At 67.1% G+C, this 57671-nt stretch carries 48 protein-coding genes (1 of these 48 running past the window's edge); 32 read left to right on the top strand and 16 right to left on the bottom strand.

What is annotated here, in order from left to right:
• A protein-coding gene (gene fusA, locus AB4Z48_RS00240; RefSeq protein WP_441611811.1) for an elongation factor G crosses the window boundary here: on the bottom strand, window positions 1-1064 show its 5' portion. Its footprint begins 970 nt before the window's first position; the window shows 1064 of its 2034 coding nt (coding positions 1-1064); it begins with the start codon at window positions 1062-1064; its stop codon lies off the left edge, out of view.
• Window positions 1065-1725: 661 nt separating this feature from the next.
• Between fusA and edd the strand changes: the two genes are divergently transcribed.
• Window positions 1726-3552, top strand: a complete 1827-nt coding sequence (gene edd, locus AB4Z48_RS00235; protein WP_441611810.1) for a phosphogluconate dehydratase — start codon at window positions 1726-1728, stop codon at window positions 3550-3552.
• A gap of 35 nt (window positions 3553-3587) precedes the next feature.
• On the opposite strand, the gene AB4Z48_RS00230 is transcribed toward edd, so the two are convergent.
• From AB4Z48_RS00230 to AB4Z48_RS00220, 3 genes are all read right to left on the bottom strand, one after another.
• Window positions 3588-4472 carry a mechanosensitive ion channel family protein gene (locus AB4Z48_RS00230; protein WP_441611809.1) on the bottom strand — a complete coding sequence of 295 codons (885 nt, stop codon included), beginning with the start codon at window positions 4470-4472 and terminating at the stop codon, window positions 3588-3590.
• 72 nt (window positions 4473-4544) lie between these two features.
• Window positions 4545-5039 (bottom strand): asparagine synthase-related protein, encoded by a 495-nt coding sequence (locus AB4Z48_RS00225; protein ID WP_441611808.1) that lies wholly within the window; start codon window positions 5037-5039, stop codon window positions 4545-4547.
• Between the two features lie 268 nt (window positions 5040-5307).
• On the bottom strand, window positions 5308-6561 hold the full coding sequence (locus AB4Z48_RS00220) for an MFS transporter (RefSeq protein WP_441611807.1): 1254 nt from the start codon (window positions 6559-6561) through the stop codon (window positions 5308-5310).
• Between the two features lie 326 nt (window positions 6562-6887).
• Here AB4Z48_RS00220 and AB4Z48_RS00215 point away from each other — a divergent pair, with 326 nt between their 5' ends.
• Complete coding sequence (locus AB4Z48_RS00215) at window positions 6888-9080, top strand: TonB-dependent receptor family protein (RefSeq protein ID WP_441611806.1); 2193 nt, start codon at window positions 6888-6890, stop codon at window positions 9078-9080.
• A 180-nt stretch (window positions 9081-9260) separates the two neighbouring features.
• Here AB4Z48_RS00215 and AB4Z48_RS00210 read toward each other — a convergent pair whose 3' ends face one another.
• The 3 genes from AB4Z48_RS00210 to AB4Z48_RS00200 form a co-directional block, all read right to left on the bottom strand.
• Window positions 9261-10835, bottom strand: coding sequence for a peptide chain release factor 3 (locus tag AB4Z48_RS00210; RefSeq protein ID WP_441611805.1), 1575 nt, complete (start codon window positions 10833-10835; stop codon window positions 9261-9263).
• A 134-nt stretch (window positions 10836-10969) separates the two neighbouring features.
• The gene (locus tag AB4Z48_RS00205; RefSeq protein ID WP_441611804.1) at window positions 10970-11956 is read right to left on the bottom strand and encodes a YihY/virulence factor BrkB family protein; all 987 of its coding nucleotides are present in this window, start codon (window positions 11954-11956) and stop codon (window positions 10970-10972) included.
• Between the two features lie 43 nt (window positions 11957-11999).
• Window positions 12000-12164 (bottom strand): DUF1328 domain-containing protein, encoded by a 165-nt coding sequence (locus tag AB4Z48_RS00200; RefSeq protein WP_441611803.1) that lies wholly within the window; start codon window positions 12162-12164, stop codon window positions 12000-12002.
• A 198-nt stretch (window positions 12165-12362) separates the two neighbouring features.
• Here AB4Z48_RS00200 and AB4Z48_RS00195 point away from each other — a divergent pair, with 198 nt between their 5' ends.
• The 7 genes from AB4Z48_RS00195 to AB4Z48_RS00165 all read left to right on the top strand — a co-directional run bounded on the left by AB4Z48_RS00195 (window position 12363) and on the right by AB4Z48_RS00165 (window position 17904).
• Window positions 12363-12512: a hypothetical protein gene (locus AB4Z48_RS00195; RefSeq protein WP_441611802.1), complete on the top strand. Its 150-nt coding sequence runs from the start codon at window positions 12363-12365 to the stop codon at window positions 12510-12512.
• A gap of 682 nt (window positions 12513-13194) precedes the next feature.
• Window positions 13195-13515, top strand: a complete 321-nt coding sequence (locus AB4Z48_RS00190) for a hypothetical protein (RefSeq protein ID WP_441611801.1) — start codon at window positions 13195-13197, stop codon at window positions 13513-13515.
• On the top strand, window positions 13512-14099 hold the full coding sequence (locus AB4Z48_RS00185; protein WP_441611800.1) for a hypothetical protein: 588 nt from the start codon (window positions 13512-13514) through the stop codon (window positions 14097-14099). Before AB4Z48_RS00190 ends, AB4Z48_RS00185 begins: the two co-directional genes overlap by 4 nt.
• Before the next feature lie 18 nt (window positions 14100-14117).
• Window positions 14118-14921, top strand: a complete 804-nt coding sequence (locus tag AB4Z48_RS00180; protein ID WP_441611799.1) for a hypothetical protein — start codon at window positions 14118-14120, stop codon at window positions 14919-14921.
• 104 nt (window positions 14922-15025) lie between these two features.
• Window positions 15026-15718: a C39 family peptidase gene (locus AB4Z48_RS00175; protein ID WP_441611798.1), complete on the top strand. Its 693-nt coding sequence runs from the start codon at window positions 15026-15028 to the stop codon at window positions 15716-15718.
• Window position 15719: 1 nt separating this feature from the next.
• Window positions 15720-16502 carry a hypothetical protein gene (locus AB4Z48_RS00170; protein WP_441611797.1) on the top strand — a complete coding sequence of 261 codons (783 nt, stop codon included), beginning with the start codon at window positions 15720-15722 and terminating at the stop codon, window positions 16500-16502.
• A gap of 61 nt (window positions 16503-16563) precedes the next feature.
• Window positions 16564-17904, top strand: a complete 1341-nt coding sequence (locus AB4Z48_RS00165) for a transporter (protein ID WP_441611796.1) — start codon at window positions 16564-16566, stop codon at window positions 17902-17904.
• A 67-nt stretch (window positions 17905-17971) separates the two neighbouring features.
• On the opposite strand, the gene AB4Z48_RS00160 is transcribed toward AB4Z48_RS00165, so the two are convergent.
• The 3 genes from AB4Z48_RS00160 to AB4Z48_RS00150 all read right to left on the bottom strand — a co-directional run bounded on the left by AB4Z48_RS00160 (window position 17972) and on the right by AB4Z48_RS00150 (window position 21896).
• A complete protein-coding gene (locus AB4Z48_RS00160) occupies window positions 17972-19342 on the bottom strand; it encodes a sigma 54-interacting transcriptional regulator (protein ID WP_441611795.1) in 1371 nt (456 codons plus the stop codon).
• Between the two features lie 125 nt (window positions 19343-19467).
• A complete protein-coding gene (locus tag AB4Z48_RS00155; RefSeq protein WP_441611794.1) occupies window positions 19468-19908 on the bottom strand; it encodes a hypothetical protein in 441 nt (146 codons plus the stop codon).
• A 638-nt stretch (window positions 19909-20546) separates the two neighbouring features.
• Window positions 20547-21896, bottom strand: a complete 1350-nt coding sequence (locus AB4Z48_RS00150) for an NCS2 family permease (protein ID WP_441611793.1) — start codon at window positions 21894-21896, stop codon at window positions 20547-20549.
• Between the two features lie 379 nt (window positions 21897-22275).
• On the opposite strand from AB4Z48_RS00150, the gene AB4Z48_RS00145 reads away from it, so the two are divergent.
• Window positions 22276-22479: a cold-shock protein gene (locus AB4Z48_RS00145; RefSeq protein ID WP_017228340.1), complete on the top strand. Its 204-nt coding sequence runs from the start codon at window positions 22276-22278 to the stop codon at window positions 22477-22479.
• A gap of 1826 nt (window positions 22480-24305) precedes the next feature.
• Window positions 24306-25349: a replication protein RepA gene (locus AB4Z48_RS00140; RefSeq protein ID WP_441612255.1), complete on the top strand. Its 1044-nt coding sequence runs from the start codon at window positions 24306-24308 to the stop codon at window positions 25347-25349.
• Between the two features lie 241 nt (window positions 25350-25590).
• On the opposite strand, the gene AB4Z48_RS00135 is transcribed toward AB4Z48_RS00140, so the two are convergent.
• A complete protein-coding gene (locus tag AB4Z48_RS00135; RefSeq protein WP_006159056.1) occupies window positions 25591-25794 on the bottom strand; it encodes a cold-shock protein in 204 nt (67 codons plus the stop codon).
• 368 nt (window positions 25795-26162) lie between these two features.
• Between AB4Z48_RS00135 and AB4Z48_RS00130 the strand changes: the two genes are divergently transcribed.
• Together AB4Z48_RS00130 and AB4Z48_RS00125 are read left to right on the top strand one after the other, a co-directional pair.
• Window positions 26163-26822 (top strand): AAA family ATPase, encoded by a 660-nt coding sequence (locus tag AB4Z48_RS00130; protein ID WP_441612254.1) that lies wholly within the window; start codon window positions 26163-26165, stop codon window positions 26820-26822.
• A 2-nt stretch (window positions 26823-26824) separates the two neighbouring features.
• Window positions 26825-27838 carry a ParB/RepB/Spo0J family partition protein gene (locus tag AB4Z48_RS00125; protein ID WP_441611792.1) on the top strand — a complete coding sequence of 338 codons (1014 nt, stop codon included), beginning with the start codon at window positions 26825-26827 and terminating at the stop codon, window positions 27836-27838.
• Window positions 27839-27937: 99 nt separating this feature from the next.
• Here AB4Z48_RS00125 and AB4Z48_RS00120 read toward each other — a convergent pair whose 3' ends face one another.
• Entirely contained in the window at window positions 27938-29542 is a 1605-nt protein-coding gene (locus AB4Z48_RS00120; RefSeq protein WP_441611791.1) for a phage integrase family protein, read from the bottom strand.
• A gap of 499 nt (window positions 29543-30041) precedes the next feature.
• Between AB4Z48_RS00120 and AB4Z48_RS00115 the strand changes: the two genes are divergently transcribed.
• The 15 genes from AB4Z48_RS00115 (at window position 30042) to AB4Z48_RS00045 (ending at window position 47087) form a co-directional block, all read left to right on the top strand.
• Complete coding sequence (locus AB4Z48_RS00115; protein ID WP_441611790.1) at window positions 30042-30899, top strand: response regulator transcription factor; 858 nt, start codon at window positions 30042-30044, stop codon at window positions 30897-30899.
• A gap of 209 nt (window positions 30900-31108) precedes the next feature.
• The gene (locus tag AB4Z48_RS00110) at window positions 31109-31561 is read left to right on the top strand and encodes a DNA-binding response regulator (RefSeq protein WP_441611789.1); all 453 of its coding nucleotides are present in this window, start codon (window positions 31109-31111) and stop codon (window positions 31559-31561) included.
• A gap of 99 nt (window positions 31562-31660) precedes the next feature.
• The gene (locus AB4Z48_RS00105) at window positions 31661-31972 is read left to right on the top strand and encodes a hypothetical protein (protein WP_441611788.1); all 312 of its coding nucleotides are present in this window, start codon (window positions 31661-31663) and stop codon (window positions 31970-31972) included.
• 685 nt (window positions 31973-32657) lie between these two features.
• Window positions 32658-33326, top strand: coding sequence for a phosphatase PAP2 family protein (locus AB4Z48_RS00100; RefSeq protein ID WP_441611787.1), 669 nt, complete (start codon window positions 32658-32660; stop codon window positions 33324-33326).
• A 104-nt stretch (window positions 33327-33430) separates the two neighbouring features.
• Window positions 33431-34834 (top strand): undecaprenyl-phosphate glucose phosphotransferase, encoded by a 1404-nt coding sequence (locus AB4Z48_RS00095; protein WP_441611786.1) that lies wholly within the window; start codon window positions 33431-33433, stop codon window positions 34832-34834.
• Between the two features lie 126 nt (window positions 34835-34960).
• Complete coding sequence (locus AB4Z48_RS00090; protein ID WP_420997529.1) at window positions 34961-35212, top strand: acyl carrier protein; 252 nt, start codon at window positions 34961-34963, stop codon at window positions 35210-35212.
• On the top strand, window positions 35209-36408 hold the full coding sequence (locus AB4Z48_RS00085; RefSeq protein ID WP_441611785.1) for an acyl-CoA dehydrogenase family protein: 1200 nt from the start codon (window positions 35209-35211) through the stop codon (window positions 36406-36408). Before AB4Z48_RS00090 ends, AB4Z48_RS00085 begins: the two co-directional genes overlap by 4 nt.
• A 10-nt stretch (window positions 36409-36418) precedes the next feature.
• A complete protein-coding gene (locus AB4Z48_RS00080) occupies window positions 36419-37414 on the top strand; it encodes an amino acid--[acyl-carrier-protein] ligase (RefSeq protein ID WP_441611784.1) in 996 nt (331 codons plus the stop codon).
• Window positions 37414-38406, top strand: coding sequence for a DUF1839 family protein (locus AB4Z48_RS00075; protein ID WP_441611783.1), 993 nt, complete (start codon window positions 37414-37416; stop codon window positions 38404-38406). Before AB4Z48_RS00080 ends, AB4Z48_RS00075 begins: the two co-directional genes overlap by 1 nt.
• A 25-nt stretch (window positions 38407-38431) precedes the next feature.
• Window positions 38432-41011, top strand: coding sequence for a glycosyl hydrolase 2 galactose-binding domain-containing protein (locus tag AB4Z48_RS00070; protein WP_441611782.1), 2580 nt, complete (start codon window positions 38432-38434; stop codon window positions 41009-41011).
• A gap of 278 nt (window positions 41012-41289) precedes the next feature.
• Complete coding sequence (locus AB4Z48_RS00065) at window positions 41290-42012, top strand: Crp/Fnr family transcriptional regulator (RefSeq protein ID WP_441611781.1); 723 nt, start codon at window positions 41290-41292, stop codon at window positions 42010-42012.
• Window positions 42013-42054: 42 nt separating this feature from the next.
• Window positions 42055-44448: a polysaccharide biosynthesis tyrosine autokinase gene (locus AB4Z48_RS00060; RefSeq protein WP_441611780.1), complete on the top strand. Its 2394-nt coding sequence runs from the start codon at window positions 42055-42057 to the stop codon at window positions 44446-44448.
• Window positions 44449-44655: 207 nt separating this feature from the next.
• Window positions 44656-46503 carry an alpha/beta fold hydrolase gene (locus tag AB4Z48_RS00055; protein WP_441611779.1) on the top strand — a complete coding sequence of 616 codons (1848 nt, stop codon included), beginning with the start codon at window positions 44656-44658 and terminating at the stop codon, window positions 46501-46503.
• Between the two features lie 57 nt (window positions 46504-46560).
• Window positions 46561-46752: a DUF2141 domain-containing protein gene (locus AB4Z48_RS00050; protein WP_441611778.1), complete on the top strand. Its 192-nt coding sequence runs from the start codon at window positions 46561-46563 to the stop codon at window positions 46750-46752.
• Window positions 46753-46778: 26 nt separating this feature from the next.
• On the top strand, window positions 46779-47087 hold the full coding sequence (locus tag AB4Z48_RS00045; protein ID WP_441611777.1) for a hypothetical protein: 309 nt from the start codon (window positions 46779-46781) through the stop codon (window positions 47085-47087).
• A 112-nt stretch (window positions 47088-47199) separates the two neighbouring features.
• On the opposite strand, the gene AB4Z48_RS00040 is transcribed toward AB4Z48_RS00045, so the two are convergent.
• The 4 genes from AB4Z48_RS00040 to AB4Z48_RS00025 all read right to left on the bottom strand — a co-directional run bounded on the left by AB4Z48_RS00040 (window position 47200) and on the right by AB4Z48_RS00025 (window position 52378).
• A complete protein-coding gene (locus tag AB4Z48_RS00040) occupies window positions 47200-49449 on the bottom strand; it encodes a polysaccharide biosynthesis tyrosine autokinase (RefSeq protein ID WP_441611776.1) in 2250 nt (749 codons plus the stop codon).
• Window positions 49446-49910, bottom strand: a complete 465-nt coding sequence (locus AB4Z48_RS00035; protein ID WP_441611775.1) for an arsenate reductase/protein-tyrosine-phosphatase family protein — start codon at window positions 49908-49910, stop codon at window positions 49446-49448. Before AB4Z48_RS00035 ends, AB4Z48_RS00040 begins: the two co-directional genes overlap by 4 nt.
• An 11-nt stretch (window positions 49911-49921) precedes the next feature.
• On the bottom strand, window positions 49922-51016 hold the full coding sequence (locus AB4Z48_RS00030; RefSeq protein WP_441612253.1) for a polysaccharide biosynthesis/export family protein: 1095 nt from the start codon (window positions 51014-51016) through the stop codon (window positions 49922-49924).
• Between the two features lie 465 nt (window positions 51017-51481).
• Window positions 51482-52378 carry a response regulator transcription factor gene (locus AB4Z48_RS00025; RefSeq protein ID WP_441611774.1) on the bottom strand — a complete coding sequence of 299 codons (897 nt, stop codon included), beginning with the start codon at window positions 52376-52378 and terminating at the stop codon, window positions 51482-51484.
• An 886-nt stretch (window positions 52379-53264) separates the two neighbouring features.
• On the opposite strand from AB4Z48_RS00025, the gene AB4Z48_RS00020 reads away from it, so the two are divergent.
• The 4 genes from AB4Z48_RS00020 to AB4Z48_RS00005 all read left to right on the top strand — a co-directional run.
• Window positions 53265-54113, top strand: coding sequence for a class I SAM-dependent methyltransferase (locus AB4Z48_RS00020; RefSeq protein ID WP_441611773.1), 849 nt, complete (start codon window positions 53265-53267; stop codon window positions 54111-54113).
• Window positions 54114-54152: 39 nt separating this feature from the next.
• Entirely contained in the window at window positions 54153-55367 is a 1215-nt protein-coding gene (locus AB4Z48_RS00015) for a glycosyltransferase (RefSeq protein WP_441611772.1), read from the top strand.
• 11 nt (window positions 55368-55378) lie between these two features.
• A complete protein-coding gene (locus AB4Z48_RS00010; protein ID WP_441611771.1) occupies window positions 55379-56689 on the top strand; it encodes a hypothetical protein in 1311 nt (436 codons plus the stop codon).
• Window positions 56686-57671: glycosyltransferase family 2 protein (locus tag AB4Z48_RS00005; protein WP_441611770.1), on the top strand; the 986-nt coding region annotated here is incomplete at its 3' end. The genes AB4Z48_RS00010 and AB4Z48_RS00005, both read left to right, overlap by 4 nt.

The following is a 57671-nucleotide window of genomic DNA, read 5'->3' as shown; positions in this document are numbered from 1 at the left end:
CGCTCCTGCTTGCAGCCGGCATGCATCTCGTACAAGCGCGCCACGCGCTCGTGCTTGCCACTGCGGGCATTGAGCACGGTGTCGCCGGCGGCAAGCCGCCCGCGGTAGATGCGCGCGAACGTGAGCGTGCCGTGCGCGTCGTGCACCACCTTGAAGGCGAGCGCCACCAGCGGCCCGGCGGGGTCCGCGCAGAGATCGGGGCGTGCCACGTCCTGCGGCGCGGGCAGGTAGCCGGTCACGGCATCGAGCAGCGGTTCCACGCCTTTGTTCTTGAAGGCGGAACCAGCCAGCACCGGCACGCCGGCGCCGGCCACGGTGACGCGGCGGATGGCCGCGCGCAGCGCCACCTCGTCCGGCTCGCGGCCGGCGAGATAGTCTTCCAGCATGGCCTCGTCGTGCTCGGCCAGCGTCTCCAGCAAGCGCTGGCGCCAGGCCGTGGCCTGCTGCGCGATTCCGGCCGGCACGGGCTGCGTGGCGTACACCTGCGTGCCGTTGCCGTCGGGCCAGAGCAGCGCCTGCATGGCGACGAGATCGACCACGCCCGCGAACGCGGCTTCGCTGCCGATGGGCAATTGCAGCACCAGCGGCACCGCGCCCAGGCGCGCCTCGATCATGCCCACCACGCGCAGGAAGTCCGCGCCGGTGCGGTCGAGCTTGTTGACGAAGGCGAGGCGCGGCACGCGGTAGCGGTCGGCCAGGCGCCAGTTGGTCTCGGTCTGCGGCTCCACGCCGGCCACGCCGTCGAACACCACCACGGCGCCGTCGAGCACGCGCAGCGAACGGTTCACCTCGATACTGAAATCGATGTGGCCGGGCGTATCGATCAGGTTGATGCGGTGGCCGCGCCAGGCCACCGAAGTGGCGGCGCTGTTGATGGTGATGCCGCGCGCCTGCTCCTGCGGGTCGAAGTCCATGGCGGCGGCGCCGTCGTGCACTTCGCCGAGCCGGTGGCTGGCGCCGGTGTAGAACAGGATGCGTTCGGAGGTGGTGGTCTTGCCCGCGTCCACGTGGGCGATGATGCCGATGTTCCTGACGTTGTCGTTCCTGGGTTCCTTGCGTTCCATGATGGGCTGCCTGTGCAAAAACACCCTGGCGGGTGCGTGCCTGCCAGGGTGCTTCTGGTGTCCCCGGGCAGGCGGTCCGTGCGATGCCCCGGGACTGCGCATGGCAGCCAGGGGGCTATGGAATCGCTTGCGGAACGGCGCCGGCATGCCGCATGCGGCACGCAATGACATCGACGGCTGCGACAACCGGCGCCGCTACCAAGCCAAGGGACGAGCGCAAGCTCCCGTTCCCTTGGCCGGAGTGAATCGTGGCGATCAGCTTGTCGTAGGTACGCATGGCGCATCAGATGGTGGTGAACTGCAAAAACAAAACCCCGGAAGACCTGCGGGGCCGTCCGGGGTTGGCGATGTTCTTGCTTCGTCGTTTCCCGGAATGGCTTCTGTGCCTTCCGGGCGCGACGCTCGGAAGACTAGACGTGAAAGGCCAGCAGCACGCGATCACCGTAAGGTGCCACGGCAAACGCTGCAAACGCTGCGAATGCGGCATATGCGGCGGTGCGTCGGGCTGCTTGCTTCATGTCGTCTGAACTCCGGAGAATGGAGCGCAGTCTAGCACTTGTCGGCGCCACGTGCAGGACGCGATGCATGCGTGCATCCCCCGACAAAGTGCACTACGCTGAAAAACGCAGGCTGACAACGATACCCCACGCAGGAGATCCCCATGCCAAGCCATCCAGTCCTGGAACGGGTCACCGCCCGCATCGTCGAGCGCAGCGCCGGCACCCGGCAAGCCTACCTGGCGCGCACGCACGCCATGGCGGGACAGAAAGTGGAACGCGCGAACCTGTCCTGTACCAACCTGGCGCACGGCATGGCTGCCATGCCGGAGCAGGCCAAGATCCGCCTGAAGGCGCAGGAGCGGCCGAATCTCGCCATCGTCTCGTCCTACAACGACATGCTGTCCGCGCACCAGCCACTGGCGGAATATCCGCAGTGGCTCAAGGAAGCCGCGCTGGAGGCGGGCGGCACCGCGCAGTTCGCCGGCGGGACGCCTGCCATGTGCGATGGCGTGACGCAGGGCCAGGACGGCATGGACCTGTCGCTGTTCTCGCGCGACGTGATCGCGATGTCCACGGCGGTGGCGCTGTCGCACCAGATGTTCGACGGCGCGCTGTACCTGGGCGTGTGCGACAAGATCGTGCCGGGACTGGTGATGGGTGCGCTGTCCTTCGGTCACCTGCCTGCCATCTTCGTGCCGGGCGGGCCCATGACCACCGGCATCGGCAACGAGGAAAAGGCGCGCATCCGCCAGCAGTACGCCGAGGGCAAGATCGGCCGCGCGGAACTGCTCGAAGCGGAGAGCAAGTCTTACCACGGCCCCGGCACCTGCACCTTCTACGGCACCGCCAACTCCAACCAGATGCTGATGGAGATGATGGGCCTGCATCTGCCCGGCACCGCCTTCGTCAATCCCAACACGCCGCTGCGCGAAGCGCTCACGCGCGAATCCGCGCGCCAGGCCCTGCGCCTGGTGCATGGTGGCGAACGCTATACGCCGGTGGCGGACGTGCTCGACGAGCACGCCTTCGTCAACGGCATCGTGGGGCTGCTGGCCACCGGCGGCTCCACCAACCACACGCTGCACCTCATCGCGATGGCACGTATCGCGGGCATCGTGCTGGGCTGGGACGATTTCGCCGAACTGTCGGAAGTGGTGCCGCTGCTGGCGCGCGTGTATCCGAACGGCAGCGCGGACGTGAACCAGTTCCAGGCGGCGGGCGGCCTGCCCGTGGTGATCCGCGGCCTGCTGGAACTCGGCCTGCTGCATGACGACGTGACCACCGTGGTGGGCAAGGGCCTGGCCGACTACACGCGCGAACCGGTATTGCGCGACGGCAAACTGACGTGGATCGACGGGCCGGCCGCACCGCTGGACGACGCCATCGTGCGTCCCGCCGCGCAGCCCTTCGCGCCGGAGGGCGGCATCAAGCTGCTCGACGGCAATATCGGCCGCGCCGTGCTCAAGATCTCCGCCGTCAAGCCCGAGCACCATGTCGTGCTGGCGCCGGCGCTGGTCTTTCACACGCAGGATGCACTGATCGCGGCGTTCAAGCGCGGCGAGCTGGAGCGCGACTTCGTCGCGGTGCTGCCATGGCAGGGGCCGGCCGCCTGCGGCATGCCCGAGCTGCACAAGCTCACACCCACGCTGACCGTGCTGCAGGATCGCGGCTTTCACGTGGCGCTGGTGACGGACGGGCGCATGTCGGGCGCATCGGGCAAGGTGCCGGCCGCCATCCATGTCTGCCCCGAGGCGCTGAACGGCGGCGGCATCGCGCGCGTGCGCGACGGCGACCCGATGCGCGTGGACGCGCATGCCGGCGTGCTGACGGTGATGGTGCCGCAGGCGCAATGGGACGCGCGCGACATCACGCCGCCGGATCTCTCCGCCAACCGGCACGGTGTGGGCCGCGACCTGTTCAGCGGCTTCCGCAGGCACGTGAGCACGGCCGAGGAAGGCGCTTGCTCTTTGCTGGCCGACGAGGGCTGAGTGCTGCGGCGCTGCGGGTCGCGTGAAGATGCGCGTCAGCTCAGGCGCTGCGCAGCGCCGGGGGCGACAGGCCCGGAGCGTTGCGCATCGTCGGGCACGCGCACTTCCTGCACCGGCACGGCGATCGGGCAGCCGGCGGCTTCGAGCACCGGCTTGATGCGCTGGTAGAAACCGAAGCGCACGCTCCAGTAGTTGTCGGCGCGGGTCCAGCAGCGCACGTTGAGCGTGACGCCCTGCGCGGCGTAGTTGACCACCATGACTTCGGCGGCAGGATCGGGCAGCAGGCGCTTTTCCGTGGCAAGCATGGCGCGCAGCGCGTCGAGCGCGGCCTGGATGTCGGCGCCGAAGGTGACGGTGACTTCGATATCCAGCCGGCGCGTGGGGTTCTCGCTGTAGTTGGTGATGGCGCTGCCCCAGATCTTGCCGTTGGGCACGCGCAGGCAAACCCCGTCGGACGTGGTCAGCTCGGTCATGAACAAGCCGGTCTCGCGCACCGTGCCGGCCACGCCCTGCGCGTCGATGTACTGGCCCACGCGGAACGGCCGCAGCAACACCAGCATGATGCCGGCCGCGATGTTCTGCAGCGTGCCCTGCAGCGCCAGGCCGATGGCCAGGCCGGCCGCGCCGAGCATGGCGATGATGCTGGCGGTCTGCACGCCGAATTGCGACAGCACCAGCACCACGGTGATCACGCGCACGACCCATTGCGTGACGCTGGCCAGCATGGGACGCAGCGTGGCGTCCACGCGCGGCCGGTCGAATGCGCGCAGCACGGCAGAACGGGCGCGCCCGGAAAACCACCAGCCCAGCACCAGGATCAGCACGGCGGCAATGCAGTTCAGGCCCTGCTGCACGATCAGCTGCGCAAGGTAGGCCCAGGCCGCTTCCAGCTTGTGGGGCTCGATGAAGTTGAGGTTCATGGCAATCGGCTCCGGAGAGTAAACGTAAACGCGGGAATGACTGAAAAAAAGGAAAGAACTGAGCGCGACGGCTCAGGACGAGCGATCTTCGCGATGGCGATGCATCCGTTCGCCCGCATCGGGCAGCGGCGCTGCGCGCGGACTGGCCCGGATCGGGCTGGTGCGAGAAGCCGGCCGCCGAGCCTGTGTGGCGCTGGCGGTCTTCCGGCAAGGTGGGGCCGCTCTGAATATAGACGGTGGGCAGCTCCGCGAGAGGCACGGGCACGGGCAGACGGGTGCGCTCGTCGCCATGCGATGCACCTGCGCCGAAGCAAAGCAGCGCGGTACGCACATCGTGCCCGGCGCGGGGATCGGCATCTTCTCGCGGTGGGTGCCGAAATGACTGGCCACGAGGTCCGGGTATTGGGACGCGTCACCGGCTTCGCCGCCCACCGATTCGAAGCCGATTGCATGGGTGCGCAGGCCGGGCGTACCCGTTTCTGCGTGCAGGCCGGTGATCCGGCTCGAGTCCACGCCGCCCGAAGGCAGCATGCCCACCGGCACATCGGCCACGGTGCGGCGGCGCACGGCTGCGCATGGCAGCGCGCAGCCAGCAGCGCCGCCAGCGTGGCGGCAAAGCGCAGGCGCCGAAGCGGCACCAGCCCTTGCGTGGCAAGGCCTGGCGGCGAATCGAAGAAATTTGCCGATGTGCCGATCGGGGTGTTTTGGCTTCGGCGTTGCGGCCGCGGGGCGCGGCGCGCAGGGCACGCAGAAACGGGTACGCTTTCGCGCTTTGGCGTCCGCAAGGGAATGCCGGCAGGGCAGGAGCGCCGTGCCGGGACAACCATGGCGGCGCTCAGGCCGTGACGGGATGATCGTGCAGGCGGTCGCGTTCGGCCAGCGACGGGAACAGGCGCATCCACACCGCCACCACCACCAGCGTGCCGATGCCGCCCAGCAGCACCGCGCCCACCGGCCCCAGCAATGCCGCAGTAACGCCGGACTCGAATTCCCCGAGCTGGTTTGACGCGCCGATGAAGACCGAGTTGACCGCGCCCACGCGCCCTCGCATGTCGTCGGGCGTGTCGAGCTGGACCAGGGTGGAGCGCACCACCACGCTGATCATGTCGGAGGCGCCGAGCATGACCAGCGCCGCCATCGACAGCGGCAGCCAGCGCGAGATGCCGAACACCATGGTGGCCACGCCGAACACGGCCACCGCGCCGAACATGATGCGGCCCACGCGGCGGTTCATCGGGTGGTGCGCCAGCCACAGCGCCGTGGCCAGCGCGCCGATGGCGGGCGACGAACGCAGCAGGCCGAGGCCCCACGGGCCGGTGTGCAGTATGTCGCGCGCGTAGATGGGCAGCAGCGCGGTGGCGCCGCCCAGCAGCACGGCGAACAGGTCCAGCGAGATCGCCCCCAGCAGTACCGGCCGGCCACGGATATAGGCGATGCCCGCGAACAGCGTGGAAAGGCTGACCGGCGTGGTGACGCGCTGCGCGATCTGGCGCAGCTTGATCGCGCTTACCAGGCAGGCCGCCACCGCGAACAGCGTGGCGCTGATGGCATAGACCACGCCGGGGCCGGCCACGTAGGCGAATCCGCCCAGCGCCGGGCCAATGATGATGGCGGTCTGCACCGCCGAACTGGACATCGCCACCGCGCGCGGCAGCAGGCGCGGCGTGACCACGCTGGGCAGCAGCGCCTGCAGCGTGGGGGTCTCGAAGGCGCGCGTGGCGCCTATCAGGGCGACGAACACGAAGATATGCTCGCGCGCGATCCAGCCCTTGAGGCTGGCCAGCGCCATCGAGGCGGCGATCAGCGCTTCGAGCGTCTGGCAGGTGCGCACGATCAGGCGCCGGTCGAAGCGGTCCGCCACGTGGCCGGACATCAGCAGCAGGATCACCGAGGGCAGGAACTGCACCAGGCCCACCATGCCGAGCATGAAGGGATCCCGCGTGAGGTCGTAGATCTGCCAGCCCACCGCCACCGTGAAGATCTGGTAGCCGATGGTGGTGCACAGGCGGGCAAACCAGAACAGCCGGAACGAAGGATCGCGGAAGACGGAGTCCGGCTCGGCGGCCGGAACGGAGGCAGGGGTCGACATGGATGGCGGCAAGGACGGGACAGTTGGCGCGGCACATGGCGCGCCGCACTCGGCGAAACACAAGAAAAGCGCCTTACGCTGCCCTTTTGCTCACATCGGGACTTCCGATCGGGGCTAATGCTTGATTCCACAAGTATCGGATTCTATCCGAGCGAGGGCGCGCCCGCCGACGCTGGCGGCAACTTCCATGTATCAACTTTGATGCAATGTCACCACAGAGCCGAAAAATGAAGTGATTCCGATAATGATTCGTATTTATAATTCGAGCCCTCGATACGGTACGGGCAAACCCTAGTTCCCGCCCGCGCATTCCAGGAAGTCCACCCTTGCAGCCCACCATCCGACTCACGGGTGCCGCCCTTGGCGCCGCCCTGCTTTGCCTCTCTTTGTCCACACGCGCAGCCGACGCCACACCTGCGCAGGCCGCCGCCGCACCGGCGGCAGACGCGGCCGGCGCACCCGCCTCCCAGGGCGAGAAAACGCTCGGCGCCGTCACCGTGGTGGGCAACTGGCTGGAAAATCCCAGCGAGACCAAGGTGCTGGAGCACCCCGGCGCCCGCACCATCGTCGAGCGCGAGACCTTCGCCCAAAGCGGCGCCAGCAATGTGCGCGACGTGCTGCGCCAGATCCCGGGCGTGCAGGTGCAGGAGAGCAACGGCACCGGCGGCAGCGATATATCGCTGAACGTGGGCGTGCGCGGCCTGGCCTCGCGCCTGTCGCCGCGCTCGACCATCCTGATGGACGGCATCCCGCTGGCGGTGGCGCCCTACGGCCAGCCGCAGCTGTCGATGGCGCCGGTGGCGCTGGGCAACCTGGACGCGGTCGACGTGGTGCGCGGCGCAGGCTCCGTGCGCTATGGCCCGCAGAACGTGGGCGGCATCATCAACTTCGTGACGCGCGCGATCCCGAAGACGTTCGCCGCGGATGCCTCGGTCGAAACCGACATCTACTCCCATGGCGGCAGCGTCAAGACCACCCCGAGCGCATTCATCGGCGGCACCGCTGAAAACGGCCTGGGCGGCGCGCTGCTGTACTCCGGCGTGCATGGCAACGGCTTCCGCGAGAGCAACGACCACGTCAGCATCGACGACCTGATCCTCAAGGGTTCCTACCGCATCACGCCGGCCGACGAGCTGAGCGCCGCCTTCTACTACTACGAGGGCAACGCCGGCATGCCCGGCGGCCTGACGTCGGCGCAGTACGCGGCCAACCCGTTCCAGTCGGTGCGCCCCTTCGACAACTTCAGCGGCCGCCGCAACGATTTCTCGTTCAAGTACGCGCACAACGACAAGGACCGCAAGTTCGAAGTGCTGACGTACTACACGGACAGCTTCCGCGGCAGCAACATCGAGCAACAGGGCACGGGCGCCCAGGCCAGCCAGCGCCGCCTGACCGCCGCGCCGCGCAACTACCACACGTTCGCGATCGAGCCGCGCTACTCGCAGCTGTTCCGCACCGGCGACGTCAGCAACGAAGTCAGCGTGGGCTACCGCTACCTGCGCGAGGCCAGCGACGAACAGGCAAGCCGCACGAGCTTCTACACGCCGGGCTCGGTGAACGCGCCGGACCTGGCCTCGCCGGTCTACCAGTGGCGCACCGGCGGCACCACCGCCAATGCGGTCTACATCGACGACACCATCAACATCGGCAACTGGACCATCACGCCGGGCCTGCGCTACGAGTTCATTCGCTCGAACCTGACCGACCGCTTCACCAACGTGCGCACCGATGTCTCGTCCAACGAGCCGCTGCCCTCGCTGGCCGTGATGTACCACGTGAGCGACAACTGGACGCTGTTCGCCAACGCGGGCGTGTCGTTCGGCCCGCTGCAGTACTTCCAGATCGCCTCGACCACCAACGGCCTGACGCCGGAGAAGGCCAAGACCTATGAGGTCGGCACGCACTTCAACGCCAACGGCTGGGGCGGCGAGCTGACGCTGTTCAACATCGACTTCGACGACGAACTGCAGCTGCGCGGCGGCACCGGCGGCGCGCCGGACGCGTGGACCAACCTCGGCGCGACCACGCACCGCGGCGTCGAATCGTCACTGCGCTACGACTTCGGCACGCTGTCGAAGACCCTGATCGGCCTGTCGGCGTACGCCACCTACACGTTCACCGACGCGACCTACAACCAGGGCAATTTCGCCGGCCGCGACCTGCCGTTCTACTCGCGCCACGTGGCGACGCTGGGCATGCGATACCTGCGCAACCGCTGGATGCTCAACGTGGACACCTTCGCGCAGTCCAAGCAGCGTTCGCCGGGCGACCCGAGCACGTCGGCCACTTACCAGACCGCCGAGAGCGCCAATGGCGCGCTGGGCGATATCCCGGGCTACGCGCTGGTGAACATGCGCCTGGGCTATGACTTCGGCAAGGCGGCGCAGAACCTGAAGATCGCCGTGGGCGTGAAGAACCTGTTCGACCGCCGCTACTTCACCCGCTCGACCGACAACAACGCGGGCAAGTACGTGGGCATGCCGCGCACGTTCTACATCCAGGCTTCGCTGGCTTACTAAGCCGGCATCCCGCAGCAAGAAAACGGCGCCCCGGGGCGCCGTTTTCGCTTCCAGTCCCGCGCGCAGGCACCGATCGGCGTCAGCACGCTCACGCGGCTGGTGCCGTTCGCGCTGGCGGGCGTGTATGCGGATGCAGGCCTGGCGGCGGGGCGCAGCGTGACGCTGCGAAGCCCGCGGGGCTCAGACGATCTCGCGCGTTTCCTTGAACTCGACCTTGGGAAAGCGCTCCTGCGTCAGGCGCAGGTTCACCATGCTCGGCGCGAGATAGACGTGATCGCCGGCGCCATCCAGCGCGACGTTGTGGCCGGCCTTCTCGATCAGCTTCTCGATCTCGGCCGGATCGCCCTTGAGCCAGCGCGCCGTGGCGCATTCATGCGATTCGAAGATCGCGTCCACGCCGTATTCGTGCTCCAGGCGGTGCGCCACCACGTCGAACTGCAGAATACCCACGGCACCCAGCACCAGGTCGTTGGAAGCAATGGGACGGAACATCTGCGTGGCGCCTTCCTCGGCCAGCTGCTGCAGGCCCTTCTGCAGCTGCTTGACCTTGAGCGGGTTGTTCAGGCGCGCGCGGCGGAAGAATTCCGGTGCAAACGACGGGATGCCCGTGAACTTGAGCGCCTCGCCTTCGGTGAACACGTCACCCAGGCGGATGGTGCCGTGGTTGGGCACGCCGATGATGTCGCCGGAGTAGGCTTCCTCGGTGGTGTTGCGGTCCTGCGCCATGAAGGTGATGGCGTTGTTGATGGCCACGGTCTTGCCGGTGGACACGTGCAGCAGTTTCATGCCGCGCTCGAAGCGTCCCGAGCACACGCGCACGAAGGCGATGCGGTCGCGGTGGCGCGGGTCCATATTGGCCTGGATCTTGAACACGAAGCCGGTGAACTTGGTTTCGTCCGGCTCCACCACGCGCGTCTCGGTGTTGCGCGCCTGCGGCGGCGGCGCGAGTTCGCACAGCGCGTCGAGCAGGGACTGCACGCCGAAATTATTGATGGCCGAGCCGAAGTAGACCGGGGTCTGCTTGCCGCAGAGGAAGGCGTCCTTGTCGAAGGCGTGCGAAGCACCGCGCACGAGTTCGATCTCGATGCGCAGCTCTTCCGCCTGGCTGCCCAGCACGCGGTCCAGCTCGGGGTTGTCCAGCCCGTCGACCATGGCGGAGGTACCCTTCTCGCCGTGCGGGTCGAACAGCTGCACGCGGTCATCGATCAGGTGGTACACGCCGCGGAAGGACTTGCCCATGCCGATCGGCCATGTCATCGGCGCGCACTGCATCTTCAGCACGTCCTCGATCTCGTCGAGCAACTCGATGGGCGAGCGGCCTTCGCGGTCGAGCTTGTTGATGAAGGTGATGATCGGCGTGTCGCGCAGGCGGCAGACGTTGAGCAGCTTGATGGTCTGCGCTTCCACGCCGTTGACGGAATCGATCACCATCACCGCGGAGTCCACCGCGGTCAGCGTGCGGTAGGTGTCTTCGGAGAAGTCTTCGTGGCCCGGGGTGTCGAGCAGGTTGACGATGTTCTCGCGGTACGGGAACTGCATCACCGAGGAGGTCACCGAGATGCCGCGCTGCTTTTCCAGCTCCATCCAGTCGGAAGTGGCGTGGCGATCCGCCTTGCGCGCGCGCACTTCGCCGGCGACCTGGATGGCGCCGCCGAACCACAGCAGTTTTTCGGTCAGGGTCGTCTTACCCGCGTCAGGGTGCGAAATGATGGCAAAGGTGCGACGACGCGCAATTTCGGATACGAGCGAGCTCACGGCAGTGGATTCGGCAAACAGAAGATGGAAGGGGCCCGGGGCGCAGCGGACCGGCGCCAGGGGCCGGCGGGACCATCAGCTTGCGGTCGGGCGCCGGGCACTGCGGGCATGCACGAAGGGAATCGGGCGGTATTTTACCGGTTCGCGGGGCCAGCGGCGTGCTGATCGGGTGGCGAGGCGGCGTTTTGCCCCCGCAAGCTGCCGAACTGCAGGGCGTACTGGCGCGTAAGCTCGGCCCCGAAGAAGAAAATTTGCGCCGAGTAGTACACCCATAACATCAGCGCCACCACCGAACCGGCAGCACCGTAGGAGGTCGCCACCGCGCTGTTGCCGAGATAGAGGCCGATCAGCCGCTTTCCCATCGAGAACAGCAGCGCAGTGATGATCGCGCCCATGATCACGTCGCGCCAGGCGATGCGCGCATTGGGCAGCATCTTGAAGATGACCGCGAACAGCAGGGTGACCACGGCGAAGGAAAACGCGGTGGAGAGCACGTCGGCCACCGGCGCGAACCACGACTGTGTCCACATCTGCCCCCAGAAGCGTTCCACCACGGCCAGCGCGGCGTTGACGATCAGCGATACCAGCAGCATGAAGGCAAGCACCAGCACCAGGCTGAACGACAACAGCCGCGCGCGCAGCAATTGCTGCCAGCCCGCGCCTTGCGGCACCGGCGCGGCCCAGATCTCGTCCAGGCTGCCCTTGAGCTCGGCGAAGGCGCTGGTGGCGCCGACGAACAGGATGCCGGTGGCGATGGCAGTGGCCAGGCCGCTGCCACCGGCCCGGTGCGTGGCCGCCAGGATCTGCTGGATGGCGGCCGCGCCCTGCGCGCCGACGAGGTCGTCGATCTGGGCGAAGATCTCGCCACGCGCGGCTTCCGCGCCAAAGAAGATGCCGGCGATGGAAATCACCAGCACCAGGATCGGTGCCATCGAGAACAGCATATAGAACGAGAGCGCCGCGCCTTTGCTGGCGGCGCGATGGGCCAGCCACGAGCGGATCGCGGCCAGCACCACGCTGGCGGTACGCGCGGCGGTGTGGCGGTCCGGCAACCAGTGGCCCGGGCGGGGCCTGGGGGTCTTCGGGTCCAGGGGGCGGCGAGGGGTGTCGGCGGGATTCACGCTGGGGTCCGGAGGTTTGGCGGCGAAAGCTGCACGAGCACGGCTAGCGCTCCTTGCGCAGGCCCCAGATGAGCGAGACCATGAACAGCACGAGGAAGACGATGAACAAGAGCTTGGCGACCTGGGCCGCTCCGGCGGAGACGCCGCCAAAGCCGAACAGCGCGGCGACCACGGCGATCACGAAGAAGAGCGCGGCATAGCGCAACATGATGAGACTCCAGTGAGGCTCTCCCGTTCTTGTTATGCGTCCGAAAGTCCATGATACAGCCGCCTGCGCGCTTTGCCCAAGCCGCGGGCGGGCGGCCAGAGGCTAGACTGGAAGGCGGGCGGCTCGCCGTCGCGCAGGCCGCCGTCCGCCCAGTCTTCCTCCAGCACCGAGGCTGTTTCCCTGTCACAAGGAGGCACCATGAACCGGATCACCACGCGCTGGCTTGGCATCGCTGTCCTGCTGGCGTTCGGCCTGCTCGCCGCCACGGGCTGCGAGCGCAGCCAGCCAGGCCCGAAGCCGATCTCCAGCGAAGCGGCCGCCCAGGCCGGCACCTTGCCGGCACGCTAGGCGGGCCGCACGGCCCGCGCTCCGGCGCATTGCGCGGCGCCTTGATACACCAGCGATTGCGCCCGCCTTCGTGCGTCCGCGCCACGTCCTGCGCCACTTCCTGCGCCCCACTGCAAGCGCGCGGCGTACCCGTTTCTGCGTGAACGTTGCGGCCGCGGTCAGACCAGTTGGCCATGGAATGGCCTGTTACAACGCTGCAACCAAAGCCGGGCGGCCTTCCGGGCCACGCCATGGCAGGCCCGGCGCCTGATGCAGCAAAGCCGTGCAGCCGCTGGCGGGCAGCGCCCGCCAGCCACGGCCGCAAACGCGCGTTTCAGCGCTGCAACCAAAATGTTCCCGCCTCCGCGGGGAACTTCCGCGCGTGGCCGTATACCACCCGAGAGCCGGCGCCAGTGCTGGTTTTGCGGGGATTGGCACGCTTGTCGCTCTCTCACCGGCAGGGAGACATAAAAAAATGACGCGACGAGTCCTACAACGCGGGAGTGAGTTCTGCCATGCGTCAGCCGCCTGCACGAATGACGGCACGAAGGCGCTCTTATCGGCTGGCGCGACCTGCGCCATCGGTCTTGCAGCTTTTGTCGCCGCCTTTGCTCCCATCTGCGCGCTTGCAGAACCAGGCGATATCGTCGTACTGCGCAGCGTCGAGCCGCGCATTGCCTATCGCGGCATACCGTCGGGGGACATGCCGATAGCTGCCGCTGTCGAGCCGTTTCCGTCCAAACGCTTCGAACAATCCGCCGCCGCCGTGGTGAGCGACCTGACCGACAGCGATCTCGCTGCCGCGGTGGGTCGCAGCACCGCCGGCCGCGCCGTGCCTGGCGCCGGCCAGGCCGTGGCCGGCCTGCTCGCCGGCCAGCCAGGCCAGTTGCAGGGCCTGGCCACGGGCAGCGGCACGGCAGGCGCCACGGGCGGTATCGCGGGACAAGTGGCGCAGGCTACCGGAAACATGAGCGGCGCCTTGTTGCGCGGACTGGCGCCGCTTGCTGCAGGAGCCCATCCATGACACGGGCTCCGGTCATCGTCTGCGCCGCGCTGGCGCTGGGTTGCGCGCAGGGCCATGCGCAGGTCCCGGGCGTGGACAGCGCCGGCATCGATCCGGGCGCGCTTGCCGGTGCGAGCGGGCGCGCCGCCGTCAACGTGGCCGCCGGCATCGGCAATGCGCAGACCAACCAGGCCGCGATCGGCACCGGTGCCGCGGAAGTGCTGTCGGTGCAGCGCGCCGCCGCGGTTGCACCCGCGGCCGGTGCCGTCAGCCGCATCGGCAACGGCGCCTTCGCCAGCGGCAGCGGGCTGCTCTCGGCAAACGTGGCCAGCGGCAACGGCAATCTGCAGGGCAATGCGGCGGTACTGGCACCGTCCGCCGCGGTAAGGATCGAGGCCATCTCGGACGGCTTGCTGGCCGCCGAATCGGCCGGAGGGAGTCGCCCGGGTTCAGCGGGCCACGCCTCAGGACCCCGCGAGGCAGTCATCCAGCCGGATGCCTACCGCAACGCGACGGGCCTGGTGCAGCTGAACCAGACGGCCGGATCGGGGAATGTCTCATCCAACGTATTTGTGCTCCGTCCCCCGGCGGGCACTTTTTTCTAAAAAGGGAAGGAGAAAATCATGAAAACGAAAATCCTCGCCATCGCAGCGATGATGGCGCTGTCTACCAGCGCATTTGCAGGTGGATTCAGCTATTTCGATCGCCCCGACGACGCCGACATCTTCAACCAGACTGCCATCAGCAACGACATCTATGTGCGCGGCTTCGGCTTTGCCTGGGGGGATATCAAGTTCAAGTCCGAGTCGGGCGCGGTGGTCAACAGCCAGCAAAGCGCCCGTGACAACAACGTGCGCATGGGCTCGTCCAGCAACACCGCGTTCGGCGGCGGCAACGCGCTCTTCAACGCGCAGGGCAATATCGGCGTGAACATTGCCGCCGGCGCGGGTAACGGCCAGTCCAACCAGGCTGCGCTGGCGAGCATCGATGCATCGGATGTGTTCGCCTCCGCGCAGGTGTTCTCCAGCCAGAAGACCGCCGGCAATGGCGTGCATATGGTCGGCGCGGCCAACAGCGCCACCATGGCGGACAATATGCTCGCCGGGGCCAAGGGCAATGTCGGCGTGAATATCGCTGCCGGCGCCGGCAACCTGCAGAGCAACGCGCTGGCGGCCTCGGTCAATACCGGCAGCGGCTACACCGGCCGGGGCGGGCAACCGGTCGGCGTGCTGGCCAAGGCGACCGCGTCGAACGACCAGGCCACCTACGGCAACGATCTGTCGATGTGCGGCTGCAAGCCGAACAATGCCGCCAACCTCGCCGGCGGCGCCCTGGCCAACGCAGTGGGCAATATCGGCGTCAATATCGCTGCCGGCGCGGGCAACGCGCAGAGCAACGGGCTCGCCATCTCCACGGCGACGCGCTGAGTGGAGCAGTACGCCGCAAGGCACCGCGGTACGCAGTAAAAAGCAGTGGAGGGAGAGCCGGGCACGGGGGGGACCGGCTCATCCAGCCCGAGGGAGGTAGCAAGATGCGCGCGTTATTTCGCGTGGCCGGGGCATGCCTGTTGCTGTCGGCGGCGTTCGGCGCCAGCGGGCAGAGCACGATGACCATCAACCTCGATGGCCAGCCGATGCTCAGGAAGCCGGTCAAGAGCATGCTGGAAATGCGCTATCAGAACATGATGCGCCAGCAGCTCGACTTCAGTTGCGGCGCGGCGGCGGTAGGCACGCTGTTGCGCTACGGTTACGGCCTCGACCTGGCCGAGCCGAAGATCGTGGAAGACATGCTGCGCATCTCGGATGCCGATACCGTCGTCAAAAACGGTTTCTCCATGCTCGACATGCGCAACTACGTGGAGACGCTGGGGCTGCGCGGACGGGGCTTCCGCGTGGACTACAGCGCGCTGCGGCAACTCAAGATCCCGGTCATCACCTTGCTCGACGTCAACGGCTACCTGCACTTCGTGGTGGTACGCAGGGCGATCGACGGACGCGTGTTCGTTGCCGATCCGGCGCTTGGCAACCGCATCATCAAGGAAGAAGATTTCGCGGCCAACTGGAACGGGCTGGTGTTCGCCATCGTCGGCCGGCCGTTCGATCCGAACTCGCCGCTGCTGGACTTCGCCGCGCCGGCCCTGCGCGACCGGACCAACGCCRCCCTGGCCGGGGGGATGGTGCCGGCGGCGCTGGATTTCGGCCTGATCCGGATGGATTACTTCTGACATGGACACCGCGCTGCGCCTCTTCTGCCTGACTTGCTCCGCCGGCATGGCGATGGCCGCGGCGCCGACGCGCGCGGCTTCGGCCGCCGACGACGTCGGCGACATCGTCGGCGCGCCGGTGATGGCCGAGCTGGTGTCCGACGAGGAACTGGCGGGCGTGCGCGGCAAATACCTCGGGGCCAGCCTGGTCAGCGGCTTCATGGTGGAGATGGTGTCGCGCTGGCAGAACGACAACGCGGTCGCCACGGCAACTGCGCGCGTGGCGGCGGCCAACCTGGCGGCGGGCGCGGCCGTGGCGCAGGCCAGCGCGAGCCTGTCGGCACGCGTGCAAAGCCTGGCGGGCGGCACGGTGCAAGGCAATGGCGGCGTGGCCAGCTCCGCGGTGCAGGCGGCGGGGGTCGGGCAGGTGACGCAGATCGCGGGCGATGGCAATTCGGTCAGCAACGTCAGCACCATCACCACGCAGACCACGCCCATCGTCGCGCAGTCGCCTGCGGCTGGCAACGGTACCCTGCCGCAGCAGGCGCAGGCCAACGGCATGACGGCCAGCGCCACGGTCAACCCTGGCGGCGGGATATCGGTGGCGATCCAGTCGGCGGCGGGGAGCGCCACCCAGAACGCGCAAAGCGGCAGCCTGATGCAGACCGCGCGCATCACGGGCGACGCGCAACAGGTGCTCAACCTCACCAATATCACGCTGCAGGTGCAGCAATTGACGATCCGGCAACTGACGCAATCCAGCATGCGCGACGCACTAGCGGCAATCGCATCGATGCGACGATAATCGCTGCATGCCTAGGGCTGGCGCACCCGCTTCACGCGCATTCAGATTTCCGGGGGGAAAGATGAAGACCGAATTCGCTGTGCTGGGTACCGTCGCGGGTACCCTGCTCTCCGCGGCTGCGTACGCGCAGGTTGGCGCCCGGCAGCCGAGCGCGGACGAGCGGATCGAACGACTGACAGAACTGGTCGAGAAACAGGAACAGACCATCAAGGCTCTCGAGCAGCGCCTGAACGACCTGGAAATGGTCGGGGCGCGCGGGCGAGGGGTAGCGGGGGGAACGGGGAGCAGTGCCGACGGGAACGCCAGCAGCGCCATGGCCGCTGCCGGTGTTCCCTCCTTGGCACAGGAGGCGACTCCATCCACGTCCGCGGGCGGCACCGCAATCGGCGCAAGCGGCACGAGCGCGCAGGTGGTGGGCTCCGATGCGCGCGAGACGCAGCAGCAGGCGCGCGTACAAAGCAAGGACCTGGTCTACCAGACCGAGCATGCGCCTTTGTTCGAGCGGCGCCTGACCATCGACAGYGGTTTCGTCTACAGCTATTACGACCGGCGAGCGCTGTCGCTGTCAGGCTTTCTCGCGCTCGATGCGATCTTCCTCGGCACCATCAACCTGAACCAGACCAAGTCGCACACGCTCACCTACGACACCATCGCGCGCTACGGCCTGACCGACCGCCTGTCGATGGATTTCGACGTGCCGGTGACCTACCGCAGTACCAACTTCATCTCGGGCGGCGCGGGGGGCTCGGCCTCGAGCCTGTCGGACGCCACGCTCAGCACCACCGCGCTGGCCGACGTCAGCATGGGCGTGTACTACCAGTTCCTGCGCGAGAGCGGCGCGGCGCCGGACGTGGTGGGCAGCGTGCGCGTGCGCGCGCCAACCGGGCGCACACCGTTCGGCATCAAGCTGGTGTCGGCCGACCGGAACAACAACAACCTCAATATCGCCGACCAGTTGCCCACGGGCAACGGCGTGTGGGCGGTCACCGCCGGCCTGTCGGTGCTCAAGACCTACGACCCGGTGGTGCTGTTCGCCAATGCGAGCTACACCTACAACATCAAGCGCTCGGTGAGCGATATCTCGTCGGTGCAGGGCCAGGTCACGCCGGCCGACGTGAAGCTGGGCGACACCATCGGCTTCGGCGGCGGCCTGGCGCTCGCGCTCAACGACCGCACGTCGATGTCGCTGGCGTTCAATGCGGCCTTCTCGGGCAGCACGCAGGTCACCACGTCGGGCGTGACGCAGACCGTGATCGGCAGCCGCGCCAATGTGGCGACGATGACGTTCGGCTTCAACCACGTCATCACCAAGGGCCTGTCGGTCAGCACCGCGTTCGGCATCGGCCTGACGCCGGACGCGCCGAACTACACGGTGTCGCTGCGCTTTCCCTATACGTTCTAGGGGGTGCCGGGGAGCGGATAAGAAAAGCGGGCCGCAGCCCGCTTTTTTCAATGCCGCCTGACGAGCGCTATTCGCCTGCTCCCGGGCGCGCCTCGATGCGGATATTGTGCTTGTGCATCAGCCGGTAGAGCGTGACCCGCGACACGTTGAGCTCGCGCGCGGCCGGTACCACGTGGAAGCCGTGACTGGCCATCACGGTGCGGATCGCCTCGCGCTCGGCTTCCTCGCGGATGGCATCCAGCGTCTTGCGCGGGGCATCCGTGCCGCCGTGCAGCTGCAGGTCTTCCGCGGTGATCTTGCGGTTGTCCGTCATCACGATGGCGCGTCGCACCCGGTTGATCAGCTCGCGCACATTGCCCGGCCATTCGTACTGCATCATCGCCTGCGTGGAACATGGCGAGAAGCCACGGATACGCCGGTGCGCCTCGTGTCCATGCTCGGCGAGCACGGCGTTGGCCAGCAGCAGGATGTCCTCGCCGCGCTCGCGCAGGGGCGGGATCGACAAGGTCAGCACGCATAGCCGGTGGAACAGGTCGGAACGGAAGCGTCCGTCCGACTGCGCGGCGACCAGGTCCACGTGCGTGGCCGAGATGATGCGCAGGTCCAACGGAATCGACTGGTGGCCCCCGAGCCGGGTGATGGTGCCTTGCTGAAGGAAGCGCAGCAGGGCAACCTGGCTTTCCAGCGGGAGGTCGCCGATCTCATCGAGAAACAGCGTGCCGCCCTGGGCCTGCTCGATCCAGCCGATCTTGCGCTGGTTGGCGCCAGTGAAGGCGCCTTTCTCGTAGCCGAACAGCTCGGATTGCACGAGGTGCGGCGGGATCGCGCCGCAGTTGATCGCCACGAACGGGCCCTTGCGCCGGCTCGACGCCTCGTGCACGGCTTGCGCGGCGAGCTCCTTGCCGGTGCCCGATTCGCCCGAGATAAAGACGGGCGCCTCGTTGTGCGCCACCTTGGCCAGCGAGCGGAACATGGCGCGCATGGCCGCGCACTCGCCGATCATCGGGCCGTGGCCGATCAGTTCGTGGCTGCGCGCGCCGTGCAGGCAGGCCATGCCGTGGGCGTGCTTGAGGGTGTAAAGCAGTTCGCTGAACGAGAACGGCGTGCGCACATAATCGACGCAGTAATCGCGGATCAGCCGGCGCACGCGCTCGTCTTCGAGCATGCGCGACGAGGTGATCGCCACCCACATCACGTGCAGGTACTGCAGGCTTTGCTCGAGCTGCGCCAGCTCGGCATCGCTGTACTCGTTCTCGAGGTCGAGCACGCCTGCCATCGGCGCGCTGCCTCGTACCACGCGGCTCAGGTCGCGGATCTGCTGGATATGGCGAATCTCCCAGCCAGACCCGAACTGGGCCGGATCGAATCCATAGGGTTCGTGGCGCGACACGACCAGCACCTGTGCGGTGCGTGTCGCCACCTTGCACAGTCGGTCCATAGCGTTCTCCCTGCCGTTGAGCATCTTGATGATTCCGGCTTGCACCGCGGCCTCGCTTCGATGCGGGCCATGGGTGCGGTCGAGCTGAGCCGGTTGGGGGGCTTCCCCCATGCGCAACGTCGGCATTACGGCTTGGACAGACTGCGGGACTGCTCACCGAGAATGGCGGCATGCTCGCCACCGGCCTGGAGCTGATCGCGGATGCGTCGGCGCACCAGGTCTTTCTCGCGCAGCAATTCGCTGCGGGGCGCGTCGGGAGACTGGCCGGAGTATCGGTAGTAGAGCGTCTTGTAGGTGAGCTGGCTGAGAATCCATTCCTGCAGCAGGCTGCGCTGGCGCGAAAGTTCACCTTCGAGCGAGCGCTGGCGTTGCAGCAGTTGTTCGATCGCTGCGCGAGCATGTGCCGGCAGCATGCGGTCCTGGCTCAGGAAGTCTTCGACGACGCTGGCGGCCGGATTGGCGTCTCCGGTGCTACGGTGTCGGCGTGGCGTCTCGGCTGCGGCTTCTCCCAAAGCCGTCCAGGCGCGATGAATGGAAAGGCTGGCGGACTCGCTGATGGTTCCCATGGCGGGTCGCCGGATTTCTCCTGCATTCATGATGTGATCCCCGTTGAACAACACCCCCGGCACTACACGTTCGCGATTACCACTTATCGTTGATGTTCTTATTTGCTTTCTTGTGGGGCGGGCGTGTATCCGCGCGCTCCCTTCCGTGGTGGCGAAGCCATCTGGACGATGGTCTGGTCGGTCAGTCCTTGGCCGTTCTGCGGGCGTGGGACTTTTGTTTCCGTCGTTATGTCTGGTGTTGCTTTGCGCCAGCCGGCGCAAACTCCGGAACGCCGGAGTCAAGAAGGGGCGCCCTCGAAGCGCCCCGCAATTTGCCACGCCTCTAGTTCAGTGCATTTAGGTCAGTTTGTCCAGCCCTCAGTATGGGGGCTCAACCCAATATCATCCTTTAGTATGAGCACCTTGCTACACACGACTTGGCATTGCAGGTAATTATCCACTTACATCGTACGCAGAAACGGGTACGCGCTTCCGTTTCCTGACGAACACGGGCGGGGTTGGCCAGGCCCGCAGAAACGGGTACGGTCGCCGCGCCCGGGGCCACGGCGGCACGCGCGCGAAGCGACGCAGAAACGGGTACGCACGGGCTCGTGCGCGGAGCGCCGTGCCCGCGGCTGGCGGGCACGGCAGCCACGGGATCAGTGGCCGGGAAGGTAGTAGAACTTGAAGACGAACACGGCCGCGATGATCCATACCATGACCGGAACGCGCCTGGCCTGGCCCGTCAGCAGCTTGAGCCCGGCATAGGTGATGAAGCCAAACGCCACGCCGTTGGCAACGGAGTAGGTAAAGGGCATGCCCAGCGCGGTCAGCACGGCCGGCACGACTTCGGTGGCGTCGGTCCAGTCGAGATCCACCAGCTCGCGCAGCATCAGGCAGGAGACATAAAGCAGCGCGGGCGCGGTCGCGTAGCCGGGCACGGTGCCGGCGAGCGGCGCGATGAACAGGCAGGCGAGGAACAGCACCGCCACGGTCACCGCCGTCAGTCCGGTGCGGCCGCCGGCCTGGACGCCCGAGGCGCTCTCGATATAGGCCGTGGTGGACGAGGTGCCCAGGAACGAGCCGGCCATGATGGCCGTGCTGTCGGCCATCAGCGCCTTGTTCAGACGGTCCATCTTGCCGGCCTTGAGCAGGCCGGCGCGATTGGCCACGCCCATCAGTGTCCCGGTGGCATCGAACAGCTCGACCAGGAAGAACACCAATACCACGTTGATGATGCCGATCGAGAGCGCGGCGGGAATATCCAGCTTGAGCAGGGTCGGGGCGATGGAAGGCGGCGCGGAAAATACGCCATGGAAGGTGTTGTCGCCCGCCACGAAGCTGAGGATGGTCGTCAGCAGGATACCGATCAGGATGGCGCCTTTGACCTTGAGGTGATCGAGCGCGACGATGGCGAAGAAGCCGACGATGGCCAGGATGGCGGGAGTCTGGTGAAGATCTCCGATGGTGACCAGGGTGGCGGGGCTGGCCGTGACGATGCCGGCGTTCTTCAGCGCCACGATGGCAAGGAAGAGCCCGATGCCCGCGGTAATGGCGATGCGGATCGAATGCGGGATGCCGTTGACGATCAGCTCGCGCACACGGAACAGGGTCACCAGCAGGAACAGACAGCCGGAGATGAATACCGCGCCAAGCGCGGCCTCCCACGGAAAACCCATGCCCTTGACCACGGTGTAGGCAAAGTAGGCATTCAGCCCCATCCCCGGCGCCATGGCGATCGGATAGTTGGCGTAGAAGCCCATGATCAGGGTGCCGATCGCCGCCGCCACGCAGGTGGCCACGAACACCGCGTCCTTCGGCATGCCGGCGTCACTGAGGATGCTCGGGTTGACGAAGATGATATAGGCCATCGTCAGGAAGGTCGTCAGGCCGGCAAGCAACTCGGTGCGCACGTCGGTCTGATGCTCGCTCAGCTTGAACACGCGCTCGACGAGCGAAGGGCCGGCAGACGCCGCCGGGGGATTGCGCAAGGGATCCTGCGTTGGCATGGAGGTTCCTCTTATTCTGTTGTGATGCGTATGTTTCAAAGGGGTTCGCGCCCCGGCGGGCCCAGCCCGGGCCGGGCGTAATGTCTTACAGATTCTCCCCTGCGGCAGAGCCGGTGGAGAATGTGTGGCATACGAAATATGTGATGATCCCGCGATGCTTGGCGGTGGATCCGGACAGACATCCAGAATCACCCTACCTTGACGCTGGCGCTAATCCACCGTATAAACCCCGCTAGATTCAAGCGACGAGGCAACAGCACATTCGTTAGCCACCGTCATGGTACTTCCGTTGTCCATGGTGTCCTTTCCTTGAGTTGCTTTGCTGGATATGCGTGAGCTATCCGTTTCTTTTTAAATTTTTGTCAGGAAAAGCAATACCATGCAAACCGGTATCGTTAAATGGTTCAACGACGCCAAGGGCTTCGGTTTCATCAAGCCGGACGCAGGCGGTGACGATCTCTTCGCGCACTTCTCTGAAATCCGCGCCGACGGTTTCAAGTCGCTGCAGGAAAACCAACGCGTGTCGTTCGAAGTCAAGAACGGCCCGAAGGGCCTGCAAGCTGCGAACATCACGCCGCTGTAAGCAGTAAGACTGGCACCCCTCCTGGGGTGCGCCCAGTCAAGAAAACCCCGCCTCTCGAGGCGGGGTTTTTTTTTCGTCCTGCCGGGGCCCGCAAGCGGACGGTGGCGACATGCCCGCGGCCTGCGCCCCGTCGACCCGCCTCGCTACGCCCGAAAGCAGCCGCACCGCTTGTCCAGCCACGCCTGAGCCCTTAGCCACCGGAAGACACGCCGGGCCCGCAGAAATGGGTACGCACAGGCCAGGCGAGCCATGTCTTCGGCGAGATGACAAGCGCGCAGAAACGGGTACGCTTTGGCCGCACCGGCCGGGCCACGCACGCCCGGGCTTCGGGCGCAGCGCCTTTTGAACGTCCGCAGAAACGGGTACGCTGAGCTTGAAATCGACACGCAGCCAGGGCCTGGACTGAGCCGTCCAGGCCCTGGTTCGCTCCACACCGCAGCCATATTGCAGCGCAGAAACGGGTACGCTTTGCTCTGCCTGGCGCGCACCGAATACGCCTGCGGCCTCCTGACCGCATCCAAGATCGCCCTGCTGATGTATTGGTGCAACGCAGAAACGGGTACGCCTCACGCAATTCCCCGCCAGCTGGGCGCCTGGCCCGTACGCAGAAACGGGTACGCTGCCGCCCGTTTTCGGGCGAATTTACCGCTCGCATCGACCCCGCGAGCCATCCTCAAGCCTGATGGCCGGCCGCACGGCTGGCCGGTTTCCTGTCGCGACAACGAATCCCCTGCTCCACGCAGAATCGGGTACGCCCCGCTAAGCGCGTAGTCCGGCGCCCGCCTCGCAGAAACGGGTACGCCACTCGCTTGTATATCCCTGATCGCTGACCACCCCTCATCACCAGCATCTCCAGCGTCCCGCAGAAACGGGTACGCCGACGTATACCCTTTGGCAGCCTGGATAATTCCGAGTGCAAGCGCTCGCTTTTACTGAGAACCTTGTGTATAATAGAGGTGAAATTTCCGGCTTGAATTTCAGGGCGTCAGATACACGCAGAAACGGGTACGCCCAGCGCCGAATGATCGCCTTGCGGTGACGCAGAAACGGGTACGCTTCGGAGTTCGGAGCGGCCCTGGTGGATGTTTCGCAGAATTGGGTACGCCGCAGAAACGGGTACGCTGGCACGACCGAAACCGGGCTTCGAAGTGCTCACGCAGAATTGGGTACGCATTTGGAACGCCGCCGCCCCGATTGACGCAGAATTGGGTACGGTGCGGGGTGAAAAGGGCAGTCGGGGAGTGGGATGCGTACCCGTTTCTGCGGGGATAACTCCGGTACGACCCCTTGTTTACCTCGGCACGGAGCGTATACCGCACTTGACCCGCAGAAACGGGTACGCTTTGGCGCGGTCCGGCTGTGGAAAAGCCTGTGAGAACAGGGAGTTATCCCCGCAGAATCCGGTTCGCGCTTTACGCTGAAACGGGTTCGGTATACCGCAGAATCTGGTACAGCACTTCGCAGAATCGAGTACGGTTTCACGCAGAATCGGGTTCGGAAGGGGGCTTTTTCCGTATACGAATCAGTGGCTTGGGGGCTACGTATACGGTTTACGAGTAGTTAACCCATACGCTTATCGTTTACTGGTAGCTCAGTGCTGGCCTTCCGTGGACAACCCTGCCGGGTTGCCCACCGCAGACCACCCTGCTACCAGTCATGAGACCCACCTGACCCAAAACCCGCGGCAGGACAGGAAATTCGCCTACCGAACCTGTTTCTGCGTGACAAGGCGGTTTGCTTCGCGTAAAAAGTCGTGTATTCCGAAGCCCGCCAATATGCCCATCAAACGCACCCAGACCATCCTGGGATCTCACGATCCGGCCAACATGGACCGTGAGCCGTCCCGCATCATCGTTCCCGGCGACGAGAACAGTCTGGTTCCGTCCGAGAAATTCCAGCGCCTGTTCGACGAAGCCCAGGCCATGGAACGGGAAGATGCATGGCAAAGTGGCGAAGTCGGCTTCCTTAGCCGCGCCAGCGTACAAGTGACCCTGCCTTATCGGGCGCCGAAAGGTGCGCCGCCGGTGTGGACACGGACCAGCGGGAATATTTCCCTGATGATCCAGCCTGGTTACTTCACGCAGCAGCGATCCGAGAAGGCGAGCAACGGTCGCCAGAAACTGGTGTCCGAGACGGTGTCGCTCGGCTATCCCTACGGGTCTTACCCGCGCCTGATGCTTGCCTGGATTGGCAAGGAAATCATGGCCAAGAAGAAGCGAGGGGAGTTTACGGGCACGGTCGAGGATCGCCGCATTTCGCTGGGCAACTCGCTTTCCGAATTCATGTACAACCTGGGCATCCCGATGGCCACGGGTGGCAAGCGCGGCACCATGACCCTGGTGCGCCAGCAGATGATCCGTCTGTTCTCCGCCACCATTGCGATCGTCCAGAACAMGTCCACGCCGAGCCAGAACCAGAACCCAAATCACGAACCGCTGTCCATTGACCGGGTCGGGTACCTGCTGGCAGATCAGTTGTCGACCTGGTGGGATCCGATGCAGCCCGGGCAGGGCTCGATGTTCGAGAGTTTCGTGGTGCTGTCCGAGCCCTTCTTCAACGAGCTGGTTAACCGGCCTGTGCCAGTGGACATGCGGGCGCTGAAGGCGCTCAAGCAGTCGCCTTTTGCGCTCGATGTTTACTCCTGGCTGACGTATCGTTTCTTCACCATCCAGCGCCGCACCGAGATCCCATGGGAAGCGCTGCAGATGCAGTTCGGCACCGAGACGGAAAGCGAGCGCAAGTTCCGCGCACTGTTCCGCAAGGCACTCAAGGATGTGCTGGTGGTGTATCCGGGTGCCAAGGTGGATGCAGACTCGTCCAAGGCACTGATCCTGCAGCCCTCGCGCACCAGCGTTCGCAAGCTGGCCTGAGATCCGGCTTGTCGCACGATCCGCCCGCTGGCTAGCCCAGCGGGTTTTTGCTTTCAGGACAGTGCGCGCGGCATGCGTTACCGGGCTCCTTGCCGTCCGGGAACGATGTGGGCGTCTTGCCTCGCTTGGGATTGCAGAAAAGACAAAAGGCAAGCGTGGAACGCTTGCCTTTTGCTTTGCTGGCCGGACCGGGACCGATGGGGTCCCGGCTCGGCCGGCGAGTTCGGCGTGATTCGTGAGATCAGGCCGGCTTGATGGCGGATGCCTGCAAGCCCTTCGGACCCTGCTTCACTTCGAACGTGACGCGCTGACCATCCTTGAGCGTCTTGAAACCCGAACCCTGGATTTCGGAGAAGTGCGCGAACAGATCCGCACCGCCGTCGTCCGGGGTAATGAAGCCAAAGCCTTTGGTCTCATTGAACCATTTGACCGTACCGGTTGCCATGTGAATTTCCTTTCGAAGCAAGTTCTTGTACACAACGCAAACAACGCTAACAACCGCTCAAGCACGCTAAATTCTCGTAGTTACCGAACGGATGCGACGAGGTTGACACGACTTGACTCGACTGTAGCGGGCATCATAACCAGTTTGTCTAGTTGTGTCATGTGCGGCGAAAGACGCACTATGCCTACTGTAGGCGGATTCCATGCCGCATTTCAAGCGAAAATCTTTCATTTCCATAACACGAAATGTTTTCGCTAATTTTATGTAAAAAATATAAAATCAAAAAACAGTTGAGCCCGCACGTCACTTTGACTAAAGTTGCGCCTAGAGATAATCGTGCGCTTTCAGCGCTGAAAGAGAGGTCGCAAGTGCCAGCTAAAATCATCACGGTCTTCAATCAAAAGGGCGGGTGCGGAAAGACCACGGTCAGCATGCATCTCGCCGGCACGCTTGGCCTGCGCGGTGCACGCTCCATGCTCGTGGATATGGACGAGCAGGGCACCGCGACGCGCTGGGCGGCACAGGCCAGCGATGAACGTCCTTTTCCCGCTTCAGTGATCGGTCTGGCGCCTTCGGGGGGCGCAATGCACAGGGAGGTCCGCAAGTTCGTCCAGGACTATGACTACATCGTGGTGGATTGCCCGCCGGCGGTGCATTCGGCCGCGCCGTCGAGTGCCTTGCTGATTTCGGATCTGGCCATCATTCCCGTAGTGCCCTCCCCGCCGGACCTCTGGGCGGCAGTGGCCGCCAAGACGCTGGCCCAGCACGCGCAGGTACAGAACGAAACCCTGCGGATTCGGGTAATGGCAAACATGGTGCAGCGGCGCGTCTCGATTGCGCGGCAGGCGATCGAGATCCTCGGCGATGACGCGGAGGTTCCGCTGATGAATGCAATGATCGGCTCGCGCTCGGCATTCCGCGAATGTCAGGCGATTGGCTGCACGGTGCATGGTGTGGTTGGAGCACGCGAGTCGGTGCAGGAAGTCGACATGATGGTCGACGAGGTATTGTCTTTGATTGAGCAATAAGAATGGCTACAAAACTGAAGAGCCTGAAGGCGGGCATGCTGGCGGGGATGGCTGCCGAGAAAACACGCGGCGATGCCCTCGACCGCTTTGCGCGCGCCGAAGCCGCGATTTCCCAGCACCCGAACGGATTGCTCCAGGCACGCTCGCGCGAACCGAGCCCGATTTTCAGCGCTGAAAGTGAGCCGGAGGAGGAGGGCGGACGCATCCTGATGAAGGTCCCGCTGGCGCAACTCCACGACAATCCGTTTAATGCCCGTCGTATCTACGACCCGGTCGTGGTCCAGGAGCGGGCGGCATCCATCGCCACGCACGGGCAGAAAACGCCAGGCCTGGCCACGCCCGATCCGGCGCGCCCGGGGCATTACATCCTGGTCGATGGACACTACCGCAAACGCGCGCTGGCCTCGGCGGGCAAGCTCGAGATGGAATGCTTCATCGAGAGCGACCTCAGCGATCTCGACTTCTACCGCCTTTCCTTTCTGCTCAACGAGCAGCGCTCCGACCAGTCGGCGCTGGATAACGCCATCGCCTGGCGCCAGCTGCTGGATGAAGGGAAAGTCCAGAAAGAGGAAGATATATGTGAATTGACGGGTATGTCCGCGGGCACCGTCAACAAGACACTGGCACTGCTGCGCCTGCCGGAATCCGTGCTGGGCGTCATGCGTGAACGGCCCGCTGCCATCGGCATCGCCACCGGCTACGAACTGACGCTCTACTGCAAGATCGTTGGCGAGGACCGGACCCGTGACCTCGCCGCGCGCATCATGGTGGAGGGCTTGTCGAGCCGGGAAGTCGAGGCCATCCGCAAGCATGCCCAGGAAGGCAAGTCGCGCAAGGTCAAGGAGATCAGCCGCCAATACAAGATTCGCAGCGACGGCGGCCAGTTACTGGGCACCATAAAGGAGTGGGATTCCGGCCGCGTGATGCTCGACGTGCAGGTCGGCGACAGCGCGACGCGCGAAGCCCTTGTCGATGCACTCAAGGTACGTTTCGGCCTCGACAAGAAGGCGGGCTGACAACACGAACCACGGCGGCCAGCAACGCGCGCTCAGCCTGGCCGTCCGCCTTGCAAGCCAGGACGCGGCGTCCCGTGCGGCGCCGCCCACCGCATTCACTCACTCAGGCGCGGTAGCTTCACCAGAAGGTTGGGGCCGCATCCGCGTCCTCCGTCCGGCAAGATCGCGCGGCGAGCGCGCCGCGAATTCCCCATCCACCTCCGCCCGATAACGCTCGATCGCCTGGCTCAGCAGCGCATGCAGTCCGCGCACCGAGTATCCGGCGCCCGGCGAGCTATCGGCCTTGCGCTGTGCGCGCCCGGTAGGCGGCAAGCGTGGCGGCCCGACCAGGGCCACGGGTCGCCCGGCCTGGCCCTCCCAGTCCAGCCCCCGGTCTTGCCAGTGTCGTGCCAGCGCCGCGCGGGCCGGATCGTCCAGACCCTCCTGCGCAAAATCTCCGTCGGACTCTCCAAGCGTACCAAGCTGCTCGCGTTTGAATTCGGCCAGATCGGAGAATCCGATCGGCAACGCCTGCAATACGCGCACGGCAGCCTCGGCGGCTCGATAGCGCCGGCCATCCTCGGCCTGCCCCTGCGTTGTCAGCCATGCGAGGAAGCGTGCCAGCGAATCCCGATCGAACTGTGTTCCCGGCGGTCGCCGGGCGGCGCGCGGCAACCGCAATTGCGCCTGTGTTTCCGCTTGCCAGACATGCGATGCCACATGGCCCTGCAGTTGCAGCCATTCGAACAACGCGCCCAGGATGCGCGAGGCATGCAGAACACTGCTATCCGATAGCGGGCCGGTAAACGGCCGCCATGCGACCGAATCCCTCGGCGCGCGCGGACCCACCCAGAGGCGCTCGGGCACAGGCTTGCGCAAGAAGGCAAGGTAATCGAGCCTGTCCTGGCCATCCAGCATAGCCAGCGTCTTGCGGCGCTCCGTGACCGACCAGAGCAGGAGACGCTCGGCTTCCTTCCGATATGCCAGCCAGGTACTCTGCTGCGCTTCATTTGCCGCGAGCCAAGCTCTCACCGCGGACAGATCTTCCGGAAAAGATGCCTTTGCGTCACTTGATGCGCCGGGCGTTATCTCTGGACACCGCATCAGTTCGAATGGCACGAGCTGCCGCAGGCCCGGTGCCAGCACGGCCTCGCCCAGGCGGCCGCGCGCGCCCACGTGTTCGCGCAGCAGCGGCGCACCATGCTCGTCCCGGACGATATCCCTGTGCTCCGCCAGCCAGCGATTGATGGCCCCACCGGCAAGCGAGCCAATGCGCGGCACGGAGCGCCACCATGCGTTGCCATGCCGGTTGGCAAGTTCGACCAGGATATGCAGGTTGGATATTTTCTGGGCGCGCAGCCGCCGCGCCAGCGCAGGAGAAAACCACAGCTCGATGCCATGGTCGGCGCGCGGGCGCGCCGTACCCAGGCGCTCGAGCTCGGCCAGCGCCTCCACGCGGCGGTCCATGCCGCGATTGGAGCGTCCTGGACCCATTTCCAGCAATTCGGCCAGATCCGGCCTGCTATGCAGGTGGGCGAGCTGCACCATCCGGTCGCGCAAGCCCAGCAATACGCGCAGCGCGGACTCCCCGCCGGGATCGTCATCGGCGTCGTCGGATAGATAGCGATCGGCCACCATCGCCGCAGGCATGCCCTGGACGTAGGCGCGTACCGCGGCAAACTGGCTGCGTGTGAGTGTCAGACTGGGTGTTTTAGCGGGCTGCATCGCACGGCCCGATTGTGATGCTAAGGTGTTGATTCATAAGGCACTTAAACAGCCACTAAATGCATCCGGAGGCAAATGCATAGTGAAATGTAATGCCGATAATTATAACGCGGAATATCCCGAAAACCGCAATGGAAGCGCGTAAACGTTCTCCGATTCGACAGTCGCCGTGACCTCGACCCGTAGTGCGGACCCGTGTAACCCTCACTTGCAATCGCGTGTTGCAGTGCATATGCTCAGACCAGAGTTAGTATTTTTTAACTCTGTTTTAAGAGGCATCGAAGAAGCAACGAAAGCGTAAGAACAACGCAAAACGGGGCGGTTCGACACGATTCCAAGGGATGGTCAGGCGCGCAGCGAAACCCGGACGGGGGCAGCGGCGGCGACCGGGAGTCAAGCCGGATCGTATGGAAATGCAACCACAGCATAGTGGGCTTTTCCAACAGCATGCGCGGGTTGTCGCGGGACTCGCCATGCAGCAATAAGAAAGAGAGCGGCCATGGCCACCATCCTCTTGATCGAGCCTCATCCACTCCTGCGCCTGGGTCTGCGCCATTTGCTGACGCAAGCGGGACTCCACGGCGATCTGGTCGATATCGACCCAGGATCCTTGCCCTATCCGGCCGAATGGCTGTGCCACGCAGACCTGATGATCTACGGCTTGTCCGCGGATCCGGCCACGCATTGGCAGGAGCTGGAACAAGCCTGCAGGTCGCTGATGCCGCGCCGCGTGCTGGTGCTGGCGGACGAGGTCTGCGCCCCGCCCCATGCCGGCGAGATCCCCGGCAACGTGCGCGGCCTGCTGTCCAAGGCATGCAGCGCCGATATGCTCGACGCGGCCATCCGGCTCGTGCTCGCGGACGGCGAATGCTTCCCTGCCCGTGCCCAGGCCGCCCGCGCCAGCGAGCACGCCGCACACTGGGGCACCGCGCAGGCGGCCCCGACCCCGAATACCGTGCACCGGTTTGGCGGCGCGCCGCTGACGGACGACGGCCACCCGTACCCGGCACGGCCGACGCAGCATGCCGGCCCCGCCGAGTCCGAACCGGAGACGCCCTCGGCCGGCTCGCACCTGCTCAATATCACCGAGCGCCAATATGAAGTGCTGGCGCTGCTGGCGCGCGGATATCCCATCAAGACCGTCAGCCGGCTGCTGAATATCTCGGTGGCGACCGCCAAGACCCATGCCTGCACCTTGTACCAGCGGCTCCAGGTGCGTAACAAGGGTGAGGCGGTTTACGTGGCACTCCAGCGCGGCGCCAAGCTGAGCTGGCCCGGTCCGGCACCGGCCGCCACCACCTTGCGCGGTGTGGGCCCGCAGTCGGTCGAACTGATCAGCATCTGCCAGGCTGCATGAGGGATTGTCCCGCCCCGGAGCCCATGGTGGGCCCGGGCGGCCGATTGCGTTAGCGGCTCCATCTTCTTCAGTACGCTGCCTCATCCGAAAGCACGAGGCGGCGTATTGTCGTACTTGCTACCCTGATCTGCAGCAACGCCAACAAGTGCCTTCGCGCGGCCAGCCGGTCCCGGCGCGCGGATCCTGCCAACCCGCTGTCACCCGCGCCGATGACAACGCTTCTGCTTGCCCACAACATGATGCTGCGCCGGGGCGTGCTGCGTCAGCTTCGCGAGCTGTCAGCGATCGCCCCGGTCCTGTCCCAGACCCCCGAATGGCTGCTGGAGGCGGCACCCGCGGACTTGCCGCGCGGCCCCATCGATTTTGCACTGCTCGATTGCAGCGGCACGGACGCCGATCCCTTCGAACTGCTCGAAGCGCTCAGCACCCGGCTGGCGCCGCGGCGCTGGCTGGTCATGTGCGAGGCGCCTGACGCCATCCTGGCCGGCCACGCGGCGCACCTCGGCGCCAGCGGATGCCTGGCGGTGCCTGCCTCGCCCGAGCAGACCCGAGCCGCCGTGGCGCTGGTGCGCGCCGGCGGCCAGTGCTTCCCGCGCCGGGCTTTCGCCCTGCAGCAGCCTTCTTCCCCCATCGGTTCAGGTGGGTCTACGGCAAGGGGATGATGCGCCAGCAGGCCCGGCCTCCTATGCTGGAGACGCGCGCACAACGAAGCCGAGACAGCCAATGTCAATCCGGCCGACGCGCACTGCAGAGGGGGTCATATGGAAAACGGGCTGGATATCCTGGTCGTGCGTGGCTTTGCCGTGCCGGAAGGCCGGGGCAAGTGGGCATGCTGCTACGAGATCAGACTGACCACCGGGCGCGACGAGCCGCTGCTGTACCGCGGCGAGCTGCACGGCCGGCGCTATGCCTGCGAGGCCGCGGCAATCGCCGCGGCAACCTTTGCCGGCGAGCAGGAAGCGCGCAGGCAGGTGGCGGCCGTGCGAGCCGGGCTGCTCGCCCGCCATGAATACTGCGTGATGGTAGCGGGCGAGCCGTTAGGTGAGCCTCTACAGGTTCCGGCGGACAACTGAGCCGCCGCCGCCCTCGGGCGGTGTCCTGCGCGATGCGCCCTTGCGGGGCGCGCGGCAGGCAGGATCGGCGCGGACCGAAATAACGGAGGGAGCGACGAGCGCGTGTTCGGGGGACCGGAGCGATCCGGTGCGCATGCCTGTCGGTGCGGCATGCGCGCACGCGTAGTTCGGCCGCAGCGCGTGCTGCGCCAGAACTTTAGGGCCACGGTCGAGCCGGCCGGTACAGGCGGCACGCCGTGGCTTTTTCTTTTGCCTTGCGCCCGGTGGCCAGCACGATATGCCCGGCGCGCCGGCACCAAGCAAAAAAAAGAGTCCGCCGACCGGGGGACCATGCGGACTCTAAGTGGCCTGCGCGATTCCGCTCGGGCAGACCACTCTCCGACGATAGCGAAAGCCTGGCGGCAGCTGTATCGACCATAAGCAGCATCTGCCACTTGGCAAATGCGCACGCCGCCGCGGCGCGCCGAAACCCGCCAGCCCAATGCGCGCTTCGCCGCGGCGCGACGCACAGGGCGCCGCGCCATGGACCACCCTGGCCGTTTCATGCTTCTGGCTGGGATGAGGCAGGGCAGGAATCGCTGCCCGGAACGGGCAAGGATGAGGGCGGCAGGGGCCGCCGTAGACGGGGCTGCCCCACAACTGTGATACTTTTCTCGCGTTCCGATACCTGACGACGGCCACCTCGATGCACTGGCATTTCATCTCACGCTTTGGCGAAACCTCCCTGCTGCTGCCCTGCGCGGTGCTGATCACGGTCTGGCTGCTTTATGCCGGGGCCTACGCCAGCGCCCGCCGCTGGCTGCTGGCATTCGGCCTCGGGGCAGCGCTCGTGCTGGCTTCGAAGCTGGCATTCATGGGCTGGGGCATCGGCTGCGAAGCGCTGAATTTCACCGGCTTCTCCGGGCATAGCATGATGGCGGCCTCGGTGCTGCCGGTGCTGCTGTACCTGGTGGTGTCGGCACGCTATCCCCGCCTTGCACTCGTCGCATCCTGCTTTGGCATCCTGCTGGCGCTGCTCGTGGGCGTGTCGCGCCTGAAGCTCGAGGCGCATTCCGATTCCGAAGTCGCCAGCGGACTCGCCATCGGCTTTGCCGTGAGCCTGTCCTTCATCCTGTGGAGCGTGCGCCCGCGGCGCTCCGCCCCCGCGCTGGCGGCCGCGCTCCTGATGGCAGTGATGCTCGGCGTGCCGGTCGCCGGCGTGGCGGCGCCCACCCACCACTGGCTCGAAGTGATTGCCGCGCGCCTGGCCGGTCGCGACAAGCCATTCCAGCGCGGACAGTGGCGCGAATGGGCCGGCCAGCCCGAGAGCGCCGCGGTGCTGGTCTGCGTGCCGGAGCCGCGCGTGGCGTCCTGAGCGCCGGGGGCGCGCTGTGTGTGCGCCAGCTAACAGACCTCGCCGTCGCCGCGGCACAACCATGATTTGCATGACTAGTCCGGCTTGCCGGATGGAGGCGAATCATGTCCGCGATCCGCGCCTTTGTGGGCGAGCGCCAGGCTGCCCTGCAGATCCTCTATCGCTTTACCGACGCCGGCATCGTCGCCGCCTGCGGCATGGCGGTGGGCGAGTTGCTGTTCCCGCAAGGCCTGCGCGGCGCCGCGCCCGTGCACGGCTTTATCACTGTTCTGTGCTCGGTGAGCACGCTGCTGGTGTTCCCCGCCTGCGGCCTGTACAACTCCTGGCGCGGCCGCAACCACGTGGCGCTGGCGCTGCGCACGCTGGCGGCGTGGGGTGCGGTCTGCATGCTGGGCCTGGTCACCGCGTATCTGATGCACCAGTCGGCTGCGCTGTCGCGGCTGTGGTCGATGGGCTGGCTGCTGAGCGTGGCCGTGATGCTGCTGCTCTCGCGCGTGATGCTCTACCGCATGCTGGGCAGCGTGCGCGAACTCGGCATCAACGCCAAGCGCGTGGTGATCCTCGGCTATGGCTCGCTCGGGCATGAGATGTACCAGCGCGTGCGCAACAACCGCGGCGCCGGCTACAACGTGGCCGGCATCTACGACGAAGGCATGCAACCGGTGCCTGCCGGCGTCACGCGGCTCGAATCGCTGCAGGAAGTCTGCACCTTCGTGCGCAACAACGGCGTGCGCGAGATCTGGCTGACGCTGCCGATGGCCGCCTGCCGCGATCTCTACGACGTGGTTTCCCATTTCCGCAACGACCTCATCGACATCCGCTGGGTGCCCGACATCATGGCGGTCGAACTGCTGGGACATCGGTTCAGCGACTTCCTCGGCCTGCCGGTGATCGATCTCAACAGCCCGCCGCAGTCGGGCATCACGGGCCTGCTCAAGGCCAGCTTCGACCGCGTCTTCTCGCTGGCCGCGCTGGTCGGGCTGTCGCCCCTGCTGCTGCTGATCGCGGTGCTGGTCAAGGCCTCATCGCCGGGGCCGGTGTTGTTCCGCCAGGCGCGCCTCGGCATGGATGGCAAGCCCTTCCACGTCTACAAGTTCCGCACCATGGTGATGCACCAGGACAGCGGCGTGCCCCAGGCCGTGCCGGGCGATCCGCGCGTCACGCGCCTGGGCGCCTTCCTGCGCCGCACCAGCCTGGACGAGCTGCCGCAGTTCTTCAACGTGCTGCACGGCGAGATGTCGGTGGTGGGCCCGCGCCCGCATGCCATCGAGCATAACGAGATCTACAAGGAAATCATCGACCGCTACATGTTGCGCCATCGCGTGAAGCCCGGCATCACCGGCTGGGCGCAGATCAACGGCCTGCGCGGCCAGACCGACACCGTGGAGAAGATGCGCAAGCGCATCGAGTTCGACATCTTCTATATCCGCAACTGGTCGTTCCGGCTCGACCTGCAGATCATCCTGCGCACCGCCCTGCATGGCTGGACGGGGCACGCGGCGTACTGAGCACGTGGGCGCCGGGTGTTGCTGCCCGGCTGCGGCGGCGCGAAGTTGGTGGGCCAACGCACCGAAGCCGCATGGCGCCTGCGGCCCAATGGTGGCACCCGATCATCCTCACCGAGGAGTACAGAGATGAAGGCAACCATTCGACAAATCCTCGCCGACGTGGCGCGGCTGGACGTATCGGTCGAAGCACTCGATGACCAGGCGGACCTCTACGAAGCCGGCCTCTCGTCGCTGGCAACCGTCCATGTGATGCTGGCCATCGAGAATGCGTTCAATATCGAGATCCCGGATGCGATGCTCACCCGTCAACTCTTCCGCAGCGTGAATTCGCTGGCGGCCGCGGCCGAGCAACTCAGACAGCAGCAGGAGGCAGCATGAGCCCCCCGCTGGCCAGCGTGGAGCTGGCGCGCCCGATGTCGGCCCACACCGGCACCGCCGAGCTGATGGCCGGCGCGGCACTGGCTGCCGCCGAGGCGGCGCAGCATGCCGACCAGGTGGACCGCGACGCCGCCTTCCCGCACCAGGCGTTCGCCGTGCTGCGCCAGCACCGCCTGCTCAGCGCCCTGGTGCCGGCCGAGCACGGTGGCGCGGGCGCTTCGCTGGACACCATCGCGGCGATCTGCCGCGTGCTCGGCGCGGCCTGCTCGTCGGCCGGGATGATCTACGCCATGCACCAGATCCAGGTCGCCTGCATCGTCGAGCATGGCAGCGGCAGCCCCTGGCATGAGCAATTGCTCGACCGCATCTCCGGCGAACAGCTGCTGCTGGCCTCCGCCACCTCCGAAGAGGCCATCGGCGGCGCGCTGCGCAACAGCGGCTGCGCGGTCAACGTGGAGCACGATCGCTTCCATCTGCTCAAGATGGCGCCGACGATCTCCTACGGTGCGCACGCCGACGCCATCCTGGCCACCGCGCGCCGGCATGCCGATGCCTCGCCGTCCGACCAGGTCATGGTGTGCCTGCTGAAGCCCGATTTCACGCTGGAGTCCCTCAGCACCTGGGACACGCTGGGCATGCGCGGCACCTGCAGCAACGGCTTTCGCCTGGAGGCGCGGGGCGCGTGCGAGCAGATCCTGCCGGTCGCCTTCGGTGAGATCGCCGACGGCACCATGACGCCGGTTTCGCACATCCTGTGGGCGGCGCTGTGGACGGGCATCGCGGGCGACGCCGTGCACCGCGCCAAGAGTTTCTTCCAGGGCCAGGCGCGCGCGCGTCCCGGCTCGCTGCCGCCGTCGGCCACGCGCGTGGCGGATGCGGTGGCGATGGTGCAGATGATGGAAGGCCGGCTCGAACTCGCGCTGACCCACCAGCGCCAGCGCCATGCCGGCCTGTCGGTATCGGCGCTGTTCTCCCTGGCCGCCGAGATGAACGGCCTCAAGACCAGCGTCTCCGCGCTGGGCATCGAGGCGGTCCAGCAGGCGATGTTGATTTGCGGCATGGCAGGCTACAAGCACGGTACCCCCTACAGCCTCGGGCGCCATCTGCGCGATCTCTGGTCAGCGCCGCTGATGATCAACAACGACCGGATCCTGACCAACACCGCCAGCCTGCTGCTGGCGGAGCGTTCGAGCTGAGGAGCACGATATGGATGCCAACATTAGCGCGGACAACGCCAGCACGGCGCCCTTCGAGCCCGCTGCCGCGGCTGCGCCACCCTATGGCGATCCCCTGGTCGGGCAGCGGCGCTACCAGCAGGCGCTGATCGAAGCCGGCCTGCTGATTCCCGGCGGCGTCGATGGCGTGTATGGCCGCAGCGCCGTGTTCGAGGCGATCGCCGATGGCCTGAACGTGGCTGTCACCGCGCTTGGCGCGGACCAGCGCGCCGAAGTGATGCGCTTTCCGCCGGCGATGTCGCGCAAGGACTTCGAGGCCAGCGACTACCTCAAGAGCTTCCCGCAACTGGCCGGCACCGTGCACAGCTTCTGCGGCAACGACCGCGATCATCACCGCCTGCTGGCGCGGCTCGAAGACGGCGAAGAATGGGCCGACGAACAACGTCCCACGCGCGTGGTGCTGACGCCCGCGGCCTGCTATCCGATCTACCCCGCGGTGGCCCGGCGCGGCCCGATGCCGCCGCAGGGACTGGTGGTCGACGTGCTGTCGTACTGCTTCCGCCACGAGCCGTCGATCGATCCGGCGCGCATGCAGATGTTCCGCCAGCGCGAGTACGTGCGCCTGGGCAATGCCGCGCAGATCATCGCGTTCCGCCAGTTGTGGATGGAGCGCGGCCAGCAGCTCGCGGGCATGCTGAAGCTGCCGCACGAGGTGGAGGTCGCCAATGACCCGTTCTTCGGCCGCGGCGGCAAGATCGTGGCCGACAGCCAGCGCGAGCTGAAGCTCAAGTTCGAGCTGCTGGTTCCCATCAACGACGGCGCCCCGCCGACCGCCTGCATGAGCTTCAACTATCACATGGATCATTTCGGCCAGGTCTGGGAACTGCGCACCGCCGATGGAGAGCCGGCCCACACCGGCTGCGTCGGCTTCGGCATCGAGCGCCTGACGCTGGCGCTGCTGCGCCACCACGGCTTTGACGTGGGGCACTGGCCCAAGGACGTACGCGCCACGCTGGGAGGGCTGTGATGCTGGTCGACCCCCATACCCTGGAGCGCGGCACGCACGTGTCGCACGCCTTGCACAATGGCAACCCGGTCTGGCCGCAGACCAACTGCTATGTGGACCTGTGGATCGAGCTGCTGCACGGCTGGGGGCTCGACCCCGTGGCAGCGCTCGGCTTCACAGTGGCGCAGGATTTCGAGGGCGACCAGTTCACCTTCTTCAAATACCCGCACGACGATCTCGAGCGCCTGTACGGCGTGGTGGTGCAGGAGCTGTCGCTGTATGAATCGATGGAAGCGCGCGTGGCCGCGCAGACCTGCCGCGGGCACGTGGTGCTGCTCGAGGTGGACGGATTCTACCTGCCCGACAACCGCGCCACCTCGTACCGCCGCGAGCACACCAAGACCACCATCGGCATCGACGTGATGATGCCCGACGCGCAGTCGGTGGGCTACTACCACAACGAGGGCTACCACGTGGCCAGCGGCGAGGACTACGGCGGGCTGTTCCGCCGCCTGCCCGGCCTGGTCGACGACGTGAACCTGCTGTTCCCCTATGCCGAGGTGGTGCGCCGCCGTTTCCCGGCGCTGGAAGGGGCGATGCTGGTACGCGCCTCGCTCGCGCTGCTGCGCAAGCATCTCGCGCGGCGCCCGCGGCAAAACCCCATCACCGCCTTCCGCACGGCGTTTCCCGCGCACCAGGAAGCGCTCATGGCGGGCGGCGAGCAGGTCTTCCATCCCTACGCCTTCAGCGTGCTGCGCCAGCTCGGCGCCAACTTCGAACTGCTGGCGCAGTACCTGCGCTGGCTGGCCCAGCATGGCCAGCCGATGCCCGACAGCATCGCGGGTGCATGCCAGAAGCTCGCTTCCGAAGCCATGGTGATGCAGTTCCGCCTGGTGCGCTCCATCATCAGCCGCAGGGTGGACCGTTGCCAGGATTGCCTGGACCAGCTCGAAGTCTCCTACGACGCGGCGATCCCGGCGCTGGCAAGCTACGTGGGCGAGGCCGAATACTAGATACCGCCGACCTGCGCCCGCCGCCATGCACGCGCCTCTCGTCCTCACGCCTGTTCCCGGGCGGCCAGTCCACCGCGAGCCCCTCGCCGGCGCCTGGGCCTTGCTGGAGACGCCCTGCGGCGCCGCTGCATCGCCGGCCGGGCTGGAAGGGCGCGGCCCATGGCTGCCCGCGGCGGTGCCCGGCACCGTTGCGCAGGCGCTGCAGGCGGCAGGGCAATGGCAGGCCGACGCGCCGCGCGCCCTGCACGACCACGACTACTGGTACCGCGTGCCGCTGTCCGGCGCGGGTGCCTGCCGCCTGCGCCTGCACGGCCTGGCCACGGTGGCCGAGGTATGGCTCGACGAGTTGCGCGTGCTCGACGCGCAGAACATGTTTACGGCGCACGAGGCGGAACTGCATCTCGACGGCGACCACGTGCTCTGCCTGTGCTTCCGCTCGCTGCACCGCTGGCTGCGCAGCCAGCGCGGACCGGTGCGGTGGAAGCCGCGCCTGGTCTCGCCGCCCTCGTTGCGGCTGGTGCGCACCACGCTGCTCGGCCATATGCCTGGCTGGTGCCCGCCGGTGCATACGATCGGGCCCTGGCGCGGCGTCGACCTGCTGCCGCTCGACGCTGGCGCCAGCCCGCTGCTGACGGCGCGCTACGACCTGCAGGCCTCGCTCGACGCGGATCTTGCACGCGGCGTGATCCGCCTGCGCCTGCGCGACGTGGCGCCGCTGCCGGCGGGCGTGCCGCTGATGCTGTGCGCGGACGGGCGCGAGGCGCCGCTCGCCGCCGTGGACGCCGGCCCCGGCGGCATCGTGTACGAGGGCGAGCTTGCCGTGAGCGCGCCGCGCCTGTGGTGGCCGCATACCCACGGTGCGCCGCAGCGCTATGCAGTGCAGTTGCGGCTGGGCGACGCGCGCATCGATTGCGCGCAGGTGGGCTTTCGCCGCATCGAGATCGACCGCCGCACCGCAGCCGGCGAGGATGGCTTCGCCCTGCGCGTCAACGGCGAACGCATCTTCTGCCGCGGCGCCTGCTGGACCAGCCACGACCTCGCCGGCCACGTCGATGCGCCCGCGGAAGTCGGGAAATGGCTGGCGCTGGCGCACGGGGCCGGTATGAACATGGTGCGCGTGAGCGGCGTCACCTGCTATCAGGGAGAGGCCTTCTTCGCTGCCTGCGATGCGCTCGGCCTGATGGTCTGGCAGGATTTCATGTTCGCCAACTTCGACTACTGCGCCAACGCCGAAGCCGCGCGTCCGCTCATGGCCCAGGCCACGCGCGAAGTCAGCGAGTGGCTGGCCGCGCATCGTCACCATCCGAGCGTGGCGGTGCTGTGCGGCGGCAGCGAGGTCGAACAGCAGGCCGCCATGATGGGCGTGCCTTGCGCGAGCTGGCGGCAACCGCTGTTCGACGAAATCATCCCGGCCTGCGTGGCCGCCTGGCATCCCGACGCCGTATACGTGCGCAACTCGCCGAGTGGCGGCGCGTGGCCATTCCAGCCCGACAGCGGCGTCTCGCACTACTACGGCGTGGGTGCCTACCAGCGCCCGCTCGACGACGCGCGCCGTGCCAATGTGCGTTTCACGTCCGAATGCCTGGCCTTTTCCAACGTGCCGTGCGCGCGCACCCTGGCCGACGCGCTGCCGGTCGCACCCGCGCATGACCCGCGCTGGAAGGCGCGCGTGCCGCGCGATGCGGGCAGCGGATGGGATTTCGAGGACGTGCGGGATTTCTACCTGCGCGAACTGTTCAAGGTGGACCCGCCGCGCCTGCGCTACGAGGACAGCGTGCGCTACCTGGCGCTGTCGCGCGCGGTGGTGGCCGAGGTGATGACCGACGTCTTCAGCGAATGGCGGCGCAGCGGCTCGACTTGCTCCGGCGCGCTGGTGTGGCAGCTGCAGGACCTGCTGCCGGGCGCGGGCTGGGGCATCGTCGATGCGCTGGCGCGGCCGAAATCGGCATGGCACGCGCTGCGCCAGGTATGGCAGCCGCTGCAGGTGCTGATCACCGACGAAGGCCTCAACGGCATCCATGTGCACCTGATCAACGAAAGCCCGGCGCCGCGCGCGGTACGCCTGCGGTTGCAATGCTGGCGCGACGGCGAGACGGCGCTGCTCGACGTGGCGCGCGAGCTGTGCCTGCCGCCGCACTCCATGCAGCGCATGGGCGGCGCCGAACTGGCCGGCACGTTCTTCGATTTCACCTATGCCTACCGCTTCGGCCCGCGTACGCATGATGTGGTGTGCGCCACGCTGTGCGATCCCGCCGACGGCACCCAGATAAGCCAGGCCTGCTACCTGCCCGAACGCAGCGCGGCCGCGCTCGAGCCGCCCGAGCTGGCGGTGGCGCTGGCGCGCGAGGACGGCGACTGGTGGCTGACGATATCGGCGCGGCGCTTCGCGCGCTGGGTGCATATCGACGATGCGGCCATGCGCCCCGAGTACGACTGGTTCCACCTGGCGCCAGGTGCGTGCCGGCGCGTGAAGCTGCTGCCCGAGGGCGACCCGAATGGAGGAGGCCAGGATGTAGGGCTGGCGTGTGCGGCTCCCATCCCGATGGGGGAGGTCCATGCGCTCAATGCGAGACGTGCGGTGGCCTACAGCGCGCCAGGCGCCTGATACGCCGTACACGCGGAGTACGAATGCTGTGCCACGCGGCGCCGGGGCTTCATGGCTTGGTCGCCGGTGTTGTGATTTCCGGCGCTCTAAGACCTACCGAAGGATGATCAGGTTTCAGCCGTGCGGCTACTGTTGGGAGGACCACATATGGCACTTAATACAGACACAGAGGCTGTACGAACCGGGGTTAAAGAATAGGTGGTCGGCGCGGGTCCCCGCTATGCGACGGACCGGCTTCGGTCGTAAGTGTTCGTGCGGCTGGTCACGGGGAGAGGAAAATGATCAGTCAGCGTTCGGATCTGCACGTCAATCATGTGCTGGGTGCCTTGCCGCGCAAGGATTGGGAGTCGTTGTCGGCGCACCTCGAGCTGGTGCGCATGCGTGCCGGCCAGCTGCTGACCGACTCGGGCCAGCGTATCCACCATGTCTACTTCCCCACGACTGCCATCGTCTCGATGCTCTCGCTGCTGGAAGATGGCGCCACCGTAGAGATCGCCGCCATCGGCAAGGAAGGGCTGGTCGGCATTCCGGTGCTCACCGGCGGAGACACCATGCCGTGCCGCGTGGAGGTGCGCACGCCGGGCTTTGCCTACCGCCTGTCGGCAGCCACGCTCAAGCAGGAATTCCTGCATTCCCCGGCAATCCAGCGCGTGACCCTGCTCTACGTGCAGGCCGTGCTCACGCAGATCGCCCAGACCGCGGTGTGCAACCGTCACCATTCGCTCAACAAGCAACTATGCCGCTGGCTGCTGCTCGCGCTGGACCGCATGGCGTCCAACGAGCTGGTCATCACGCAGCAGGTCATCGCCAACATGCTTGGCGTGCGCCGCGAAGGCGTGACCGAAGCCGCCGGCAAGCTCGAAGACCTTGGGCTGATCCAGCATAGCCGCGGGCACATCACCGTGCTCGACCGCCTTGGCCTGGAAGCGCATTCGTGCGAGTGCTACAAGCTCGTCAAGCGTGAGTTCGACCGTCTCTTGCCGGCGCTGGCAAGCGTCTGAGGCAGGAGCGGCAGGACATGGCCATTGCCCAGGGAGAACGTCGTGAACAGGTTGTATTTCTCCGCCACGAGGCCGGCTGCGGATGAGCCGGCGCCGCCGGGCGCACGCCGGCGGCGCGCCCTGCTCGATCACCTCGGCTGGATCATCGGGCTCACGCTTGCCGGCGCAGGGATCGGCGCGTTCGTGGCGCTGTCGACGCCGCCGCGCTACCGCGTCGAGGCACTGGTGCAGGTAGCGCCGCGCAACTCCGGCCAGGTCAATGCCTCGGCGGTGCAGTTCGATACCGGCATGCTGACCAGCCGCGCGGTGGTCGGGCCGGTGGTGGAGCGTCTGCACCTGGACGTCTCGGCGGCGCCCGTGCGTGCGCCGTTGCTCGGGGCGCTCGCGGCGCGCTTCGCCGAGCCGGGCCATGCCATCGGGCCGTGGCCCGAAGGCCTCGGCTACGCCTGGGGCGGCGAGCGGATCCAGCTCGACAGCCTCTCGGTGCCCGAGCGCCTGCTCAACGTGCCGCTGATACTGGTGGCGCAGCCCCAGGGCCATTACCAGCTCTATGCCGGCGACGCAATGCTGCTCGAAGGCGTGACGGGCGAACCCGCATCGGCCAACGAGGTGGAGCTGCAGGTCGCACAAATCGATGCGCAGCCCGGCACGCGCTTCGAACTGATGCGCAGCGATCCGCTCTCCACGGTGGACAGCATCTCGCGCGAACTGGTGGTGGACGAACACACGCGTGACGCCGGCACGGTACGCGTTGCGTGGCGCTATCCGGACCGCAAGCTCGCGGCTGCGCTGGTCAACGGCGTGGCGCAGGCCTACATCGACAGCCAGACCACCCAGCGCCGCGATGACGCGGCCGGCGGCCTGGCCTTCGTCAGCAGCGAGCTGCCGCGCGTGAAGGGCGAGCTGGAGCGCGCGGAAGCGGCGCTGACGCGCTATCGCACGCGCAGCGGCACCATGGCGCCCTCGCAGGAGGCCCAGTCCTACCTCAGCGGCAGCATGGACTACCAGCGCCAGATCGCCGCCCTGCGCCTGGAGCGTACCCGCCTGCTGCAGCGCTTCACCACGGACAGCAACGAAGTGCGCACGGTCGATACCCAGATCCAGGAACTCAGCAAGGTGCGGCGCGACATGGATTCGCGCATGCAGAACCTGTCCGAGACCGAGCGCGAGTCGGTGGCGCTCACGCGCGACGTCAAGGTGGCCGAGGATATGTACATGACCCTGCGCAACCGCGCGCAGCAGCTCTCGCTGGCCCAGTCCGACCGCTCCAACACCATGCGCATCGTCGATGCGGCGATGCCGCCTTCGCGCCCGGACGGCCTTGGCCCCGTGCCGCTGACCTTCGGCGGCGCGCTGCTTGGCCTGTGCCTGGGCCTGGCCGGCGCGGCGGCGCGCCAGCGCTACAAGCCCTCGGTGGCCGATGCGGCCGACGCCGAGGCGCGGCTCGGCATGCCCATGCTGGGCGAGATCGCCTTCAGCAGCGAGCAGACCGAGCTCGAGCACGAGGCCGAGGTGCATCGCCGCCTGGGCGTGATGATGGGGTTTGCCGCCACGGCGAGCCCGCGCCTGTATGCGCCTGCGCCCGGCAGCGCGCTGGCCGAGCCCGGTGCGTTTGCCGCCGGCGAAGGCGAGCGGATGCTGCGCTGCGGGCTGCACGACCGCTTCCTGCTGGCGCGGCGTTCGCCGCATGCGCTTGCGGTGGAAGGCCTGCGCAGCGTACGCGCGGCGCTGCATTTCGCCGTGCGCAACGCGCCCGACGGCGTGCTCGCGGTGACCAGCCCCGCGCCCGGCGCGGGCAAGACCTTCGCCTCGGTCAACCTCGCGGTGTTGTTCGCCGAAGCCGGCCAGCGCGTGCTGCTGGTCGACGCCGACCTGCGTCGCGGCAAGATCGCCAACTGGTTCGACCAGGCGCCGGAGCCCGGGCTGGCCGAACTGCTGGCGGGCCGCGCCGACCTGGCGGCAGTCGTGCGCCCCACGGTGGTGTCCGGCCTCTGCCTGATCACTGCCGGCGCAACGCCGACCAATCCGTCCGAGCTGCTGATGATGCCGTCGCTGGCCGAGATGCTGCAGGTCTGCAAGGCACGCTTCGACCTGGTCATCATCGATACGCCGCCGGTGCTGGCCGTGGCCGACGGCACCCTGGTCGCCAACCTGGCCGGCTCCACCCTGCTGGTGGTGCGTGCCGACGTGACGCCGGCGAGCCAGGTGGACGAAGCCGTCAAGCGCCTGGCCCGCGCCGAGGCCCGCCTGGCCGGCGGCATGCTCAACGGCGTCATCCGCCGGCGCAGCAACCGCGCGGATTTCGCCGCCATGAATCCCTACCTGGGCTTGCCGCTGCCTCCCGCGCAGCCCGAGGCGCTGGCCCTCGAGGCGCGCAGCGCGCCGTCCAAGGAGCAGGACCGGCCGGCCGGACAAGACTCGATGCCGGCGGCCTGACGGCGCGCAACGCGGCGAGGCGGCCATGAGCGTACCCGTTTCTGCGTGCTTCCTCGCAGCGCGAGACAAGGCGGCCCGCGCGCCCTCCCGGCGCGGCGGGCCGCGGGCGGTAATGGCCCGCCAGGACAACAAGCAGAACAAAAGCGTACCCGTTTCTGCGTGCGCGAATGCCGGGGGTCCGAGCCCCGTTTTCCCTTGGGAGAAGCGATGAAACCGGTCTTGTTCGAGGGGTGCGCCGGGTGGCTCCATGAAGCACCGGGCACCACGGGCGTGGTGCTATGCAATCCGCACGGCCACGAAGCCATGTGGTCCCACCGCGCCTACCGGCACCTTGCCGGCGACCTCGCGGCGGCCGGGCTGCCGGTGCTGCGCTTCGACTATCCCGGCACCGGGGACTCCGCCGGCAGCGATGCCGATGTCGACCATATCGCCTGTTGCGTGCATGGCATCCTGGCCGCGGTGCGGACCCTGCGCGAGCAGGGCGGCGTGACGCGCGTGGTGTTGTGCGGCCTGCGCCTTGGCGCCGCGCTGGCCGTGCTGGCCGCCGAGGCGCTGGCCGCGCGCGATGCCGGGGTGGTGGCCGGGCTGGTCCTGCTGGCGCCGGTCGCGAGCGGGCGCGCCTACCTGCGAGAACTGCGTGCGCTGCATACCGGCTGGGTCAACAACGTCATCCCCGATATCCAGCTGATCCCGCCCACCGACGGCTCGCTGGACGTGCTCGCCTACCGCTTCCAGCCCGACACCGTGGCCGCGCTCGAGGGCCTGCGCATGGCGCGTCGCAAGGGTTGCCCGGCGCCCCGCGTGCTCTTGCTCGATGCATGGCCAGGCACCGCATCGCCGGTCGCAGAAATGGGTACGCTTTACCGCAACGCCGGAGCCGAGGTCACGCTGGACGGCTTTGCCGAGTACCCGGGCATGATGCAGGCGCCGGAATACGCCAAGGTGCCGGAAGCCGCCTGGCAGGCGGTACTGGCCTGGATGCGCCCGGCGCTGGCCGCCGGCGGCAGAGGCGCCGCGCGCGGCGCGCCGGCGGCCCACGACGACCGCCCGGCGCTGGAATGCGAAGTGGACGGCGTGCGCGAGCAGCGCGTGTGGCTGGACCGCGGCCGCCAGTTCGGCATCCTGTGCGAACCCGCGCGGCGCACCGCCGGCGGGGTCGCGATCCTGTTCCCCAACACCGGCGGCAACCACCATGTCGGCGACGGGCGGCTGTTCGTCTCCTTGTCGCGCGAGCTGGCGCGCCACGGCGTCACCGCGCTGCGCCTGGACCTCTCCGCGCTCGGCGACAGCCCCGCGCCGGCACGCCAGATGAGCATTCCCGCCGTATACGACCCGAGCGCCTGCGAAGACGCCAGCGCCGCCGTGGACTGGCTGCGTGCCCGGGGCATGCGGCGGATCGTGGTCGCGGGCGTGTGCTCGGGTGCCTTCATCAGCTTGCACGTGGCCCTGCGCAACCCGGCCGTAGCGGGCGTGGTGCTGGCCAACCTGGCCAAGTTCCGCTGGGACGAGACCGATACCGCCGCGGTCAACGAGCGCGTGCAATCGATGCGCGGCTACGTCGCCGCGGCGCGCCGCGCCGAGACCTGGCTGCGGCTGATGCGCGGCCAGATGAAGGTCGTGCCGATCCTCAACGGGTTCGTGCGCCGCAGCGCGCGCCGCCTGAGCCAGCGCGCGGTGTCCGCCGTGGCACGCTGGCGCGGCGGCGAGGACACCACCACCGTGACGGGCTTCGCGCGTGCCGCCATGCGCGAGCTCGACCGGCGCGGCGTCCAGACGGATTTCCTCTACGGCATGAGCGATATCGGGCTGGAGGAAGCGCGGGACCGCTTCGGCGGCAATCTGGAGGCGCTGCAGGGACTCGATCATATCCGCGTGCGGACGCTGTCGAAGTTCGATCACTCGCTGTTCCTGGCGGAAAGCCGCGCGGCGCTGCAGGCGCACCTGGTGTGGTACATGGAAGCGCAGGTCGCGCGCGCCGCGCTTGCCGAAGCCGCCAGCGAGGCCGAGGCGTCGAATGCGCTGGACGACGTCGTGCCGGGTACGGTGCAAGCCTGAGGCGGCGCCGCGCGCTGGTGCCATTGAACGTGATGGCAGGCGGCCAGCGCCTGCCAGGTGGCCGCCTGCGCAGTTGCCCATCGTGCCGGTATTGCCGTGATCTTCAAGCATGTGCCGGCCGGCGACTATGCGATCATCGCGTACCAGGACAAGAACGCCAACGCCAATGGACGGCTCGACAGGAATGCCATCGGCTTTCCAGCCGGGCCGCCGGGATTTGGCGGGACATCCGTATGGTTTTTACGTTGACGAAAAAAAGCAGCAGGAAATTGTTTATGACGACAGAAATCAAAGGCCAATGGGACTGTATCTCCCAGACGCCGGGCGGCGAGCAGCGCTCGGTGCTTACCATCGTCGGCACCGGGGCCGGCGGCTTCGGCGGGACCAATGCGGGCGAGAAGGCTACGGCCGAGGTCATCGACGGCGAGCTCAATGGCGACCGCGTGACCTTCAAGATGAAGCTCACGGCGCCGATGCCATTGACGCTCAAGGTGGAAGCCCAGCTTTCGGGCGACACGATGGAAGGCACGATCACCGCCGGCGTGTTCGGGCGGTTCCCGATGAAGGCGACCCGCAGGGCCTGAACGCGAACGATGCGCGCCGCATTGGCGGCGAGCCGCCGGCGCGCCCGCAATGCGGCCCGGGTGACCGAAGAAGACCACTCTGGCTGCACCCTGGCAAAGGCCGCCGCCCGGCCTATCTGCCCTCCACCGTTTCCACATCCTGGTACCGATAGCTCAGGTACCGGTACTTGCCGAAGCTGTAGTGCGCCCGGTACCAGCGGCCTTGCACGTTCAGCCCGTTGAACAGCACACCCTTTACTTCGCCGCCGGCCTGCCGGATCGCCCTGCCGGCCGCTTCGAGCTCGTCCACCGTGGTGGAGTCGGCGCGGGCGACCATGAACACGGCGTCGGCCTTGGTGGCGAGGATGCCGGTATCGGAGGCGGACAGCACCGGGGGCGTATCGATCAGCACGACGTCGTAGTTCGACTTCAGCGCATCGAGCAACGTGTCCATCATCGGGCTGAGCAGGAGGTCGGCGGCGTGCGTCGGGAGCGTGCCGGTGGGAATGAAATCCAGGCCGGGGACCACCTGCCTGCGCACCGCGCCTTCCACCGGCGCGCCGCGCAGGAGCTCGGTCAGGCCGGGGCCGCGCTCGGTGTCGAAGCGGTGGTTGAGGTTGCCGCGGCGCAGGTCCGCGTCGATCAGCACCACGCGCTTGCCGCCCGCGGCCAGCACCGTGGCGAAGTTGGCGCAGATGAAGGACTTGCCCACGCCGGGCGAGGGCCCGGTCACCAGCACCACCGGATGATGGACGCCCAGCAGCGAGAACTGCAAGGCGGTGCGGAAGCTGCGCAGGCTCTCCATCGCGGGGTCTTCCGGCATGCGGCAGGCCAGCAGCGCGTTGGGCCCGCCTTTGGCCATCAGGCGCGATTGTTCCGGGCTGAACGGGATGGTGGAGTACACCGTGAAGCCGGTCTGGCTCTCGATGTCGTCGGCTTCCGAGACGCCGCCGTCGAGAAGGTGGCGCAGGAACACGATCATCAACGCGCCCACGGTGCCCAGCAGGGCGGCGAAGATCACCAGCAGATTGCGGTTGGGCCGCACCGGCAGCAGCGGCACCTCGGCGGGGTCGACCAGGCGCGCGGTGCCGACCTTGCTGGCCTTGGTGAGCCGCAATTGCTGCGCATCGTTGAGCAGCGACTGGTACATCTCCGTGCTTACCTTCACGTCGCGCATCAGCCGCACCACGTTCTGCTCCACTTCCGGCAGCTTCTGGATGCGCGCGGTCACGCCGTTGAGCGCGGCGGTCAGGCTGGCGATCTGTTCGTCGACGATGCCGATGCTGGGATGGTTGCCGGTGAAACGCGTCACCAGCTCCTGGCGCTTCTGGCGCAACTCCTGCACGCGGGTCTGGATCTGCACCGACTGCGACAGGATCAGCTTTGATTCCTCGTTCAGGTCGATGGTGCCGCGCTGGTTGCGCAGCGCGTTGTAGCGCGTCTCGGCGGTCTCCACCTGTTGCTTGACCTGCGGCAACTGCTGCTGGAGGAAGGCCAGCGACTTCTCGGCTTCCTCTGCCCTGCGGCGCACGTTCTGGTCGACGTACTCGGCGCCGATCTCGTTGAGCGTGGCGGCGATCAGATCCGGGTCCGGGCCTTCGAGGGTGACGCCGATCACGCCGCTGGACTTGCCGCGCTCGACGATCTGCAGGGTCTCCTGCAACTTGGCGATCGCATTGGCGCGCGGCACGCGCATCACCGTGAAGGTCGCGCCGGGCTTGCCGTCGAGTTCGGAGACCATGATCCCGACGTTGCCGCGCGAAGTGGGCGCCAGCAGCGCCTGGCCGACGGTGCCGGTGGCCACGGTGTCCTCGCCTTCGATCTTGAGGCTATAGCGGTTGTTGTCCAGCACCGTGACCAGCATGTGGGTGCCTTCGATGCGCGCGGGCATGTCGAGCCGCGTGACCGCGATGTGTTCGCCGCCCCACACGAAGCCACCCCAGCCGAACAGGCCGGGATCGGACAGGCCCGGGTTGTAGCGCGCGAGCGGCTGGCCGATCAGCGGGAAGTAGCGCGGCCTGGCGTCGATGGCCAGGCGCAGGTTGTCGACGGCCTTGCCCACCACCATGCGCGAGTGCAGCAGCTCGATCTCCGAGGCCGCCGCGGGCTTGACGTCGAATACCGGCGCCACGCTGCCGGCGAGCTTGCTGGTGTTGCTGCTGCCGCCCGTATCCTCTACCTGCACCACGATATCGGTGCGGTAGACGGACCTGGTGAAGAAGGCATAGGTCGCGCCCAGCAGGAAGATCACGCCGGCGACCAGGAGAAACGTCCAGCGGTACCGCATCAGGATGTCGAGATAGCCGGTCAGGTCGATCCCTTTTTCCCGGGCCGCGCCCCGCTGGGGGCCGCTCAGGGCTTCGTGCGGGTTGAACGTGTTCATGCTACCTCCCCGTGATATGCATCCCGTGCAATGGCGCGAATCCGCACCACCCATGTATCGACGCCTTGCTTGATGAGCCCGAACACGATCCTGAACATGTTCTGCGAACAGCCATAGGGATCGGGTACGTCGGCGTGCACGAATTCGCAAAGCCGGTAGACCTTGCCGCGCGCATGGGGGTACAGGCGCTCCAGCGCCTCTCTTTGTTCTGTGTCCATCACCAGTACGAGGTCGGCGCCGCTGACCATGCTTGCGTCGAGCACGCGAGCGCGGTGTCCGGGGAGATCCAGCCCGTCCTCCGCAAGCAGGCGCACGATGTGCGGATCGGCGGCGGCGCCTTCGAGCGGCGCCAGGCCTGCCGACGTGATGGTGCAGCCGGGCAGCGAATTGCCGAGCAGGCATTGCGCCATCGGACTGCGGCAGGTATTGCCGATGCACACCACCAGGATCGAGCGGATCATGACGCGTGCGCCTATTTCACCATCGTCGCCGTACCAAGGACCGGGCCGGTCGATGGTATGAGCAGGTTCATCACACGGCTCCAGCGCACCAGCTCGCGCGCATCCACGTACACCACGTCCTTGGCCTCGAGCTGGAAGCCCTCGGCGATGGCCAGCGCTACCGGCGAGGTACCGTCGAGGTGGAAGACCTTCGGCTCGCCGTCCTCCGCCTTGCGGATCACGAAGATCTGTTCCGCGTTGGCCGAACCCGGATTGACGCCGCCGGCGTCGCCCAGCGCTTCGTTGAGCGTCATGCGGCCGTTGCGCATCAGCAGCGTGATGGGACGCACGACTTCGCCCGTGACGAAGATCTTGCTGTCTTCGCGTTGCTCCACGCGCACGATGTCGCCGTTCCTGAGCATGATGCGCGACGGATCGACGCCGCGGGCCAGCAACGCCGGGATGTTGACGCGCCAGCTGCGCTCGCCGCGCGTGATGCGGATGCGGCTGTTGTCGCCGGTCGTGTTGAGTACGCCGCCGGCGCGGTTGAGCGCCTCGATCAGCGTCATCGGGGCATCGTCGATGGGCTGCATGCCGGGCGTGCGCACTTCACCGTCGACGTAGATGCGCTGGCTGCGGAACGCCAGCACGCGCACCGTCATCTGGGGATCGCGCACCACGCGCGCGAGCACCCGCGCGATCTGGTCGCGCACTTCGTTGGAAGTCTTGCCGGCCACCCTCATCACGCCGGCGTAGGGGAACTGGATGTCGCCCTGTGCGCTGACCACGTAGCCGGGCACGTTGGCGCCTCCGCCGACCGCGGGTATCTCATAGGCGGCGCCGATGCTGTAGGTCTGGTTGGGGAAGACCAGTTCCGGGTGATCCCACACCACCACGGAGACGATGTCGCCGGCGCCGATGCGGTAGGGCTCGGGCTTGCCGTACAGTTCGTCGAGCTTGTCCAGTTCGCGCTGGGCCACGTTCTTCTGGCTGCGCACCAGGTCCAGCGTGATGGGGGTGATGTTCGGCATGGCGTCGGGCCCGATCGCGCTGACCGGCGCCTTGGCGTCGAAGTGCATGCCGGGAGAACTCGAGCACGCGCCCAGCAGCAGCGCCGCGCACAGCATGGCGAGGCACGCCAGTGGGCTGGAGCCGCGCCGTTCTGCAAGCTGGCCAGTCGAGTGTTGCATCCCAAGGTCGATGGTCTCGTTCACGGCAGGCTCCCGCTCTAACGGTGACAGGTCCATCGCAACGACTGCGACAATCCCCCGTGTTGTCATCCTAGGATGCGCATGACCTCCCATCGGTGCGCTGTCCCACATTGAGCCGGCACCGGGGAAATCGTTGGAAACGGCGCCAGGCAAGGCGTAGCGGGCTGCGCGGGGCGGCCGCGGCGGTCGTCTGGCGGCGACACATTGGCGGCTCGCGACGACAGATTGGCGACCGTGAAATGCACTGCGGGAAAGGTCGCCGGGGACTCCCGGCGGCATTTCCCGCCCAACTCTTCGCCGCACAGGCCTGTTCTGTGCAAGCTAGCCTGCACGCCCCGGCTCCGGCCGGGGGCCGCCGCCAGGTGTGCAGGATGCAGCGTGTCAGCGCATCGCCGCGGAAGCTCCGGTGCTGTATTCGGCGGATGCGCGCACCGAGTTGCGCGGCGCCGCGTCGTCACCGCTGACCCACTCCAGCAAGGCGCCGCGCTGGAGCGCCGCATAGACCGCTTCGCCCTTGTTGCGCACCTTGAGCCGCTGGTACAGCGTACACGCATGGCTCTTTACCGTGGCGACCGAGATATTGAGCATGCGGCTGACGGTCTTGATCGGATGACCGCGCGCGAGCAGCACCAGCACCTCGTACTGGCGCGGCGTGATCTGCAGCATCTCGGCTTCGTCGTAGGCGGTTTCGCCATGGCTGTTCTGGCTGCCACCGTCGCCGGCCGCGGCGCCCTGCCGCGCCACGGCGCCCAGCGAGTCGCGCGAGGAAGGCGTGCCCTGGATGCGGGTGCCCGAGGGGCCGCAGGCGGCGCCATCCGTCAGCGGCGCCAGCACCGGCACGCGCCCGCCCAGCGGGTAGCCGCCGGCGGACATCCCCGGCGCGCCGCCAGCCTGGCGGCCGTTCTGGCCGCGCCCGTATTGTCCGCCCACCATCGCCAGCCGGATGCCGGCCTCGAGCACGGCGAGCGAGGCCGACTTGGGCAGGCAGCCGCATATACCCTGCGCCATGGCCAGCGCCGGGATCTGCAGCGGCAGGACATCGGCGAGCAGCAGAAGGCGCTCCGCCGAGAGCACGGAACGCACCTTGTTGAGGAGCTGCCATCCCGCATCGAGATCGGCGGGCATGCCAAAGACGAGCAGGTCGCAGTGATTGCCGTCGAGCAGCGCAACGTCGCCCGGATCGACGGTGATGACATGGTCCACGCCGTGGATACGCTCGAGCATCTGAAGCAGCCCGAGACGCAGCAATGGATGACCCTCTATGAGAAGCGCGTTCATGTTCTTATTCCCCCCGTATGATTGAGGCAGGAACAGGTTGAACGCAGCGCGGAATAATGACCTGCACGACCCAAGCTGCTGACTTGCGCCGCCTTAATTTATCCCCGTACTACCGCCATGAAAGTTCCGCTCATCTTATTGTCGGAAACTAGAAGCATGGCGGAAGGCTGACCCCCTGAACCCACCCCAAAATGCCATTCGTCTTAAAACGAATTAAGGTCATCTTATGGTCTGATCTGCACGAAATCAAGTTGCTTTGTCGGCGCCCGGGATGGGATGGTGCGGTTTGCTTTCATCATCCGGAAAGCCTTGGTGGAGGCCGAATGGCGGGGTACCCGAACGGGTTAGGGATAATCAAAAAGATTAAGTTTCAGGAGTGAAACAGTCATCGCCGGATTATGTTTCACCGCTGCAACAGAAAATACCGGGAGCCCGCATTCCTATGGTGCGGGAAGGTGTCGCCCGAGGCCTTCGGCACAAAATTGAAACTTCCTGCAGGGTGAAGTACGGCGCATTTACGGGCTACCTCTGCACCCATGCGCTGGCCGTCGCACGACAAACGGATGAGGACCATCTCAGCCATCAGGATGAGGGGAGAGACAGCGCTGCCTGAACCCCTGCCGCGCCGGTGCTAATCCCCTTGCAAAATGCTTGCGTGCGGCGTCGCCGGCACCTTCTGCGCGGGTCGTCGCCGCGCCGCGCCGGGCGGCCGGAGCGGTACCGGCAAGACGGCGACAAGGTGGCGGCAAGCGTGTGTGCCAACGAACAGAACCCGGTCCCTCGCCTCGGCATTCTCGATGCACGCAGGCTGGTCACCTGCCCCCGGAGCATGCCTGCGGCAGCGCGGCGCTCTGGTCCACGGCGGCTCTTCTCGAGCGAGGTTCCCATGGCGTCAGGCACGGCACAAGATCGCATCAATCAGCACGCATGGCGTAGTTGGGGCGCGCGGCGGTGGTTTGGCACCGCCAGCGACTGGACCGATCCCGGCGAGGCGGCTGCCATCGCCTGGCTCGCCGAGGAAGTCCGCGGACAGCCGATCCTCGACGTGGGGGTTGGCGGCGGGCGTACCGTGCCGATGCTGCGCGCGCTGAGCGACGACTACACCGCGGTCGACTACATGCCGGAGATGGTCGAGATCTGCCAGCGCAACCATCCTGGCGTGCGTGTCGCGCAGATGGATGCGCGCGACATGTCGCGCTTCGCCGACAACAGCTTCGCGCTGGTGATGTTCAGCTTCAACGGTATCGACGCGGTGGACTATCCGGGCCGCGAGGCCATCCTGCGCGAGTTCGCGCGCGTGCTGCGCCCCGGCGGCCTGGTGCTCTTCTCCAGCCACAACATGCGCGGGCCGAGCTATCGCGAGAATCTCTCGATGTTCCTGCGCCTGCCGCATCTGTCGGGCAACCCGATCGCGGTGGGCATCGATACCGCTCGCGTGCTGTGCAACCTGCCGCTGGCCACGTTCAACTACCTGCGCTATTCGCGCCTGAACCGCGAGTTCGACGGCTACGCCATCCGCGTATGCGCCGCGCACAAGTTCGGCATCGTGATCGTCTACACGGAGCTCGAGGCGCAGCGCCGCGCGCTGGCGCAACTTGGCCTGGACACGGAAGTCGTGTACGGCAACGTGGACAAGGAGCCCCTTCGCGAAGGCCAGGCGCTCGACGAGGTCTACTGGTTCCACTTCATTGCGCGCAAGGCAGCGGCACCCGCCACCCCGCCATTGCGGCAATGAGCCGGCAATGATCGGCAATGAGTCGGCAGTGAGTCAGCGATGAGGATCCTGCACGTCATCTCCTCGATCGATCCCGGTGGCGGGGGGCCCATCGAGGGCGTGCGCCAGCTGCGCGCGCCCCTGAGCGAATGCGGCGTGCAGGTGCAGGTGTGCTGCGGTGACGCGCCGGATGCGGCCTGCGTGCGCGACAGCGAACTCGACGTGATCGCGCTGGGGCCGTCCTCGCTCAAGTACGGCTTCAGTCGCCGCATGCTGCAATGGCTGCGCGCGCACGCCGAAGGCTATGACGCGGTGATCGTCGAAGGACTGTGGCAGTTCCACGCGCTGGCCGTGTGCCTGGCCCTGCGCGGCAAGCAGGTGCCGTACTTCGTCTTCACGCACGGCATGCTCGACCCGTGGTTCCGCGAACACTATCCGCTCAAGCATCTCAAGAAAAGCGTTTACTGGTTGCTGGGCGACTACTGGGTGCTGCGCGGCGCGCGCGGCGTGTTGTTTACCTGCAGCGAGGAACGCCTGCGCGCGCACGGCGCCTTCTGGCCGTATCGCTGCCGCGAAGTGGTGGCCACCTACGGTACGGCACAGCCGCCGCAGCAGGCCGCGCCACTGCGCGAAGCGTTCTTCTGCACCTTCCCCGCCACGCGCGGCAAGCGCATCGTGCTCTTTCTCGGACGTATCCACGAGAAGAAGGGCTGCGACCTGCTGGTCGACGCGTTCGCCGGCGTGGCTGCGCAGGATGCGGCGCTGCACCTGGTGCTGGCGGGCCCGTACGATGCGGCGATGCGCACGGCGCTGGAGCAGCGCCTTGCCGGGTACGGCCTGTCCGCGCGCACATGCTGGACCGGCATGCTCAAGGGCGATCTCAAGTGGGGAGCCTTCCACGCGGCCGAGCTGTTCTGCCTGCCCTCGCACCAGGAGAACTTCGGCGTGGCGGTGGCCGAGGCGCTTGGTTGCGGCGTGCCCGTGCTGATCTCCGACAAGGTCAATATCTGGCGCGAGATCGTCGAGGACGGGGCGGGGCTGGTCGGCCCGGACACTGCACAGGGCACGGCCGCGTGCCTGCAGCGGTGGCTGCGCATGGCGCCCGCCGCGCAGGCGCGCATGCGCGCGGCCGCAGGGCAATGCTTCAGCCGGCGCTTCCGCGCCGAGCAGGCGGCGGCTCGGCTGCTCGAGATCATCGGGGCGGAAACGGGCGCGGGCGGCGCCATCGGGGCCGCACCGCCTGCGCAGCGCGCGCAACACGCGCCGGCGGCCTAGGGGGCCACGCCGTGAAGTTGCTCAACTTCCTCGTCTATGCCGTGCTGTCGCAGGGGGTTGGCGCCATCACCGGCCTGCTGCTGGCGCGTTGGCTCGACGTTGGCGACTACGCCATCTATACGGTCGTCGGCATCATCATGGGTGCCATCGCCGTGGTCACCAAGGGCGGCATCCAGCTCGGGCTGAACGCGCTGCTCGGCAAGACCTGGCCGGACCGCCAGCGCGCGGCGGAACTCGCCCGCGCGGCAATGGGGCAGCGCTGGAAACTCTCCGCGTGGCTACTGCCGGTGGTGCTGGCGATCGCCGCCTGGCTGTTGCATCGCAATCATGCTGGCATGGTGCTGACCGCGCTGCTGCTGGCCCTGTTGCTGGCTACCTGGTATTTCGACATGCAGTCGCGCGTGGTGGACCAGGTGTTGCTGTTCGCCAACCGCGCGCCGGCGCTCCAGGCGCTCGATACCGCCTTGTCCGTCGCCCGGCTGGTGCTGTCGTCGGCGCTCTACGCGCTGGGCATGCTCGGCGTGCTCGGCGCGACGCTTGTCAACGTACTGTGCGCCGGGCTGCGGGTGCCGGTGGTCAGGCGCTGGATCGCACGCGAGATTCCCGGCGCGGGCGCGACGCTCCCTGGTGCCGGTCTATCGCATGCCGAACATGGCGCCCGCGCCGCCGCCGACCGCCAGTTCATCGGCAGCGTGATGCGCCGCCAGTTGCCGCTCGAGGCGTTCTACTGCATCCAGGGCCAGATGGTGTTCGCCATCGTGGCGTTCCACGGCGCGGTCGGGCAGACCGCGGCGCTGGGTGCGCTGTCGCGTATCGGCCAGTTGCTGATGCCGGTGGGCGCGGTGGTGGCGGCATACGTGATTCCGCGCTTTGCGCAGGCACGCGAAGGCGTGCTGCGGCGCTTTGCGGCATGGGTGGCGCTGGCCTGCCTGCCGGCGGCCGCGCTGGTCCTGCTCGCGATCTTGTGGCCCGGCCTGCTGCTGTGGCTGGTCGGGCCGAACTACGCCGCGCTGCACGCCGAACTGGTGGTCGCGTGCCTGGGCTCCGGGTTTGCCAGCGTGGTGGGCATCGCCTGGCAGTTGCTGGCCAACCGCGGACTGAATCACTTTGCCTTTGTGCAGGTGCCGGTGGTCGCGGCGTGGTGCGCGCTGGCCCCGCGGCTGCTTGACCTCACCACGCTGGACGGCGTGCTGTGGTTCCAGCTCGGACTGTCGTCGGGGCTGGCCGCGGCCATCGTCTGCGAGATTGCCGGCGCCGTGCGCGCCGGGCGCCTGCTGCCTGCCGACGAGCAGCTTGCCGCCAACGGAGGAAGCGCACCATGAGCGATGCGCCCAGCGTCACGCTGATGATCCCGACCTTCCGCCGCCTGGACATGCTGCAGCGCTGCCTGCAGGCAGCGAGCGCGCTGGCGCCCGCGCCCGCGCAATGGATCGTGGTCTGCCGCGGCGCCGATGACGCGGAGACGGCCGACTGGCTGGCACGGACCGCGCCGCAACGCTATCCCGGCCTGCAGGCAGTCACGGTGGTCGAGCCCGGCGTGATCGCTGCGATGAACGCCGGCCTGCCGCACGTCACTGGCGAACTGCTGGCGATCCTGGACGACGACGCCCTGCCGCGCGCGGACTGGCTGGCGCGCGTGCTGCCGCATTTTTCCGATCCGGAGGTGGGCGGCGTTGGCGGGCGCGATGTCGTGCATGGCGCCGATGGCAGGCCGCTGCCCTTGCCCGACGTGCCGCTTGCCGCCTACCGCGACGGCTGGGGCCGCATCATCGGCGAAACGCACAGGGTCTGCGGCGCGCCGCGCGCGGCGGAGACCCTGAAGGGCTGCAACTGGATCCTGCGCCGCGCGGCGATGGGCACGGCCCGCTTCGACGAGCGCCTGCACGGACAGGGCGCGCAGCCCGGCAACGAGACATGGATGTGCCAGATGCTGCGGCACGCGGGCTGGCGGCTGGTGCTCGATCCCGCCGCCATCGTCGATCACTACCCGGCGGTGCGCTACAACTACGAGCGCGAGAGCTTCGCGCGCAAGCGCTGCTTCGAAGAGACCTGCAACATGACGGCCATCACGATGGCGTACGCACCGCCGGCGATGCGCGCGCGCCTGGTGCTGCACCAGTTGCTGATCGGCTCGCGCGGCTGTCCCGGCGCGTTCTTCCTCGCGCACAGCCTGCTGCGGCGCCCGCGTTGCCTGCCCGGGCAGCTGCTGGGCGGCTGGAGCGGGTTCTTCGCCGGACGCCGGCTGGCGCGCGCGCTGCGTGCGCAGCCGCCGGGACAGCCGGGCCGGCCGCCCGGCGCCGGCCC

It is taken from the genome of Cupriavidus sp. 2TAF22 (assembly GCF_052115045.1).
In the GTDB taxonomy this organism is placed as follows: domain Bacteria; phylum Pseudomonadota; class Gammaproteobacteria; order Burkholderiales; family Burkholderiaceae; genus Cupriavidus.
Note: the sequence above shows the minus strand (reverse complement) of the source record. Positions and strands in the feature narration are given on the sequence as shown.

Coding starts and splice junctions, on each gene's coding strand:
- AB4Z48_RS00105 (WP_441611788.1), top strand. CDS start 31,661: ATGGAAAACGGGCTGGATATCCTGGTCGTGCGTGGCTTTGCCGTGCCG.
- AB4Z48_RS00120 (WP_441611791.1), bottom strand. CDS start 29,542: ATGCAGCCCGCTAAAACACCCAGTCTGACACTCACACGCAGCCAGTTT.
- AB4Z48_RS00035 (WP_441611775.1), bottom strand. CDS start 49,910: ATGATCCGCTCGATCCTGGTGGTGTGCATCGGCAATACCTGCCGCAGT.
- AB4Z48_RS00070 (WP_441611782.1), top strand. CDS start 38,432: ATGCACGCGCCTCTCGTCCTCACGCCTGTTCCCGGGCGGCCAGTCCAC.
- AB4Z48_RS00065 (WP_441611781.1), top strand. CDS start 41,290: ATGATCAGTCAGCGTTCGGATCTGCACGTCAATCATGTGCTGGGTGCC.
- AB4Z48_RS00135 (WP_006159056.1), bottom strand. CDS start 25,794: ATGGCAACCGGTACGGTCAAATGGTTCAATGAGACCAAAGGCTTTGGC.
- AB4Z48_RS00220 (WP_441611807.1), bottom strand. CDS start 6,561: ATGTCGACCCCTGCCTCCGTTCCGGCCGCCGAGCCGGACTCCGTCTTC.
- AB4Z48_RS00170 (WP_441611797.1), top strand. CDS start 15,720: ATGGACACCGCGCTGCGCCTCTTCTGCCTGACTTGCTCCGCCGGCATG.
- AB4Z48_RS00125 (WP_441611792.1), top strand. CDS start 26,825: ATGGCTACAAAACTGAAGAGCCTGAAGGCGGGCATGCTGGCGGGGATG.
- AB4Z48_RS00090 (WP_420997529.1), top strand. CDS start 34,961: ATGAAGGCAACCATTCGACAAATCCTCGCCGACGTGGCGCGGCTGGAC.
- AB4Z48_RS00085 (WP_441611785.1), top strand. CDS start 35,209: ATGAGCCCCCCGCTGGCCAGCGTGGAGCTGGCGCGCCCGATGTCGGCC.
- AB4Z48_RS00150 (WP_441611793.1), bottom strand. CDS start 21,896: ATGCCAACGCAGGATCCCTTGCGCAATCCCCCGGCGGCGTCTGCCGGC.
- AB4Z48_RS00025 (WP_441611774.1), bottom strand. CDS start 52,378: ATGAACGCGCTTCTCATAGAGGGTCATCCATTGCTGCGTCTCGGGCTG.
- AB4Z48_RS00020 (WP_441611773.1), top strand. CDS start 53,265: ATGGCGTCAGGCACGGCACAAGATCGCATCAATCAGCACGCATGGCGT.
- AB4Z48_RS00180 (WP_441611799.1), top strand. CDS start 14,118: ATGAAAACGAAAATCCTCGCCATCGCAGCGATGATGGCGCTGTCTACC.
- AB4Z48_RS00145 (WP_017228340.1), top strand. CDS start 22,276: ATGCAAACCGGTATCGTTAAATGGTTCAACGACGCCAAGGGCTTCGGT.
- AB4Z48_RS00110 (WP_441611789.1), top strand. CDS start 31,109: ATGACAACGCTTCTGCTTGCCCACAACATGATGCTGCGCCGGGGCGTG.
- AB4Z48_RS00095 (WP_441611786.1), top strand. CDS start 33,431: ATGTCCGCGATCCGCGCCTTTGTGGGCGAGCGCCAGGCTGCCCTGCAG.
- AB4Z48_RS00055 (WP_441611779.1), top strand. CDS start 44,656: ATGAAACCGGTCTTGTTCGAGGGGTGCGCCGGGTGGCTCCATGAAGCA.
- AB4Z48_RS00185 (WP_441611800.1), top strand. CDS start 13,512: ATGACACGGGCTCCGGTCATCGTCTGCGCCGCGCTGGCGCTGGGTTGC.
- AB4Z48_RS00155 (WP_441611794.1), bottom strand. CDS start 19,908: ATGGGAACCATCAGCGAGTCCGCCAGCCTTTCCATTCATCGCGCCTGG.
- AB4Z48_RS00015 (WP_441611772.1), top strand. CDS start 54,153: ATGAGGATCCTGCACGTCATCTCCTCGATCGATCCCGGTGGCGGGGGG.
- AB4Z48_RS00100 (WP_441611787.1), top strand. CDS start 32,658: ATGCACTGGCATTTCATCTCACGCTTTGGCGAAACCTCCCTGCTGCTG.
- AB4Z48_RS00040 (WP_441611776.1), bottom strand. CDS start 49,449: ATGAACACGTTCAACCCGCACGAAGCCCTGAGCGGCCCCCAGCGGGGC.
- AB4Z48_RS00030 (WP_441612253.1), bottom strand. CDS start 51,016: ATGCTGTGCGCGGCGCTGCTGCTGGGCGCGTGCTCGAGTTCTCCCGGC.
- AB4Z48_RS00195 (WP_441611802.1), top strand. CDS start 12,363: ATGAACCGGATCACCACGCGCTGGCTTGGCATCGCTGTCCTGCTGGCG.
- AB4Z48_RS00160 (WP_441611795.1), bottom strand. CDS start 19,342: ATGGACCGACTGTGCAAGGTGGCGACACGCACCGCACAGGTGCTGGTC.
- AB4Z48_RS00075 (WP_441611783.1), top strand. CDS start 37,414: ATGCTGGTCGACCCCCATACCCTGGAGCGCGGCACGCACGTGTCGCAC.
- AB4Z48_RS00115 (WP_441611790.1), top strand. CDS start 30,042: ATGGCCACCATCCTCTTGATCGAGCCTCATCCACTCCTGCGCCTGGGT.
- AB4Z48_RS00045 (WP_441611777.1), top strand. CDS start 46,779: ATGACGACAGAAATCAAAGGCCAATGGGACTGTATCTCCCAGACGCCG.
- AB4Z48_RS00230 (WP_441611809.1), bottom strand. CDS start 4,472: ATGAACCTCAACTTCATCGAGCCCCACAAGCTGGAAGCGGCCTGGGCC.
- edd (WP_441611810.1), top strand. CDS start 1,726: ATGCCAAGCCATCCAGTCCTGGAACGGGTCACCGCCCGCATCGTCGAG.
- AB4Z48_RS00080 (WP_441611784.1), top strand. CDS start 36,419: ATGGATGCCAACATTAGCGCGGACAACGCCAGCACGGCGCCCTTCGAG.
- AB4Z48_RS00200 (WP_441611803.1), bottom strand. CDS start 12,164: ATGTTGCGCTATGCCGCGCTCTTCTTCGTGATCGCCGTGGTCGCCGCG.
- AB4Z48_RS00190 (WP_441611801.1), top strand. CDS start 13,195: ATGCCGATAGCTGCCGCTGTCGAGCCGTTTCCGTCCAAACGCTTCGAA.